The organism is Streptomyces sp. NPDC020958, from assembly GCF_055562175.1.
In genome coordinates this window covers 56345-113521 of sequence record NZ_JBVHFU010000020.1, presented here as the reverse complement: position 1 = coordinate 113521, position 57177 = coordinate 56345, and the positions used below count along the sequence as shown (strand labels likewise).

The window sequence follows — 57177 nt, the reverse complement described above, 5'->3', positions numbered from 1 at the left end:
GTGCGACCCGGAGGGCCGCCCCGGCCCCTGGACGCCGATGCGCGAGCTGGTGCCCGGCACCGACCGCTGGGGCGCCGAGGTCACCCCGGACGCCACAGGCCGCTGGACGTATCACGTGGAGGCCTGGAGCGCCCCGCTGCGCACCTGGCGGCGGCACGCCCGGATCAAGATCCCGGCGGGCGTCGACACCGGCCTGGTCCTGGAGGAGGGCGCCGAACTCTACGAGCGGGCGGCCGCCGGGGTCCCCGAGGGCCCGGAGCGCGAGCGGGTCCTGGCGGCGGCCCAGGCCCTGGGCGACGACTCGCTGCCCCTGCACACCCGGCTGGCGAACGCGCTGGCTCCCGAGGTGGACGAGATCCTCGCCCGCTTCCCGCTGCGGGAGCTGGTGACCGCCTCCGAGCCGCTGCCGCTGCTCGTCGAGCGCGAACGGGCCCTGTACGGCTCGTGGTACGAGTTCTTCCCGCGTTCCGAGGGCACCCCCGAGCAGCCGCACGGCACGTTCAGGACGGCCGCCCGCCGGCTGCCGGCCATCGCGGCGATGGGCTTCGACGTCGTCTACCTCCCGCCGATCCACCCGATCGGGACCACCTTCCGCAAGGGCCGCAACAACACGTTGAGCGCGGACCCGCAGGACGTGGGGGTGCCGTGGGCGATCGGTTCGCCCGAGGGCGGCCATGACGCGGTGCACCCGCAGCTGGGCACGATCGAGGACTTCCGGTGGTTCGTGGCCGAGGCCGGCCGCCACGGCCTGGAGATCGCGCTGGACTTCGCGTTGCAGTGCTCCCCGGACCACCCCTGGGTGGAGAAACACCCGGAGTGGTTCCAGCACCGGCCGGACGGCACCATCGCCTACGCGGAGAACCCGCCGAAGAAGTACCAGGACATCTACCCCATCGCGTTCGACGCCGACATGGACGGCCTGATCGCCGAGACGGTCCGGGTGCTGCGGCACTGGATGGACTGCGGGGTGCGGATCTTCCGCGTCGACAACCCCCACACCAAGCCCGTGGTGTTCTGGGAACGCGTGATCGCCGAGATCAACGCGGCCGATCCGGACGTCGTCTTCCTCGCCGAGGCCTTCACCCGCCCCGCGATGATGCGCACCCTCGCGCAGATCGGCTTCCAGCAGTCCTACACCTACTTCACCTGGCGCACCACCAAGCAGGAACTCACCGAGTACGCCACCGAACTCGCCCAGGAGAGCGCCGCGTACATGCGGCCGAACTTCTTCGTCAACACCCCCGACATCCTGCACGCCTACCTCCAGCACGGCGGCCGCCCCGCCTTCGAGGCCCGTGCCGTGCTCGCCGCCACCCTCTCCCCCACCTGGGGCATCTACAGCGGCTACGAACTCTGCGAGAACACCCCCCTCACAGAGGGCAGCGAGGAGTACCTCGACTCGGAGAAGTACCAGCTCAGGCCCAGGGACTGGGAGCGCGCGGAGACGGAGGGCATCGCGCCCCTCATCACCCGCCTCAACGCCGTCCGGCGCGCCCACCCCGCGCTCAGGCACCTGCGCAACCTGCGCTTCCACCACACGGACAACGACTCCGTCCTCGCGTACAGCAAGCGGACCGGCGCGGACACGGTTCTGGTGGTCGTCAACCTCGACCCCCACCACACCCAGGAGGCCACGGTCTCGTTGGACATGCCGCAACTCGGCCCGGACCGGGACGGCGCCCTGTCCGTGCGGGACGAACTGACGGGTGAGGCCTACGCGTGGGGCAGGACCAACTACGTGCGTCTCACACCCGGCCGGACACCGGCGCACGTGTTCCACGTGACGCGGCCGGCACCAGCGAACGGAGGGTCCAGCGCGTCATGACTGTCAACCAACCCGTCCCGGACACCTTCGAGGACACTCCCGCCAAGGACCGGGACCCGGACTGGTTCAAACGCGCGGTCTTCTACGAGGTCCTGGTGCGCTCCTTCCAGGACAGCGACGGCGACGGCGTCGGCGACCTCAAGGGCCTGACCGCCAAGCTCGACTACCTCCAGTGGCTCGGCGTCGACTGCCTCTGGCTGCCGCCCTTCTTCAAGTCCCCGCTGCGGGACGGCGGTTACGATGTCGCCGACTACACCTCGGTGCTTCCCGAGTTCGGCGACCTGGCCGACTTCGTGGAGTTCGTCGACGCGGCCCACCAGCGCGGAATGCGCGTCATCATCGACTTCGTCGTCAACCACACCAGCGACCAGCACCCGTGGTTCCAGGAGTCCCGCACCAACCCCGACGGGCCGTACGGGGACTACTACATGTGGGCGGACGACGACAAGCAGTACCAGGACGCGCGGATCATCTTCGTCGACACCGAGGTCTCCAACTGGACCTTCGACCCCGTGCGCGGTCAGTACTACTGGCACCGCTTCTTCTCCCACCAGCCGGACCTCAACTACGAGAACCCGGCGGTGCAGGAGGAGGTGCTGGCCGCCCTGCGGTTCTGGCTGGACCTCGGCATCGACGGCTTCCGCCTGGACGCGGTGCCGTACCTGTACGCGCAGGAGGGCACCAACTGCGAGAACCTGCCGCCCACGCATGAGTTCCTGCGGCGGGTCCGCCGGGAGATCGACGCGATGTATCCGGACACCGTGCTGCTCGCGGAGGCCAACCAGTGGCCGGAGGACGTGGTCGACTACTTCGGCGACTACGCGAAGGGCGGGGACGAGTGCCACATGGCGTTCCACTTCCCGGTCATGCCGCGGATCTTCATGGCCGTGCGCCGCGAGTCCCGCTACCCCGTCTCGGAAATCCTCGCCAAGACCCCCGCCATCCCGTCCGGCTGCCAGTGGGGCATCTTCCTGCGCAACCACGACGAGCTGACCCTGGAGATGGTCACCGACGAGGAGCGCGACTACATGTGGGCCGAGTACGCCAAGGACCCACGCATGCGCGCCAACATCGGCATCCGCCGCCGCCTCGCCCCCCTCCTCGACAACGACCGCAACCAGATCGAACTCTTCACCGCACTGCTGCTCTCCCTGCCCGGCTCGCCGATCCTCTACTACGGCGACGAGATCGGCATGGGCGACAACATCTGGCTCGGCGACCGCGACGCGGTGCGCACCCCCATGCAGTGGACCCCCGACCGCAACGCCGGCTTCTCGAACTGCGACCCCGGGCGGCTGTACCTGCCCACGATCATGGACCCGGTCTACGGCTACCAGGTCACCAACGTCGAGGCCTCCATGTCCTCGCCGTCCTCCCTGCTGCACTGGACCCGGCGAATGATCGAGATCCGCAAGCAGAATCCTGCCTTCGGACTGGGGTCCTACACCGAACTCCAGTCGTCGAACCCGGCGGTGATCGCGTTCCTGCGGGAGTACGAGGACGACCTGGTCCTGTGCGTGCACAACTTCTCCAGGTTCGCCCAGCCCACCGAACTCGACCTGCGGCAGTTCAACGGCCGGCACCCGGTCGAGCTGATCGGCGGGGTGCGCTTCCCCGCCATCGGTGAACTGCCGTATCTGCTCACCCTCGCGGGACACGGCTTCTACTGGTTCCGGCTCTCCCGAGTCGCCTCCCGCACCGGCCGTCGGCGCTGAGCGTGCGGAGCCGAGGAAAGGACGCGTCACCATGACGAAGACCGTCGACCTGCCCCGGAGCACGGCCGCGGGCCTCGACCTCGACGGGCCGCTGGCCTCGCTGGGCGCCCTGCTGCGGGACTGGCTGCCCCGGCAGCGCTGGTTCGCGGGCAAGGACCGGCCCGTCACGGAGCTGGCCGTGCTGTCCGTGACCGAACTCCTCCCCGGCTGCCTGCATCTGCTCGTCCACGCCGACCACTCCGCGGGCGGGGACGCCTCCCCGTCGGGCGACTGCTACCAGCTGCTGCTCGGCGTGCGCCCGCACCGGACGCCCCGGCTGGAGCGGGCGTACATCGGCCGGGCCGAACAGGGCCCGCTGGCCGGGTTCGCGATCTACGACGCCCTGCACGACCCGCACGCCGCCGAGCTGCTGCTGGATCGACTGCGCGTCCCCGGCACCGCCGGTCCGCTGCGTTTCGAGACCGCCCGCGACGCCCGGATACCCGGTGGCCTCGCACCCCGGCTGCTGACCGCCGAACAGTCCAACTCCTCGCTCGTCTACGGCGACTCCTACATCCTGAAGGTGTTCCGGCGGATCCAGCCCGGCATCAACCCGGATCTCGAGGTGCCCGGCGCGCTGGCGGCCCAGGGCTGTGCCCGGGTGCCGGCCCCGGTGGCCTGGTTCCGCACCACCGAACCGAGTCCCGCGACCCTGGGGGTGCTCCAGCCGTTCCTACCCGACGCGGCCGACGGCTGGACCCTGGCCCTGCGCGCGCTCGCGGCGGGGGACGAGTTCACGACCGAGGCGCACGAGCTGGGGCGGGCCACCGCCGAGGTGCATCTCGCGCTGGCCGGCGCCTTCCCGTCCGCGGGCCGCGACGAACACAGCCGCACGGCCGAGGCGATGTCCGCGCGGCTGGAGGCGGCGGCGCACGCGGTGCCCGCGCTGCGGCCGTTCGTGCCCGGACTGCGGGGCGCCTTCGAGGCGCTCGCCGCCTGTGACGGCGGCCCGAGCGCCCAGCGGATTCACGGCGACCTCCATCTCGGGCAGGTGCTGCGGGCGGACCGCGAGTGGTTCGTCATCGACTTCGAGGGCGAACCGTCCCGGCCGCTGGCCGAGCGGCGGGGCCTGCAGTCTCCGGTGCGCGACGTGGCCGGCATGCTGCGGTCCTTCGACTACGCGGCCCGCCAGCGCCGTCCCTGGCGCCCGGAGTGGGCCGGCCGCTGCCGGGAGGCCTACTGCGCGGGCTACGCTGCCCGGGCGGGCTGGGACCCGCGCAAGAAGCACGCGTTGCTGCGCGCCCACGAGACGGACCGCGCGGTGTACGAAGTGGTGTACGAGGCCCGGCACCGGCCGGCCTGGCTTCCGGTTCCGATGGCCGCGATCGAGCGGCTCGCCCGCTGGGGAGGCTGACCTCATGGCATTGCGCGACTCCACGCTCCCCGAGCCCTCGGGACCCTTCCGTACCACGGCCCCGCCGCTGGACGCGGCCGACCGCGGGCGGCTGCTGGCGGGCGCCCACCACGATCCGCACGCGCTGCTCGGCGCCCACCCGGTGGACGGCGGCACCCTCTTCCGTGCGCTGCGCCCGCAGGCCCGCGCCGTGAGCGTGCTGGCCGACGGGGTGCGCAGCCCCCTGGTGTCGGAGGGCGACGGGCTCTTCGCCGCCGTGCTGCCGTACGCCGAGGTGCCGTCGTACACATTGCTCGTCGCGTACGAGGACGGCGAGCACGAGGTGCACGACCCGTACCGTTTCCTGCCCGCGCTCGGTGAGCTGGATCTGCACCTGATCCGGGAGGGGCGCCATGAACAGCTGTGGAAGGCGCTCGGCGCCGAGCCGATGACCCATGACGGGGTGGCCGGGACCCGGTTCACGGTGTGGGCGCCGAACGCCCTGGGCGTGCGGGTCGCAGGGGACTTCACCTGCTGGGACGGCACGCAGTACCCGATGCGCTCACTGGGCGCGGCCGGGGTGTGGGAGCTGTTCCTGCCGGGGGTGGGCGACGGCGCCCGGTACAAGTTCGAGATCACGTCCCGGTACGGCGGCCGGTTCCTCAAGGCCGATCCGATGGCCCGGCGGACGGAGGTGCCGCCCGCGACCGCCTCCATCGTGACGGTCGCGCGGCACGAGTGGACCGACGCCGAGTGGATGGCGCACCGGGGCGACACCCCCGTGCACGAGGCCCCGTTCTCGGTGTACGAGGTCCACCTTCCCTCCTGGCGCCAGGGGCTGACCTATCGTCAGCTCGCCGAGGAACTCCCCGCCTACGTGAACGACCTGGGCTTCACCCACGTCGAGTTCATGCCGGTCGCCGAGCACCCCTTCGGCGGCTCCTGGGGTTACCAGGTCACCGGCTTCTACGCGCCGACCTCCCGGCTCGGCACCCCCGACGACTTCAGGTACCTGGTCGACGCCCTGCACCGGGCCGGCATCGGCGTCATCATGGACTGGGTGCCGGCCCACTTCCCCAAGGACGACTGGGCGCTGGCCCGCTTCGACGGGGACCCGCTGTACGAGCCCGGGGACGACCGGCGGGCCGAGCATCCGGACTGGGGGACCTACGAGTTCGACCTGGGCCGGGTGGAGGTGCGCAACTTCCTGGTCGCCAACGCGGTCTACTGGTGCGAGGAGTTCCACATCGACGGGCTGCGGGTGGACGCGGTCGCCTCGATGCTCTACCTCGACTACTCGCGGGATTCCGGACAGTGGACGCCGAACGTGTTCGGCGGCCGCGAGGACCTGGACGCGGTGGCGTTCCTCCAGGAGATGAACGCGACCGTGTACCGGCGCGCGCCGGGTGTGGTGACCATCGCCGAGGAGTCCACCGCGTGGGACGGGGTGACGCGGCCGACCGACAGCGGCGGCCTGGGCTTCGGGCTGAAGTGGAACATGGGGTGGATGCACGACTCGCTGGAGTACATCCGGCACGAGCCGGTCCACCGCAAGTACCACCACCACGAGATGACCTTCTCGATGGTCTACGCGTACAGCGAGAACTACGTCCTGCCCATCTCCCACGACGAGGTGGTCCACGGCAAGCAGGCCCTGGTGTCGAAGATGCCGGGCGACTGGTGGCAGCAACGCGCCAATCACCGCGCCTATCTCGGCTTCATGTGGGCCCATCCCGGCAAACAGCTGCTTTTCATGGGGCAGGAGTTCGCCCAGGGCGGCGAGTGGTCGGAGGCCGAGGGGCCGCACTGGTGGTTGCTGGACCCCGGGTACGCGGCCGAGGCCGATCACCGGGGTGTCCGGGATCTGGTCCGCGATCTCAACTCCGTGTACCGCACCCGGCCCGCCCTGTGGCAGCGCGACACGGATCCGGTGGGCTTCCAGTGGGTCCTGGGGGACGCGGCGGAGGACAACGTCTTCGCGTTCCTGAGGTTCGACGCCGAGGCCCGGCCGCTGCTGGCGGTCTCCAACCTCTCCCCCGTCGTCCGGCCCGGTTACCGTCTGGCCGTGCCCGAGGGCACGCCCGTCTGGCGGGAGATCCTCAACACGGACAGCGCGCGCTACGGCGGCGGGGACGTCGTCAGCAGGGGCCCGTTGCTCGCCGACGAGGGGGCGCTGCGGCTGACGCTGCCGCCGCTGGGCACCGTGTGGCTTGAGCCTGTCGTCCCGTAGCCCGGGGACGGCGCCCGCACGTGTTTCCCGCGCCGGGGCGGGGCAGTTCGGGTGAAAGACCCGCCGCGCCCGGTCGCGGCCCGGCCGGAGGGCGGTTCCCCTTGCTGCGTACCGTCGGAGTGGAGGAAGAACTCCTGCTGGTCCACCCGGACAGCGGCGAGCCGATGCCCCAGTCGGCCGCCGTCCTGGACCGCGCCGCCCAGGACGACCCCGGGCAGCTGGTGTTCCAGAAGGAACTCTTCGGGCAGATGCTGGAGTTGGCGACCAGTCCGCAACAGGACATGACCGATCTCGGCGCCGAGATCGCCCGCTGTCGCAAGGAGGCGGCCCGGCTCGCCGGGGAGATCGGCTGCGCGGTCGCCGCGCTCGCCACCTGCCCCGTGCCCGTGGCGCCCGCGCTCACCCGGCACGACCGCTACCACTGGATGGCGGGACGGTTCGGGACCGCCACCACGGACTGGTTCGTCTGCGGCTGCCACGTGCATGTGTCGGTGGAGTCCGACGAGGAGGGCGTCGCCGTCCTCGACCGGTTGCGGCCGTGGCTTCCGGTGCTGCGCGCGATCAGTGTCAACTCGCCGTTCTGGCAGGGCCGGGACTCCGGTTACGCCAGCTTCCGCAGCCGGCTGTGGGCGCGCGGTCCGTCGGCGGGGCCGACCGAGCTGTTCGGCACGCCGCAGGGGTACCGGCGGCGGGTCGCGGACATGGTGGCCAGCGGGGTCATCCTGGACACGGGGATGGTGTACTTCGACGCACGCCTGTCCGAGCACTACCCGACGGTGGAGGTCCGGGTGGCCGACGTCTGCCTGCGCGCCGACACCACCGTCCTCGTCGCCGCGCTGACCCGCGCCCTGGTGGAGACGGCCGCGCGCGACTGGCGGGCCGGCCGGCCGCCGCTCGACCACAGCGTGAGCATGCTCAGGATGGCCTCCTGGCAGGCCGCCCGCACCGGACTGGAGGCGGAACTCCTGCATCCGGTGACCATGCGGCCGCGTCCCGCGGACGAGGTGCTGCGGGCGCTGCTGGCGTACACCGCGGCCGCGCTGGCCGACAGCGGCGACACCAGCGGAGTCGAGGAGGCCCTGGCACAGCTGCTGCACAGGGGGACCGGGGCCCGCGAGCAGCGGTCGTTCCTGGAGCGCACCGGGAGCCTGCGGGACGTCGTCGTGGAATGTGTGCGCCGAACGCAGGGGTGAGCGCATGTCATCGGGCGGACACGAGTTGACCGTTCCTGGCACGGGGCGCGCTCCCCTGGGCTAGATTCGACCCGCGTCGACGACAGTACCGATCGGGAGGGTCACCCTCCGTACAACCAGGAGCAGCGCATGCGCGACTACGCCCTCGCTCCGACGACCGCTTCGACCCTGACCGGCGGGCTCGCCGACAGCATCTTCGAGACGGCGGACCGGAACCCGACCCTGCCGGTGCTGGCGCGCCGGCCCGACGAACCGGCCACGGGCTGGGAGGAGGTCAGCGCGGTCGAACTGCGCGACGAAGTGGTCGATCTGGCCAAGGGACTGATCGCTTCGGGGATCTCGCCCGGACAGCGCGTGGCCATGATGGCACGTACGCGCTACGAGTGGACGGTGCTGTGCCTGGCGCTGTGGTCGGTGGGCGCGGAGGTCGTGCCGATCCACCCGACGTCCTCCCGGGACCAGGTCGAGTGGATCCTGCGGGACGCTCGCTGCGTGGCCGTGGTGGTCGAGGACGAGCAGGCGGTCATGACCGTGGGCACCGTCTGCGAGCACCTGCCCGGGCTCAGACACGTGTGGCAGCTGGACTCCGGGGCGTTGCCGGATCTGGTGCAGCGGGGCAGGTTCGTCCCGCTGACCACGGTGGAGTCGCTGCGCCGGATCGTCATGCCGGACTCCACGGCGGCCATCACCTACACCTCGGGCACCTCCGGCCGGCCGCTCGGCTGCGCGCTGAGCCACCGCGGTCTCGCGTACCCGTGCGACACCCTGCTGGCCGGCTGGGGGCACACCGCCGCGCGCCCCGGCGAACAGGCCTCGGTCCTGGCCTACCTGCCGTTCTCGCACGTGTACGGCCTGATGATCATGGTGATCTGCCTGCGCGGCGGGATCCTGATGGGCCACGAGCCGGAGATGTCCGAGACGGCGCTGGCCTCGGCGCTCGGGACCTTCCGGCCGACCTATCTGTACGCGGTGCCGTCGGTGCTGGAGAAGCTGTACAAGACGTTCCTGCGGACCGCCCAGCAGTCGGGCCGCGGGGCCCTGTTCGAGCGGGCCGTGGAGACCGCGCGGGACTTCGCCGCCGCCGAGGAGCGGCAGCGGCTGGGCACGGGCGCGGGCCCCGGCTTCGACCTGCGGCTGCAACACGCCCTGTACGAGCGGACGGTGTACCGCAAACTGCGGGCGGCGCTCGGCGGCCGGGTGCTGCGGGCCACCTCCGGCGGCTCCTCGCTCAGCCGTGAACTCACCCTGTTCTTCGAGGGCATCGGCATCCCGGTGCACGACGGGTACGGACTGACCGAGTCCAGCGGCGGGATCACCATGCAGCCACTGGGCCGGGAGAAGTCGGGCACGGTCGGCCAGGCCCTGCCGGGCACCCAGATCCAGGTGGCCGACGACGGCGAGATCCTGGTGCGCGGACCGTCCGTGTTCCAGGGATACGTCGGGGACGACTACGCGACCCGGGCCGCGCTGCGCGGCGGCTGGCTGGCCACCGGGGACATCGGGCGGCTCGACCCGGAAGGTTATCTGACCATCACCGGCCGCAAGAAGGACATCATCATCACCAGCAGCGGCAAGAGTGTGGCCCCGGCGCCGCTGGAGCAGCGGCTGCGGATGCACCCGCTGGTGCACCAGGCGGTGGTCGTCGGTGACGACCGGCCCTGCGTGGGCGCGCTGATCACCCTGGACCCGGACTTCCTCGCCCACTGGCGGGGGGCGCTGGCGGTGCCGGGCGACTCACCCCAGCGCGAGGCGCGGGAGGAGAACGCGCTGCGCGAGGAGATCGCCCGGGCCATCGCGTCCGCCAACAGCGTGGTGTCCCGCTCCGAGTCGATCCGGGTCTACCGGGTGCTCCAGGAACCGTTCGCGCCGGGCAACGGCATGCTGACGCCGTCGATGAAGCTGCGCCGGGACGCCATAGCGCACCACTACGCGGCCGAGATCGACGCCATGTACCAGGCCCGCTCACGGGCGGTCCGGCGGCCGGGCTCGCAGGAGCCGGCCGAGTGGGACGACGCCGACGACGTGTTCCGCTGAGCGGATCACGCGTAGCCTGCCCTCCTGCGGGCACTCGCCGCGAAGAAGGAAGAGATCAGCACCCTGACCACGCCCCCTCGCGGGCCGGGAGAGACGAGATGCCGACCGGGCCACGGGACCGCAGACCAGCTGGAGGGGAGACCCTCGACCGTACGGTCTCCTTTCCCGGCGAGCTGAGCAACGTGACCGGCGCCCGGCTCGCCGCGGACGGGTATCTGGCCGACCTGGCGCGGGTCGCGCCGCCCACCGCGCCGGAGTGCTGGGACGACATCCTGCTGGCCGTGACGGAGCTGGCCGCCAACGTCGTGCAGTACGCGCCGGGCCCCTTCGAGCTGCGGATGCGCCGAACCTACGACGGTGTGCACGTCACCATGCACGACACCAGCCAGGTCCGGCCCGAGCCGCGGCCCTTCCATCCGCACAGCGGCGGGGGCGGCGTCGGCTGGCACCTGCTGCACACCCTGTGCGAGCAGGTCAGCGTGGTCGTCACCGAGTCGGGCAAGGACATCCACGCCTTCCTGCCCTGGTGAGAGGCCGGTGGGGCGAGGAGCCCGGTCGGGTCAGGCGGGCCGGTGGGCGACCACCCCGAACATCGTCACCGACATGTGCAGGGCGCCCTGCCCGGCGGCCTCGGTCAGGTCGGCGTACAGGGTGTCGCGCTGCTCCTCGGTGAGCGCGCCGGTGCGGACCGCGGACTCGCCGAGCATGCGGATCAGCGGCCAGGCGACCGTGCGGTGGTCCTGGAGCAGGGCCTGGGAGCCGCGGTCGTCCACGACGAACCCGGCCGCGCCGAGCTGGCCGAGCAGACGGCGCCCGGCATAGGGGTTGGCACCGCCCAGGACGGTGGACATCAGCGCGCTCACGACGTCCGGCTCCGCGGGGTGCAGGAGGGTGGTGCCCCAGTCGGTGTCCAGGAGCGCCACCCGGCCGCCGGGACGCAGCACCCGGGCCATCTCGGCGACCGCCCGGTCCGGTTCGGAGAGGTGCTGGAGCACTCGCTCGCACCACACGACGTCCATCGAGCCGTCGGGCATCGGCAGGGCGAGCGCGTCGCCGTCGGTGAAGCGCGCCCGGCTGTCCGCCGACCGTTCCTCGGCGACCGCGCGCAGCCCGCCGTTGGGCTCGACACCGATCGCGACCCCGTCCGGGCCGACGGCGGCGGCCAGGGCCCGGGTCGCCGAGCCGGTGCCGGAGCCGACGTCGACGACTCGCTCGCCGGGCCGTACCGCCAGCGCCTCCTCGGCCCAGGCGCGCAGCCGCCGCACCCCCGGATTGGCGTCCTGCGAGTCAAGGGCGCCCACCAGCCGGGCCACCCGGGCGGGGTCGATGTGCCGCTTCTGGAAGCCCGTGCCGGGCCGGGTCTGCGCCATGCGGGACACCCTACTGGCGTGCGTGGCGCCGTGGGGCGGCCACGGAACGAACGGAAGTGCGGCGCATACATGTACGTCAGCCGGTTACTCCGGACGATCGAGGGGGCATGCTGGAGCCCACGCGTTCGTCTGCCTGCGCCGCCCGGCTGGCGGAACGGCGTCGGGCACGGTGGGATCGAAGTGGTGCGAAGCAAGCGTTCCGGGGCATCCGAAGGGCGTGAATCCGGGTCTCTGGAGCAGCGGAAAGGGATGGACACCGTGACACGACCCAGGATCCTGGTGGTGGGCGCCGGCTTCGCCGGAGTGGGATGCGTACGCCGCCTGGAGCGGAAACTCGCCCCCGACGAGGCCGACATCACCCTGGTGACCCCGTTCTCCTACCAGCTCTACCTGCCCCTGCTGCCCCAGGTCGCCTCGGGCGTGCTGACCCCCCAGTCGATCGCCGTCTCGCTGCGCCGCAGCAAGAAGTACCGCACCCGGATCATCCCGGGCGGTGCGATCGGCGTGGACCTGAAATCCAAGGTGTGCGTGGTGCGCACCATCACCGACAAGCTCGTCGACGAGCGCTACGACTACATCGTGCTGGCCCCGGGCAGCGTCACCCGCACCTTCGACATCCCGGGCCTGACCGAACACGCCTTCGGCATGAAGACCTTGGCGGAGGCCGCCTACATCCGCGACCACGTCATCTCGCAGCTCGACCTGGCCGACGCCAGCGACGACCCGGCCGAGCGGGCGGCCCGGCTGCAGTTCGTGGTGGTCGGCGGCGGCTACGCGGGCACCGAGACGGCCGCCTGTCTGCAGAAGCTCACCCATGGCGCGCTGGACCGCTACCCGAACCTCGACCCCAAGCTGATCAAGTGGCATCTCATCGACATCGCGCCGAAGTTGATGCCGGAGCTGGGCGACAAACTCGGCCGCAGCGCCCAGGAGATCCTGGCCCGGCGCGGCATCGAGGTGTCCCTCGGGGTGTCGATCGACAAGGCCGGTCCCGAGGAGGTCACCTTCACCGACGGGCGGGTGGTGCCCACCCACACGCTGATCTGGACGGCGGGGGTGGCCGCCAGTCCGCTGATCGCCACGCTGGGCGCGGAGACGGTGAAGGGGCGGCTCGCGGTGAACGCCGAGATGAGCCTGCCGGGCCACGACGGGGTGTTCGCGCTCGGCGACGCGGCGGCCGTGCCGGACAAGGCGAAGGGCGAGGAGGGCGCGGTCTGCCCGCCGACCGCGCAGCATGCCATGCGGCAGGGCAAGGTGGTCGCCGACAACGTCGTCGCGACCCTGCGGGGCCAGGCACTGCGCCCGTACGTCCACAAGGACCTGGGACTGGTGGTGGACCTCGGCGGCACCGACGCGGTCTCCAAGCCGCTGGGCATCGAGCTGCGCGGGCTGCCCGCGCAGGCGGTGGCCCGCGGCTACCACTGGTCGGCGCTGCGCACCAACGTGGCCAAGACCCGGGTCGCGACCAACTGGGTGCTGAACGCGCTGGGCGGCGACGATTTCGTCCGCACCGGCTTCCAGGCCCGCAAGCCCGCCCGGCTCAAGGACTTCGAGTACACGGACACGTATCTGACCCCGGAGCAGGTACGGGAGCGCGCCGAGGGTCCCGGCGACGCCCCCGCGTGACGTCACCGCGTGACGCGGGGCACGGCCGGGCGGGTGCGGTGGGGCGGCCGCTGGGGGCGGAGCTGTGGGGCCGGCTCGCGGCGGCCGACCCCGGGCTGCTCCGCTTCACCGCCGGCCTGCGCACGGTCACCTCGATCGCCCTCGCGCTCGCCGTCCTCGCGGTCCTTCGGGTGGACGTGTTCCATCTGGTGGCCGCGGCCATCACGGCGATGGTGGCCACCTTCGCGATCCGCGAGAAGCAGCTCCCCCGGCAGGCCGTCACGCTCGCCCTCGGCCTGCCGGTGGCGCTGGCCTCCGTGTCGCTGGGCGCGTTGCTCAACCAGCGGGTGGTGCTCGGCGACCTGTTCTTCGTCACGCTCATCTTCTGCGCGGTGTACGGCCGCCGCTTCGGCGACCGGGGCACCGCGCTGGGTCTGATCGGCTTCCAGATCTACTTCGTCTCGCTGTTCGTGCACGCCACCGTGCCCGCGCTGCCCGGCCTGTACGTCGCGATCACGGTGGCGTTCGGCTGTGCCGCCATGGCGCGTTTCCTGCTCGTACGGCAGACACCGGCGGGCATCCTGGACCGGCTGCGGCGGGCCTTTCGGGCCCGGTTCGCCCAGTTGGTCGCCGCGCAGGCGGACTTGCTGGACGCCGGTCCGGACGAACTGGACAAGGCCGTGGAGGAGGTCAGGGTACGGACGGCCCGGCTGCACGAGACGGCGCTGCTGATCCAGGGGCGGCTCGCGGACGGCACCTCCGACGAGTCGGTCGCGAGGCTGGTGCAGCGCCGCATCGCGGACGCCGAGATCGCCGCCGAGCGGCTCGGTCTGCTGCTGCTGACCGCCCGCGGCGCCGGCCGGGCCGACACCCTCACGCTGCATCTGCCGGGGGCCGCGCTGCCGTCGGCCGCTCGGGAGCCGGTGCGGGACGAGTCGATGGAGCGGCTGCGCCTGGACCTGGAGGCGCTGCGGCTGCTGGTGCTGCGTCCGGCCGGACCGCGGTCCGGGACCGCGCTGGCCCAGCTGCGCAACCGGCTGCTCGGCTACCGCGAGGAGGATCACCTGCCGCCCGCCGCGCCCGCCGTACAGGACGTCTTCCGGGGCATCGGTGAGACGGCGCGGGCGGTGCTGGGGCTGCGGATCGCCATGGACGGGCCGCAGGACGAGTCCGACGACACCCCGGCGACCTCCCGCTCCCGTGAGGAACTGGACGCCGAGGACGCGGCCATCGAGGGCGCCGAGGAGAGCGAACCCGAGCCCGAGAAGGCCACCGGGCTGCGCCGGCCCACCACGCGGGCGGCGGTGCAGGTGGCGGTCGGCTCGTCGCTGGCCATCGTGGGCGGCGAGTTCCTGTCCGCGCAGCGCTGGTACTGGGCGGTGCTGACCTGCTGGATCGTCTTCATCAACACCGCGTCCACCGGCGAGATCCTGGTCAAGGGCTACCGACGGCTGCTGGGCACGGTCCTGGGCGTGGTGGCCGGCATCGGTCTGGCCGGGCTGGTGGGGCACCACACCTGGACGGCGTTCGGGCTGGTGCTGCTGTTCGTCTTCGCGATGTTCTACTCGGCTCCGCTGTCGTACACCCTGATGTCGTTCTTCGTGACGGCGATGCTGGGACTGCTCTACACCCTCCTCAACACCTACAGCCTGGACGTGCTGGTGCTGCGGGTGGAGGAGACCGCGCTGGGCGCGGTGTGCGGGGTGATCGCGGCCGCGGTGGTGCTGCCCGTGCACACCGGCCACCGCACGGACGAGCTGCTGGCGGAGACGCTGGACCGGCTGGCGGACGTCACCCGGGCTGCCGCCGAGCAGCTGAGCGGGGCGCCGCCGGTGGACCTGGTGGAGAAGGCCCGCGACCTGGACCAGGCCCTGGCCGACCTGCGGGCGGCCACCGAGCCGCTGACCCATCCGATCGCCCCGTTGCGGTCCCGCCGGGACACCGCCCGGTACGTGGTGGCGCTCCTGGAGACCTGTGCCTACCACGCGCGTTCGCTGGCGGCGACGGCGGAGCTGCTGCCCTCGCACCCGGCCATCGCGGCGGACCCCCGGCTGCGCGGGGCCGGCCGCCGGATCGTGCACAACATCGAGGCGATCGCCGCCCACGTGGCCGGCCGGCAGCCGGCCCCCGCGATCGAGACCGGTTCCAGCATCGCGTCGATGCTGGAACCGGGCACCCTGCGCGCCCCGCGCTACGGCCGGGTGACCGACCGGGTGCTACGGCATCTGCAGCGGCTGGACGAGGCCGTGGTGGGCCTGGCCCGGCCGCTGAAGGTACCGGTCGGACCGCGCGCCGGCTGACCCTGGTTCAGGAGGACGGTTCGGCGAACCGTCCCATCGCTTCGGCGCGGACGCGGGCGCAGCTGCGGCTGATGAGGCGGGAGACGTGCATCTGGGAGATGCCGAGCTGGTCGGCGATGCGGCTTTGGGTCATGTCCTCGAAGAAGCGCATGTAGAGGATGGCGCGTTCGCGTTCGGGCAGGCGGCGCAGGCCTTCCTTGGCGGCTTCGCGGTCGATGACGGTGTCGTAGGAGCCGTCGGTGTCGCCGAGGGTGTCGGCGAGGCTGTAGCCGTCCTCGGTGCTGGACAGTTCGGCGTCCAGGGACAGGGTGCTGAAGCTTTCGAGGGCTTCCAGGCCTGCGGTGACCTCGTCCTCGGTGAGCCCGGTGTGGGCGGCGAGGTCGGCGATGCCGGGTTCGGGGGAGCCGGGGTTCTCGGTCAGGGCGCGGCGGGCGACGCGGACGCGATTGCGCAGTTCCTGGACGCGGCGGGGCACGCGCAGGGCCCACATGCGGTCGCGGAAGTGGCGTTTGACCTCGCCGGTGATGGTGGGTACGGCGTAGCTCTCGAAGGCGCCGCGGGAGGGGTCGTAGCGGTCGACGGCCTTGACCAGACCGAGGGCGGCGACCTGGCGGAGGTCCTCGACCGCTTCGCCGCGGTCGCGGAAGCGGCCGGCGATGCGGTGGGCCATGGGCAGCCAGGCCGCGACCAGTTCGTCGCGCAGCGCGTCGCGCTCGGGGCCCTCGTCGAGGGCGGCGAGACGGGCGAAGAGGGCCGCTGTGTCAGGGGCGTCGTCGTGGGTGCGGCGGGACGTCCCCGCGGCGGTGTGGCCGGGCGTCCCGGGACGGCTGGTCGACAAGTCGGTGAGCATACGGAATCGCTCCTGAACTGTGGGTTTCAGGGCGTCACCGGAACGTGGTTCCGGGAATCGACCCGAACTGTGGTGTCAGGGTCGCCGCGGGAGCACCGTCCGGACCGTGGTGCGGGTCCGGGGGCTGTGGAGTCACCGCTCCCTCCGGCGCGCGCCTCCGGTCCGAAGCACGACACTCCGCCTGCCCCCTCACACCCGACGCAAACACCGCCGGAGAAAAACATCGCTCACGCGAGCGGTACGACCGCGGAGATCCGCTTGCCCCCGGAGGGCAGCCCGGCGACCTCCACGTCCCGGGCCAGGCGGCACACGATGGGCCAGCCGCGGCCCCCGACCCGCCAGCGGTGCCGCTCGTCCACGGCCCGCTCGACCACCGGCACCTCGTCGCTGTGGTCGCTGACCGAGACCCGTACCGCGCCCGCTTCGACGTCGACGTCGAACCCGGTGATGCCGCCGCCGTGCAGGATCGCGTTGGTGGCCAGTTCCGAGGTGACGAGCAGCGCGTCCTCGAGGCCGGTGGCGCCGAGGGCCACGGCATGCCTCGCGATCTCGCCACGGACGGCTCTGCGGGCGTCGGCGGGCTGGATCGGCGGTGGCAGGTGCGTCGCGGGCGGCGCCACCGCTGAGTCGGTCCGGTACTGTTCGCGCATCCTTTCGCTCCCTGGGTGCTGGACCGGTGGGTCTTCGGGTTCCCGTCGGTGCGGGCCTCTTTCTTTCGGCTCACCTGTCGCGGCACGGCCAAACCCGTTGAGGGCCTCCAGGGGCTCCCCAAAGTGAAACGGGTCACGTAGCCTGTTCCTGGTTGCGCGAAACCGCTCCGGATGGTTTACCGTTCACCCATAAGTGGTCGAGGAGTTGACATCGGGTCCTCCCCGCACCACCTCTGACGGCCCTGGCTGGCCTCCCCCGTCCAGCCAGGGCTTTTTCCTGCCCGGCCGGCGATTCTCACCGCCTTCGAGGTGCCCGGCGAGGCGGCAGCGGCTGAAATGGGCGTAGGGAAAGCCCCCGTACCCTCGCCGGCGAGGAGCCCCGCCCATGACCAAAGCCATCAAACTGCTGACCGCCCTCCCCCAGGCACAACGCGAGCGCCTCATGGAGCTGGCACACGAGGTCTCCTTCCCCGAGGACAGCCGGATCTTCGAGGCCGGCGGCACCGCGGACCGCTTCTGGGTGATCCGTTCGGGAGCGGTCAACCTGGACCAGGAGGTGACGTCCCACAAGCGGGTCACCGTCGCCACGCTGGGCGCCGGCGACCTGCTCGGCTGGTCATGGCTGTTCCCGCCGTACACCTGGGACTTCGGGGCGGTGGCCTTCAGCCGGGTGCGGGCCTACGAGTACGACGCGGCGGCCGTGCTCGCGCTGTGCGTGGAGGACCCGCTGCTGGGTCTCTCGCTGGTGCGGACCGTCGCCGAGATCCTCGCCGGCCGGCTGGAGATCACCCGGGGCAAGCTCCTCGACGCGTACGTCGGGCGCCGGCCCGTGTAGCCGGTCAGACGCGGTAGCGGCGCAGGGCGGGGACGGCCGCGGCCAGGGCCAGCATCGCGACCACCACCAGCAGTCCCCCGCCCGCGACGGCGGCACGCGGCCCGAAGACCGAGCCCGCGGTGCCGTGCAGCACGTCGGCCAGCCGGGGACCGCCCGCGACCACCACCGTGAACACGCCCTGCATCCGGCCGCGCATCTCGTCGGTCGCGGCGGAGAGCAGGATCGCGCCCCGGAAGACCATCGAGACCATGTCGGCGACCCCGGCCGCAGCCAGGAAGGCGGCGCCCACCCACAGGTTCGCACTCAGCCCGAACCCGGCGATGGCGGCGCCCCAGCCGACGACCGCTCCGATCACCATCGGGCCGTGCCGGCGCGCCCGCGAGAAGGTGCCCGAGAAGAGCCCACCGAGGACCGCGCCGATCGGGATCGCCGCGAACAGCAGGCCGAGCGCGAGCCCCTCGCCGTACGAGCCGTAGGTCTGGGCGGCCAGTTGCGGGAACAGCGCGCGGGGCATGCCGAAGACCATCGCGATGATGTCCGCCAGGAACGACAGCAGCAGCACCTTGTGCAGGGAGATGTAGCGGAACCCCTCCGCGATCTCCCGCACCCCGGCCCGCCGCGCCGCGCCGCCCGCCAGCGGCGGCAGCGCGGGCAGCCGGTAGACCGCCCACACCGTGACGCACAACGCCAGCGCGTCGATCAGGTACAGCTCCGGCAGCCCGATGACCGGGATGAGGACACCGGCCAGCAGCGGACCCACCACCTGCCCGGTCTGCATGACCGTGGACCCCAGGGCGTTCGCGGCGGGCAGCTGCCCCTCGGGCACCAGCCGGGCTATGGAGGCGGTACGGGCGGGCGCGTTCAGCCCCCAGAACGCCTGTTGCACGGCGAGCAGCACCATCAGCGCGGCCACCGACTCCGTTCCCGTGGCGGCCTGGAGCCAGAACAGCAGCGAGGTGACACCGATCCCGGTGTTGGTGATCAGCAGCAGCTTGCGGCGGTCCATGCTGTCGGCCACCGCGCCGCCCCACAGGGCGAACACGATCAGTGGCAGCAGCCCGGCGAGGCTCGCGGCGCCCACCCAGGCCGAGGAGCCGGTGATGTCGAAGATCTGCTTGGGCACGGCCACCGCGGTGAGCTGGCTGCCGACCGAGGTGACGACGGTCGACGACCACAGCCTGCGGTAGGCGGGGATGCGCAGCGGGCGGGTGTCCATGGCCCAGCGGCGCCAGCCGCGCCGGGGAGGGGAGGCCGCGGTCCCGTCAGAGGGCTCGGTGCCGGATCGGGTGCTGCTCTCACTGGTGTCCACGGGCGTCCTGGTCTTCTTGAATGCTCGCTACATCTTTCGATTCGGCATTCACTATCCCAGCAACGTCCGCGGCCGCCGAACCGGTTGCCCCAGGAAGCGGCTGCCGGAAGGTCCGGGCGGCTCAGGATCCGGCCACCAGCATCAGGCCGAGACCGAGCATGGTCAGCGCCACCAGGCCGTCCAGCACCCGCCAGGCGGCCGGCCCGGCGAGCCACCGGCCGAGCAGCCGCGCCCCGAAGCCGAGGGCGGTGAACCAGCAGAGGCTGGCCAGGGCGGCGCCGAGACCGAAGGTCCAGCGCAGGTCACCCCGGTCGGCGGCGAGGGAGCCGAGCAGGAACACGGTGTCCAGGTAGACGTGCGGGTTCAGCCAGGTCATGGCGAGGCAGGTGAGCACCGCCCGCCGCCGGGACCCCGCCGCCTCGCCCTCGGTGCGCAGTCCGGCGGCACCGGGCCGCAGCACCCGGCGGGCGGCCAGCGCGCCGTAGCAGAGCAGGAAGGCACCGCCGATCAGGCCGACCGCCCGCACCGCGCCCGGCCAGGCCACCACGATCGCGCCGACACCGCCGACGCCGAGGGAGATCAGCAGGGCGTCAGAGAGGGCGCAGATGCCGACGACGGCGAGGACCGCGTCCCGGCGGACGCCCTGGCGCAGGACGAAGGCGTTCTGGGCGCCGATCGCGACGATCAGCGAGAGGCCGCTGCCGAAACCGGCGGCAGCGGCGGCGAGGGAGCTGGACATGACCTCGACGCTACGGAAGCGATCATCTGACGTACAGCTAAGGATTTTTACGTACCCTTAGCTGATCTGATGATGGGAGGGAACCGTGGAGCTTCCCCTCGACCAGGTGCGGACGCTGCTGGCGGTGGTCGACGAGGGCACGTTCGACGCGGCGGCCGCGGCCCTGCACGTGACGCCGTCGGCGGTCAGCCAGCGGGTGAAGGCGCTGGAGCAGCGCACCGGCCGGGTGCTGCTCCGGCGCACCAAGCCGGTGCGGCCGACGGAGTCGGGCGAGGTGCTGGTCCGGTTCGCCCGCCAACTGGGCAGGCTGGAACGGGACGCGCGCGGCGAACTGGGCATGAGCGGCGCCGGGGAGCCGACCCGGGTGTCCGTCGCGGTCAACGCGGACTCGCTGGCGACCTGGTTCCTGCGGGCGCTGACCGGCCTGTCGGGGATCTTCGTCGAACTGCGGCGGGAGGACGAGGACCACACGGCGGCGCTGCTGCGGGAGGGGCTGGTGATGGCGGCGGTCACCTCGGCGCCGGACCCGGTGCCCGGGTGCTCGGTGCGGGCGCTCGGGCGGATGCGGTATCTCCCGGTGGCGGCGCCGCAGTTCGCGGCGACGCACGTGCGGGGTGAGCTCGCGGACGCGCTCGCCGAGGCGCCGGTGCTGGTGTTCGACCGGCGGGACGACTTCCAGGACGGGTTCCTGCGGCGGCTGGGGCGCGCCGGGGCGAGTGCGCTACGGCATTGCGTACCCACCTCGGAGGGGTTCGCGGACGCGGTGACGGCCGGGCTGGGGTGGGGGATGGTGCCGGAGGCGCAGGCGGAGCCGCGGTTGCGGGAGGGGAGGCTGGTGCGGCTCGGGGGGCCGGAGTCGTGGGTGGACGTGCCCTTGTACTGGCAGCAGTGGAAGCTGGATTCGCCGGCGTTGGGGGCGGTGGCCGAGGCGGTGGTACGGACGGCGGGGGGTGCGTTGCGCCGGCCTTAGTCGTTCTGCTTGTCATCGGGCGGGTGCGCGGTGGCTGGTCGCGCAGTCCCCGGGCCCCTGAAGGAACGCCTGCAGTCGACGTTCGGCGCTGTCCAGGAGCATGTCCAGGGCTGTCGGGTACGCGCTGGTCACCATGCGTTTCGCCAGCAAGGGGGCGGCTTCCGCGATGCGGGGGTGGGTGGCGCGGGGCAGGCGGGCGTAGGTCGAGTGCCACTTGGCCTCGTCCGCTCGCTGGGAGTCCTTCGGCAGGGCCAGGGAGGCCGCGTCCAGGGCCGCGAAGGCCAGGGTCTGGTCGATGAAGGCGTGGTAGACGCGGACGGTCTCTGCGAGCGGGAACCCCGCCGTGCGCAGGACGTCCAGGATCGCCTCGTCGGCCGCCAGTTCCTGGGGCCGCCCCGTCACCCGGTTCGCCGTCAGCAGGGCCGCCTGCGGGTGGGACACGTACTGCCCGTGGATGCGCAGCCCGATCGAGCGCAGGTCGGTGCGCCACTCCCCCGTCGGCGCCCAGCCGGCCAGCGCCCGGCCGATGAGGGCGTCGCCGATCGCGAGGGTCAGGTCGTCCATGCCCCGGAAGTAGCGGTACAGGGTGCTCGGGTCGCAGTCGAGGGCGAGGCCGAGCCGGCGGGCGGTGAGGCCCGCGCTGCCGTGCTCGCGCAGCAGCCGCAGGGCGGTGTCGACGATCAGCCGCTCGGACAGCACGGTACCGCCGCGGGTCGGACGGCGCCGGCGCCTCCTGTCCTCCGGTACGACCTGTTTGGGCATGACGCGCTCCCCTGCCGTTCTTATGCCAACGCCATTGACCTTATGCGAAGGACCGGCGTTTGATTCCGGCCAAGGCGCCCCGTACTCGACCTCGCACTTCGTTCGAGAAGGAGAATTCGCCATGCGTGTACTGCTCGTGGGAGCCGGTGGTGTGGGCACCGCCGTCACCCGGATCGCGGCCCGCCGTCCGTTCTTCGACGCGATGGTGGTCGCGGACTACGACCCGGCCCGGGCCGAGGCGGCCGTGGCGGCCGCCGGCGACGGCAGGTTCCGGGCCGAGCGCGTCGACGCCGGGGACGAGTCGGCGGTGGCGGCGCTGCTGGCCCGGCACGGCTGCGACGTGCTGCTCAACGCCACCGACCCGCGCTTCGTGATGCCCCTGTTCCGGGCCGCCCGCACGGCCGGCGCGGGCTATCTCGACATGGCGATGTCGCTGTCCAGGCCGCACCCCGAGCGCCCGTACGAGGAATGCGGGGTGAAGCTCGGCGACGAGCAGTTCGCGCTGGCGGCGCAGTGGGCCGAGGCGGGGGCGCTGGCACTGGTCGGCATGGGGGTGGAGCCGGGTCTCTCGGACGTGTTCGCACGGTACGCGGCCGACGAGCTCTTCGACGAGATCGAGGAGATAGGGATCCGCGACGGCGCGAACCTGACGGTGGACGGCTACGACTTCGCGCCCTCCTTCAACATCTGGACCACCATCGAGGAGTGCCTCAACCCGCCCGTCGTCTACGAGAAGGGACGTGGCTGGTTCACGACCGCGCCCTTCAGCGAACCAGAGGTGTTCGAATTCCCGGACGGGATCGGCCCGGTCGAGTGCGTCAACGTCGAGCACGAGGAGGTGCTGCTCGTGCCGCGCTGGGTGGACGCCCGGCGGGTCACCTTCAAGTACGGGCTGGGCGGCCAGTTCATCGAGACGCTGCGGACCCTGCACCGGCTCGGCCTGGACAGCACCGTCCCGGTGGCCGTGCCCGGCGCCGGCGGGCCGGTCGCGGTCTCGCCCCGGGACGTGGTCGCCGCCTCGCTGCCCGACCCGGCGACGCTGGGCGGGCGGATGCGCGGCAAGACCTGTGCGGGCACCTGGGTGCGCGGCACGAAGGACGGGCGACCGCGTGAGGTGTATCTCTACCACGTTGTCGACAACCAGTGGTCCATGGCGGAGTACGGTTGTCAGGCCGTGGTGTGGCAGACGGCCCTCAACCCGGTCGTCGCCCTCGAACTCCTGGCCACCGGTGCGTGGTCGGGCTCGGGCGTCCTCGGTCCGGAGGCGTTCCCGGCCCGCCCGTTCCTCGACCTGCTGACCGAGTACGACTCGCCCTGGGGTCTGCGGGAGCAGTGACATCCGCGAATCCGAGGCGACTTGCCCGTTTCAGCGGTGCCCGCTCCGGTGACCCGAAGCTGAGCAACCCGAACTGTAAACGGCAGAGTCGACTTGGATCGCAGGTGACATCGATGGACAACTGGCGAGACCACGCCGAGTGCCGCGACGAGGATCCCGACCTCTTCTTCCCGATCGGCACCACCGGCCCCTCACTGCACCAGACGCGGCGGGCGAAAGCGGTCTGCGAGCGTTGCCCGGTTCAGGACCAGTGCCTGGACTGGGCGATGGAGACGGGGCAGGCCGTCGGCATCTGGGGTGGTACCACCGAGGCGGAGCGCCGGCTGCTGACCCGGCGCAGGAAGGCCGCCGCGCGCCGGTTCAGCTGACGTCGGCCGGGGCCGGGGCTCCCGGCAGCCGCAGGGTGAACCGGGCGCCTTGGCCCGGCTCGCTCTGCGCCTCGGCGGTGCCGCCGTGGGCGGCGACCAGGTGCCGCACGATCGGCAGCCCGAGGCCGCTGCCCCCGGTGCGGCGGCTGCGGGACTTCTCCGCGCGCCAGAACCGTTCGAAGACGTGCGGCAGGTCCTGCGCCGCGATGCCCGGCCCGGTGTCGGCCACGGTGAGGACGACGTCGTCGCCGTCGTGACGGGCGGTCAGGGTGACGGTCCCCCCGGCGGGGGTGTGCCGGATGGCGTTGGAGACCAGGTTGCCGAGCGCCTGCCGCATCCGTACCGGGTCGGCGTCGAGCCAGGCGGTGCCGTCGGAGTCGGTCAGCAGGGTGACGCCGGCCGCGTCGGCGGCCACCCGGTGGGCGGCGGCGACCTGGTCGACCAGGTCGGCGGCGCGGACCGGTTCGCGGTGCACACGCAGGGTGCCGGCGTCGGCGGCCGCCAGGTCCTGGAGGTCGTCGATGATCCGCTGCAGGACCAGGGCCTCCTCGTGCAGGGAGCCGAGGAGCGCCGGATCGGGGGCGACCACACCGTCCTTGGTGACCTCCAGCCAGCCTCGGATGTTGGTGAGCGGGCTGCGCAGTTCGTGGGCGATGTCGCTGACCATCGCCTTGCGCTGCTCCTCCAGACGTTCCCGGCGCTCGGTCAGGTCGTTGAACGCCTCGGCGAGCAGGCCGGTCTCGTCCCGGGTGCGCACCGGTGCCCTGGCGTGCAGTTCGGGCGGCTGCTGTGCGGCGAGGGTGAGCGCGCGCAGCGGTCGTACCAGACGGGTGGCGACGACGGCGGTGACGGCGACCGTGATCGCGAGGACCAGTCCGGCCGCGCCGACGATCCTGGTCTTGCTGGCCCGGGACATGTCGAAGCGGGGCGCGATCTGGTCGCCGATGCCGAGGAACAGTTCGGCGGCGGGGGCGACGTAGGGTTCGAGCTGGGTGCGACGGGCGTCGGTGACGCAGTTCCGCGCGGCCCGGTCCGGCTGCCGCTCGGCGCCCTTCCTGGTGACGAGGAACCTGCCGGTGACCGGATTGCGTCCCGTCGTGTCGTAGGTCAGGGAGAGCGGGCCGCCGAGGTCCAGGTCCCGGGCCCGCAGGCAGGGACGGGCCAGATCCGTGAGGGCGCCCAGTGCCTTGGCCTCGGTGGCGGTCGGGACGTCGAGCACGTCGGTCGCCTCCGCCCTCGGCGTGTCGTAGACGTGGCCGCACCCGACCTTGATCTCCAGGGCGGCGTCCCCGGCGTCCTGGACGACGACGTACGGCCGTCCGCTCGGGACGTGCTGGACACTGGTCGCCACGCCCACGCGGTCGAAGCACGTCCGCTCCTTCTTCGCGACCAACTCCAGCTTCTCGCGCTCCGGCGCGGTGAGCCGGAACGGTCCCACCGCGCGCGGGTCGATGCCGCTGAGCTGGGCGCCGAACTCCGTGTAGGTGTCGGTGTGCAGGGGGTCCACGGCGGCGGCCGGGCGGGGCGGGAGCGGGGTCCCGCCGGGCGCCGAGTCGGCGATCAGGGTGCGGTCGGAGGTGGTCAGGGCGATCCTGCGGCCGGTCCTGGCGGCCAGGGTGCGCACGGTGTGCCCGACCCCGGCCCAGTCCGGGTGGTCCGCGGCGTACCCGCTGAGCTGGGCGAGGATCCGGTTGTCGGCGGCGAGGTCCTGGCCCTGTTCCTCCTCCAGTGCGCTGGTGGTGGTCGTCACCGCGAGCCAGGCGGTGGCGGCCACGGAACAGACGGCGATCAGCACCGAGGTGAACAGCAGCCGCACCAGCAGCCGTTTGCGCCACGGTATCCGCGGCGTCACGGCCTGCCGCCGCTCAGTTTGTAGCCGACGCCGAACACGGTGACCAGGCGTACCGGCCGGCGCGGATCGGACTCGATCTTCCGGCGCAGGTTCATCACGTGGACGTCGACGGCGCGTTCGGTGGAGGACCGGTCGAAGCCCCGGGTGCACTGCAGCAACTGCCGGCGGGTGAAGACCCGGTCGGGTTCCCCCGCCATGGCGAGCAGGATCTGGAACTCGGCCGGGGTCACCTCCACGGGTTCCCCGTCGCGGCGCACCTCGTGGCGCACCGGATCGACGCTGATCCCGGCGGCGATCACGGCGGGCTCCTCCCGGACGGCGGCGCTCCGTCCGCTGCGCCGCAGGATCGTCCGGATCCGCGCCATCAGCTCTCGGGGGCTGTACGGCTTGGTCATGTAGTCGTCGGCGCCGAGTTCCAGGCCGAGCAGCACGTCGTCCTCGTCGGAGCGGGCCGTGAGCATCAGCACCGGGATCTCCGGGTCGCCGCCGCGCAGCACCCGGCACACGCCGAAGCCGTCGACGACCGGCAGCATCAGGTCGAGGACGACCAGGTCGGGCCCGAGCCGCCGGGCCGCGTCCAGCGCCGCGGCGCCGTCGTGGACCACGGTCGCGGTGTGGCCCTCGGCCAGCAGCGACCGCCGGATCAGCTCGGCCTGCATCTCGTCGTCCTCGGCGACCAGCACATGCGCGCACACGGGTTCGGATCCCAGGCGTCTACTGTGCGAGCCAGTCGGCGTACCCCATGACGACCACCGGATGCCGGGCCGGGTCGAGGGTGCGCAGCAGTTCCTTCATGTGGGCCTTGGCGACACTGACGCAGGCGTGCGTGGGGCCCCCGTGGTCGACGTGCAGCCAGACGCCGCCACCGCGGGCGGCGCCCAGCGGCCGGGTCCAGTCGAGCGGTGAGGTGCCCGGCTCACGGTTGTAGTTGATGGCGACGACGTAGTCGAAGGAGCCTTCCAGCGGCTCGCCCTCGAACCCGGTGCCGGGCGCGTGGAAGCCGTTCGACCGGTGGTACGGCAGCTTGCTCCCGGGGTCGGCCAGCAGGCCTCCGGCGTCGGTCAGCCCGTACACGCCGACGGGGGAGCGCAGGTCCCCGGCCATGTGGTGCTCGCTCCAGCCGTCCCTGCCGTTGTGTGCGGGCCAACTGGCGCCGGGCTGCCACGTGGTGTCGTCGCGCTCGTAGAGGACGACGGAGGACACCGGGGAGTTCCTGCCCCGCCCGGAGGCGACGACGACCTGCTCCGCCCGCTCGGGTATCGCGGCCGTCGTCTTCGGTCCGAGCCCCGGTATGCCCTGGCCCTGCGGGCCGCTCCCGGCCGTCGGGGAGGCCGTCGCCCGCGCCGCCCGGCCGTCGTCGGCGGGGCTCTGCGCGGCCTCGGCGCCTCCCCCGCAACCGGACAGCAGAAGGGGGGAGGCGAGAAGGGCGACAGCTGTTCTGCGTTGGATCATGAGTCCGACTCTGGCCGAGAAATGTAAGGAACTGGTCAGCTTTCGCGCCCTCTTGGGGCGCGGGGCTGGGTCGTCACGGCTTGCCCTTCTTGTACAACCACGTCTGGAACAACGACCCGAGGTCGACCCCCGACTGCCCCTCGGCCAGCTTCACAAACTGAGCCGTTGTCCCGTGCCCGTACCGGTGTTCACTCGCCCAGGCGCGCAGGATCCGGAAGAAGACCGCGTCCCCCACCGCCTTCCGCAGCTCGTGCAGCGCCATCGCCCCACGGGCGTAGACCGGTTCGCCGAAGATGTTCTTCCCGCTCCCCGGGTCCCCCGGCGGGTACGCCCACAAGGCGTCGCTCGCCGGCTTGGCGTACAGCGCGTCGAAGGTCTTCTGCGCGCTGTCGCCCCCGTGCTGCTCGCTGTAGAGCCACTCGGCGTACGTGGCGAATCCCTCGTTGAGCCAGATGTCCTTCCAGGCGGTGAGGGAGACGGAGTCGCCGAACCACTGGTGGGCGCTCTCGTGGACGAGGGTGCTGAGGTCGGGCGCGGAGTCGTAGATCGGCCGGCCCTGCGTCTCCAGGGCGTACCCGACGCTCGGCGCGTGGTCGACGATAGCCCCGGCGGACCGGAAGGGGTACGGCCCGAACAGTCGGCTCTCCCAGTCCAGGACCGACGGCAGCTTCTTCAGCACGGGCGCCGAGCCGTTCGCCTCGCGCGGGTCGACCGCGTTGTACACCTTGATCCCGTCCCGGGTGGTGTACTGATCGACGTTGAACTTGCCCACCGTGGCGGTGGCGAGGTACGCGGCCATCGGCTCGCTCTGCCGCCACCGGAAGGTGGTGCGCCCGGCCGAGGTGTGCTGTGCGACGAGGACGCCGTTGGCGACGGCGGTGCGCCCCTTGGGCACCGTGATCGTGAAGTCGTACGACGACTTGTCCTTGGGGTGGGTGTTCGCCGGGAACCAGGTCATCGCGCCCTGCGGCTCCCCGGCGACGAACGCGCCGTCGTCCGTGGGGATCCAGCCGTCGGCCGAGCCGTCGGGGTCGGTGACCGGCCCGGGGGTGCCGTTGTAGCTGACGGCGACCCGGAACTCCCGGCCCTTCGCCAGTGCGCGCGACGGCGTGACGACGAGTTCCTGTCCGCTGCGGCTGAAGCGGGCCGTGCGTCCGTCGACGGTCACCCGGGTCACCTTGAGGCCCTTGAGGTCGAGGTCGAAGCGGGTGAGCCGCTGGGTGGCCCGGGCGCTGAGCACGGCTTTGCCGTCGAGGTGGCGGGAGGCCGTGTCGTAGCGGAGCGTCAGGTCGTAGTGGCCGACGTGGTAGCCGCCGTTGCCGCTGAGCGGGAAGTACGGGTCACCGGCGCCCGAGCCGCCGACGGTGCTCGCCGAGGCCGGTCCGGCGGCGGCGAGCAGGGCCGCCACGGCGACCGGGACGGTCGCGAGGACGGCCTCGCGGCGGAGGACTGAGGTACGTCTGCTTGCACCCTGCACGTGCGCTCCTTCGGAGGGGGTGGCTGATGATCAATGGCCCACACTACGACAGGCGCTGGACGGGGCGGCGGCCGTCCGCACTTCCCCCTCGTTCAGCTCAAGTCGCGCCGCGTCGGCGGCCGGTGGCGGGAGTCCGCCGCGTACGCTCGCGGGACCGTCACCGAGCCGAGAGGTGCCCGACCGTGAGCGTGCGCGTCCGCAGGATCTACGAATCGCCGGAGCCGGACGACGGGGTGCGGGTCCTGGTGGACCGGCTCTGGCCGCGCGGGGTGTCCAAGGAGGACGCGCACGTGGACGAGTGGCCGAAGGGGCTGACGCCGTCCACCGGGCTGCGCCACTGGTTCCACGAGGGCGGCTCCTGGGAGGAGTTCACCCGCCGCTACGAGGCGGAGCTCGACGCTCCCGAGGCCGCCGAACTCCTCGACGGCCTGCGGAAGACGGCCCGGAGCCGGAAGGTCACCCTGCTCACCGCGTCGAAGACGCCCGAGGAGAGCCACGCCGGTGTGCTGGCACGGCTCCTGGCGCAGTGAGCTACGCGGTCTGCTGCGCCGCCGCCCGGCCCGCCGCCCGGCCGGAGAACAGGCAGCCGCCGAGGAAGGTGCCCTCCAGCGCGTTGTAGCCGTGCACCCCGCCGCCGCCGAAGCCGGCCACCTCGCCGGCCGCGTAGAGCCCGCCGATCGGCCTGCCGTCGGCGCCGAGGGCACGGGAGTCCAGGTCGGTCTGGATGCCGCCGAGGGTCTTGCGGGTGAGGACGTGCAGCTTGACGCCGATCAGCGGACCGGCGGCCGGGTCGAGGATGCGGTGCGGGGCGGCCACCCGGCCCAGGCGGTCGCCGATGTACCGGCGGGCGTTGTGGATGCCCTGGATCTGGGAGTCCTTGCTGTAGGAGTTGTGGATCTGCAGGTCGCGGGCGACGATCTGGCGGCGCACCTCGGCCGCGTCGAGCAGGGCCTTGTCGGTGAGGCCGTTCATCTTCTCGACGAGCTGGTCGAGGGAGGTCGCGGTGACGAAGTCCGCGCCGTGGTCGAGGAAGGCCTGCACCGGGCCGGGCGCGCCCTTGCCGAGCAGCCGGTCGCGCAGGACGGCCCTGCGGTCCTTGGCGGTGATGTCGGGGTTCTGCTCCGAGCCGGAGAGCGCGAACTCCTTCTCGACGATCTTCCGGGTGAGGACGAACCAGGAGTGGTCGTACCCGGCGATGTCCTCGGTGGTACGCAGGTACCGCAGGGTGCTCAGGGTGTCGTAGCCCGGCAGGCAGGGGTCGGGCAGGCGGCGGCCGAGGGCGTCGAGCCAGATCGAGGACGGGCCGGGCAGGATGCGGATGCCGTGGCCGGGCCAGATCGGGTTCCAGTTCTGGATGCCCTCGGTGTAGTGCCACATGCGGTCCCGGTTGACCAGGCGGACACCGGCCCCGGCGCTGATGTCGAGCATGCGGCCGTCCACGTGGGCGGGGACGCCGGTCACCATCTCGGCGGGGGGCGTGCCGAGGCGCTCGGGCCAGTGGCGGCGGACGACGTCGTGGTTGGCGCCGATGCCGCCGGACGTGACGATCACGGCCTGGGCGGTGAGTTCGAAGTCGCCGACACGGTCGCGGTTGGAGGCGACGCCGCGCGGTGAGTCGTCGTCGGCGAGGACCGTGCCGCGCACGCCGCGCGCCTCGCCGTCCTCGATGACGAGTTCGTCGACCTGATGGCGGTGGTAGAAGGTGAGCAGTCCGTCGCGGGCGGCCTGCTTGGCGTACCGGGCGAAGGGCTCGACCACACCGGTGCCGGTGCCCCAGGCGACGTGGAAGCGGGGCACGGAGTTGCCGTGTCCGTCGGCGCGCAGGTCGCCGCGCTCGGCCCAGCCGACCGTGGGCAGCAGGCCGATGCCGTGGCTCTGCAGCCAGGGGCGCTTCTCCCCCGCCGCGAACTCGACGTACGCGCGCGCCCAGCGCACCGCCCAGGAGTCCTCGTCGTCCTCGCGGTCGAACTGAGCGCTGCCCCGCCAGTCGCTCCAGGCGAGGTCGAGGGAGTCCTTGATGCCGAGGCGGCGCTGTTCGGGCGAGTCGACGAGGAAGAGGCCCCCGAAGGACCAGAAGGCCTGGCCGCCGAGGTTGGCGGCGTTCTCCTGGTCGACCAGGGCGACGCGCCTGCCCCGGTTGGTGAGTTCGTGCGCCGCGACCAGGCCGGCGAGGCCCGCTCCGACGACGATGACGTCCGCGTCCATGGCGTCCGCTGCCTTTCTCATGGGGGCTGATCTCCTTGGGAGCTGACTCACCGGGGGCTGAGCCCGGAGGTCTCGCTCGAGGTGCTGCCGTCGGTCAGCAGCACGGTGAGCAGTTGCTTGAGCCAGGCGCGGGCCTGGGCCACGTCCCGGTCGAGCAGCAGTTGGGTGGTGACGCCGTCGTAGGCGGCGACCACGGCGTGCGCGGCGGAGTCGGCGTCGCCGAGGACGGCGGGGAGCGGGGCCCGGGAGAGCCGGTCGGCGATGGCGTGGCGCAGCCGGGCGCGGTGGTCGAGGAGGGTCCCGGCCACGGCGGCGTCGCGGGCGGCGTGCACCAGGAAGTCCGTCTTCACGAGCAGCCAGTCCACGTCGAGGAGGAGCACCTCGGTGACCCGGTCGACGGAGGCGGGCACGTCGAGGCCGGGCCCGTCGAGGGCGAGCGCGTCGGCGACCTGCCGGCCGATGAGGTCGGCCCTCTCCTGGTAGAGGGCGAAGAAGAGTTCGTCGAGGGTGGCGAAGTTGGAGTAGAAGGCGCCCCGGCTGAACCCGGCGGCCTCGCAGACCTCCTCGATGGAGACCCGTCCGAAGCCCTTGGCGGCGAACACGGTGAACGCCGCGTCGAGCAGCCTGGCCCGGGTCCGCACCCGGCGCCGGGTCACCCGCTGGGGCACGTCGTCGACGGGCATGTTCCGACCTCCGTTCGATACATGAATGTATCGGATACATGAATGTATCGAAAGGGGCCCACCGAGACCCGTCCCTCTTGAACAGAACATATTTTCGATTAAGAGGTAGGCTGGGCGCATGGCCACGCACCTCCAGGGCTCCCTGTTCGACCAGACCGACGAACTGCGGCTCGGCCCCCTCGACCGGGTCCGCAGGACCGTGCTGGGCTCCGGCGCCTGGATCGACGTGCTGCCCGGCTGGCTGACCGGTGCCGACGAACTGTTCGAACTCCTCGCGGCCGAGGTCCCCTGGCACGCCGAGCGGCGCACGATGTACGACACCGTCGTGGACGTACCGCGCCTGCTCGCCTTCTACGGCGCGGCCGACCCGCTCCCCCACCCGGTCCTCACCGAGGCCCGCGAGGCGCTCACCCGGCACTACGCCGACGAACTGGGCGAGCCGTTCACCACGGCCGGGCTCTGCTACTACCGCGACGGCCGGGACAGCGTCGCCTGGCACGGCGACCGGATCGGCCGGGGCGCGCGGCAGGACACCATGGTCGCGATCCTCTCCGTGGGCGAGCCCCGGGACCTGCTGCTGCGCCCGCTGGGCGGCGGCCCCTCGCTCCGGCGCCCGCTGGGGCACGGCGACCTGATCGTGATGGGCGGCTCCTGCCAGCGGACCTGGGAGCACTGCGTGCCGAAGACGGCGCGGGCCGCCGGGCCGCGGATCAGCGTGCAGTTCCGGCCGCACGGGGTGCGCTGAGTTCGGTTCCCGGCCGACCGCCGGTCGGCCGACGGACAGCCGCATGTGGTTGGCTGTCCTGCGTTTCGATCTGTACGTACGGGCGAGCCGGGGAGATCATGCGGGCCGAGGTACACGAAGTCGCCACGGGCACCTATCTGGTGCACGGCAACCACACGAACTGGGTGATCCTCAAGGACGGTGACGCCGTCACCCTGGTGGACACCGGTTATCCCGGGGACCGGGAGGGACTGCTCGACTCCCTCGCGGAGGTGGGCGGTTCGCCGGAGGCGCTGACGGCCGTCCTGATCACCCACGCGCACAACGACCACCTCGGCTCCGCCGAGTACCTGCGCGACACCCACGGCGTCCCGGTCTACCTGCACGAGGCCGAGGTCCCGCACGCGCGACGGGACTTCCTCCAGCAGGTGGCGGTGGGCGACGTGCTGAAGAACGCCTGGCGGCCGGGGGTGGTGCCGTGGCTGGTGCACGTGCTGCGGGTCGGCGGCACCGAGCAGCACCCGGTCACCGCTCCCGAGGCGTTCCCGTCCGCCGTGGGCGGCGCCCTCGACCTGCCGGGCCGACCGGTCCCGGTGCACACCCCCGGCCACACCGACGGGCACACCGCCTACCACCTGCCGGACGCCGGCCTGGTGATCTCCGGTGACGCTCTGGTCAGCGGCCACCGCACCTCGCGGGTCAAGGGCCCGCAGCTGCTGCCCGACATGTTCCACCACGAGCGGGCCCGCGCGGTGGCCTCGCTCGACGTCATCGCGGCACTCGACGCCGACGCGCTGCTGCCCGGCCACGGCCCACTGCACCGGGGGTCCGTGAAGGCGGCCGCCGAGCAGGCCCGCGAACGCGCCGTCTAGGGTTCGGGACATGGCACTGCAGATCAGCGCGACCAATCCGGAGCACCCGGCACTCCTGCTGGAACTCCCCTGGGACGTCCCGCTGGAGGAGTGGCCCGAGGAGTACCTCGTGCCGCTCCCCCGCGGCATCTCCCGGCACGTGGTGCGCTACGCCCGCGCGGGCACCGAGGTCATCGCGGTGAAGGAGCTCGCGGAGCGCCCGGCGCTGCGCGAGTACGAGCTGCTGCGCGACCTTGACCGGCTCACCATCCCGGCGGTCGACCCGCTCGCGGTGATCACCGGCCGCACCGCCCCGGACGGCGAACCGCTGGAGTCGGTGCTGGTCACCCGGCACCTGGGCGGCTCGATGCCGTACCGGTCGATGTTCGAGACGACCATGCGGCCGGCCACCATGCACCGGCTCATGGACGCCCTGGCGGTCCTGCTCGTACGACTGCACCTGGCCGGCTTCGCCTGGGGCGACTGCTCGCTGTCCAACACCCTGTTCCGGCGCGACGCGGGCGCGTACGCGGCGTACCTGGTGGACGCCGAGACCGGCGACCTGCACCCGCAGCTGAGCAACGGACAGCGGGAGTACGACCTCGACCTCGCCCGGGTCAACATCAGCGGGGAGCTGCTCGACCTGGAGGCGTCGGGGGCGCTGCACCCGTCGCTGGACCCGATCGAGTTCGGGTTCGAGATCTGCACCCGGTACGGCGACCTGTGGGAGGAGCTGACCCGGACCTCGGTGTACCCGGCGGGCAAGTACCAGTACATCGAGCGCCGGATCAGGCGGCTCAACGAACTCGGTTTCGACGTCGCCGAGATGCAGATCGAGCACTCCTCCACCGGTGACAGCGTCACCTTCGTGCCGAAGGTCGTCGACGCGGGCCACCACCAGCGCCAGCTGCTCCGGCTCACCGGGCTGGACGCCGAGGAGAACCAGGCGCGCCGGCTGCTGAACGACCTGGAGAGCTGGATGGCCACCCAGGACGACTACGCCCCCGGCGACCCCCTCGCGGCCCGCCCCGAGGTCCTGGCCCACCGGTGGGTGCGGGACGTCTTCCGCCCCACCGTGCGGGCCGTGCCGCTCGAGCTGCGCGGCTCCATGGACCCCGCCGAGATCTACCACGAGCTGCTGGAGCACCGCTGGTACCTGTCCGAGCGGGCCCAGCACGACATAGGCCTGGACGTCGCGGTCGAGGACTACATCGAGAACGTGCTGCCCAAGGCCCGGGAGACGCTGGAGCCGGTCACCCCGGAGTGAACCCCCGAGCGAGCCCCGGGGCGGGCGGCCGAGCAGGTCAGTCGTGCGGCACGACGGCCACCGGGCAGTCGGCGTGGTGCAGCACCCCGTGCGCGACCGAGCCGATGCGGGCGCCGACCGCCGTCCGGTGGGCGCGCCGGCCCACGACCATCAGCTGGGCACGTCCGGCCACCGACAGCAGCACCTGGCCGGCGCTGCCCATCTCCACGTGCTCGGCGACCGGTACCGCCGGGAACCGCTCCCGCAGCGGCCGCACGGCCTCGGCCAGCGCCTTCTTCTCGTACGGTTCCAGGCCCCCGGCCTCGTCGAGCAGCTTCGTCGAACCCGGGCTGTAGGCGAAGACGGGCGGCAGGGTCCAGGCCCGGACCACCCGGACCGCCGCCCCGCGGGCCGCCGCCGTCCCGAAGGCGAACTCCAGCACCGCCGCGCTGTCCTCGGGGCCGCCCTGCTGACCCACGACCACGTCCCGGCCGGCGGCCTCCGCGGTGGGCCGGTCCCCGGCACGGACCAGGACGACCGGACGGGCCGCCTCGGCAATCACCTGCTGGCCGACGGACCCCAGCAGGAACCCGACGACCGGACCGTGCCCGCGCGAGCCCAGCGCCAGCAGCTCGGCCCCGGCGGCCGCGTCCAGGAGCACCTCCACCGGGGCGCCCGCCACGACGTCGACGCTCACCGTGAGGTCCGGATACCGTCCGGTGACGGCCCGCACCGACTCGCTCACGCCCTCGGACACCCACCGGCGCTGGGTGTCCCGGTCACCGGTGAGCGCCTCGTGCTCCTCGTAGCGCCAGGCGTGCACCACCCGCAGCGGCAGCCCGCGCCGGACCGCCTCCCGGGCGGCCCAGTCCAGAGCCGCGAGACTCTCCTCCGTACCGTCGACCCCTGCCGTGATCGGGCGTGTCATGCACCGGCCTCCTCGTCGGTTCCACATGTGCGTGATCAGTGTTCCGCACGGACGGATGCCCGCTGTGCACGGACTCAAGGTTGGCGTGTTCACGGCGATACGCCCGGGGTGCCAGCACCCATACTTCGGTCTGGACCAGCCGGGCGTGCCCGGCTGGTCGGCACACGGCAGCGGCGCGGCGGCCCAGCCGTCGTGCCCACGAATCCTTGGAGGAAACGCCCATATGCGTGGATTACGAGTGGCCGGACATCTGAGAACGCTGGCCTGCGCCTTGGCCGCCGGCGCCTTGATGACCGTCGGACTGTCCGGCACGGCGGCGTACGCGACGGAGGCGGCCCCGCTCGGTGCCGCTCCGCAACTCGGCGTCCAGTTCAACGCCGACGGCGATCCGGGCCAGTGCGGCGGGACGACCGGGGAGCAGTGGGCTGCCTCGCCGGACTGGACGCAGGCCATCCGCTTCGACACCGACAACCGTTCCGGCGGCTGCCAGCTGGCGTTCGGAGTCTACGACCCGGACGGCACCCTCGCCGGCTCCTCCATCAGCTACTCGCTCCAGCCCAGCAGCGGCGGTGACGCCGGTCAGTGCGGAAACTACCAGGGCACCTACGCGATGCCGATCCTGCCGATCCAGGTGTTCGGGCAGGCCGTCAGGGTCGACACCGACGGCCGGCCGGGCTGGTGCAACCTCACCTTCACCGTGACAGGCAGAATCGTCCTCGACGTCCAGTTCTACCCCGACGGCGACGCGGGCCAGTGCCCGGACGCTCTGCCCGCGGGCCAGTACCGCTCGGCCTTCGCCGGCACTCCGGTCACGGCAAAGATCGACACCGACAGCCGCTCCGGCGGCTGCCAGTTCCTGCTGCGCCTGCGGCACTTCTAGCATCCCCTGCACACCCGGTTCCGTGCCGCGTTCGCGGTGCGGCGCCCCGCCCGTACTCAAGTGCCGGGCCGCATGCCCCTGTCGCGGTCCGGCACTTGCCCCGTGCCGTCGTCGAGGTCGTCCAGCACGGCGGGCAGGCCCTTGGTGAGCATCTTGGTGCGAACGGCGCCGAGGATTTTGGCCATGAAGAATCCTCCGGCCCCGGTGAAGCCGGTGTGGTGGTAGGTGAAGCGGGTCCCGCCGCCGTGCGGAGCGAGTCGGTAGGCGACCTCCGTCACCTCGCCACCGCCCTCGTCCTGCCAGGAGTAGCGCAGCAGCGAGGGCTCACGTGCCTCCAGCACCTCGCACAGCACCACGCCGCTCCACCCCGGCTTCGGCTTCGCGATGAACTTGAACGTGGTGCCGGCCGTGGCCGTGAAGCCCTCCGGGCGTGCGCCGGCGCCGGTGGCCGTCCATAGCGGGATCAGCTCAGGGTCGGTCACGGCGCGCCAGACCTTCTGCGGCGGGTGAGGGTAGTCGCGGACGATGTGGATGGTGCTCATGGCGGGCTCCTCGGGCATGGGCGTCAAGCGCAGAACAAAATTACAGCGAATGAAAATTTATAGCAACAGAAATTTTGTGGAGGCTGGACTACGCTGCACCAATGAGCATGCGCACGGTGGACTGGACGGCCTTGCGCCGTCGCGACACGGAATCCCCCGCTGAGGGACTACGGGAGCGCAAGAAGCGGCTGTTGCGGCGGCAGCTGTCGGACACGGCCACCGAGATGTTCATGGAACGGGGCTTTGACGCCGTGCGTGTCTCCGAGATCGCCGAAGCGTGCGGGGTGTCGGAGAAGACCGTGTTCAACTACTTCCCCACCAAGGAATCCCTCGTCCTGGACCTGGGCGAGACCACGTTGGACTCCCTGCGGACCACGCTCGCCGATCCGGATCTGTCGCCGGTCGAGGCCGTGCTGAAGATCCTGTCCGGCGAGCTGGCGGGCATCACATCCTGGCTGACCGAACAGGACGACCTGGCCCAGGCGAAGAACATGCTTCTGCGCTTCGGCATGCTGATCGGATCCACCCCGTCCCTGCGGGCCTATCAGCGCGACATGGCTGATCAGCAGGTCGCCGTAGCCGCCGAAGTCCTGGCTCGCCGCAATGGGATGAGCCCGGACGACCCCGAACCGCAGATCGCCGCAACCGCCCTGCTCGCCCTGTGGCCCGTCCAGTTCCAGGCGCTACGCAGGCACCTGAACCGCGTCCAGACCCCCGAGCAGTTGCACGACATGGTGAGCGCCGACGTCCGACGCGCAGCCCAGCTCATCGACACGGGACTGGCCTCGCTCACCCCTGCCCGGCACGACAAGTGAAACGGTCAGCCGGTGATGCCGGGACGTTCCGCACGGACGGCTGCCCGCTGTGCACGGAAGTACAAGAGCGCGGCCCGCCGATCGAACATACGATGGGCGGGAACCGGTGCGGCCGCCGCGCTCCTCCCGGAGCGGGCGCCGCCCCGTGGAACCAACGGCTCGGGGTGGGAGACGTATGGCACAGGCTGCCGACGCGGCACGGACCGTCATCATGACCGTGGACGACGACCCGGGGGTCTCCCGTGCCGTCGCCCGGGACCTGCGGCGCCGCTACGGCGCGTCGTACCGGATCGTGCGCGCGGAGTCCGGGGACTCGGCGCTGGAGGCGCTGCGGGAGCTGAAACTGCGCGGTGACCTGGTGGCGGTGATCCTTGCCGACTACCGGATGCCCCAGATGAACGGCATCGAGTTCCTGGAGCAGGCCCTGGACGTGTACCCGGGCGCGCGGCGGGTGCTGCTGACCGCGTACGCGGACACCAACGCGGCGATCGACGCGATCAACGTGGTGGATCTGGACCACTACCTGCTCAAGCCCTGGGACCCGCCGGAGGAGAAGCTCTACCCCGTCCTCGACGACCTCCTGGACGCCTGGCGGGCCAGTGACTACAAGCCGGTGCCGGCCACCAAGGTCGTCGGGCACCGCTGGTCGGCGCGGTCCTCGGACGTGCGGGAGTTCCTCGCTCGCAACCAGGTGCCGTACCGCTGGTACTCGGTCGAGGAGCCGGAGGGGCAGCGGCTGCTGGCGGCCGCCGAGGCCGACGGGCAGCGCCTGCCGCTGGTGATCACACCGGACGGCACACCCCTGATCGAGCCGGAGGCGCCCGAGCTGGCCGCGAAGGTGGGTCTTGCGACCACGCCCACGGCGGACTTCTACGACCTGGTGGTCATCGGCGGTGGCCCGGCCGGGCTGGGCGCGGCGGTCTACGGGGCGTCGGAGGGGCTGCGGACGGTGCTCGTGGAGCGCGCGGCGACCGGCGGGCAGGCCGGGCAGAGCTCCCGGATCGAGAACTACCTCGGCTTCCCGGACGGGGTGTCGGGCGCCCAGCTCACCGACCGGGCCCGGCGGCAGGCCGCCAAGTTCGGCGCGGAGGTGCTGACCGCGCGCGAGGTCACCGCGCTGGAGGTCAACGGGGCCGCGCGGGTGGTGCGGTTCTCGGACGGGTCGGCGATCGCGGCGCACAGTGTGATCCTGGCGACGGGTGTGCAGTACCGGCAGCTGGAGGCGGCGGGCTGCGTCGACCTGACCGGCTGCGGGGTGTTCTACGGCTCCGCGCTCACCGAGGCCGCCTCCTGCCAGGGGCAGGACGTCTACATCGTCGGCGGGGCCAACTCGGCGGGGCAGGCCGCGATGTACCTGTCCAGGTTCGCCAAGTCGGTGACGCTGCTGGTGCGCGGCGCCGACCTGTCCGCCTCGATGTCTTACTACCTGATCCAGCAGATCGAGGAAGCGCCGAACATCTCGGTGCGCAGCCACACGGTGGTCGACGCCGCGCACGGCACCGGACGGCTCGAGCGGCTGACCCTGCGCCAGGTGCACACCGGGGACTGCGAACAGGTCGACGCCCAGTGGATGTTCGTGTTCATCGGGGCGGCGCCGCTGACCGACTGGCTCGGTGACACGGTGCTGCGCGACGGGCGCGGGTTCATCCTCGCCGGACCGGACCTGACCGTCGACGGGACGCCGCCCGCCGGCTGGGAGCTGGCCCGGCCGCCGTACCACCTGGAGACCAGCATTCCCGGCGTGTTCGTGGCGGGCGACGCACGCGCCGAGTCCGCCAAGCGTGTCGCGTCCGCCGTCGGAGAGGGAGCCATGGCCGTGATGCTCGTCCACCGGTACCTGGAGCAGTCATGAGCGGGCAGGTGTTGCCGTGCAGCCCGAAGGAGATCGGGGCGCTGTTCCTGTTCGAGAAGCTGGAACCGGAACAGCTGGGGCGGCTGTGCGCGGCCGGCCGGGTGGAGCTGTTCCAGCCGGGTCCCGTCTACACCGAGGGCGAACCCGCGACCTGTTTCTACGTGATGCTCGGGGGCACGGTGGTGCTCTCCCGGCGGGTCGCGGGTGACGACGTCGAGGTGACCCGGACTTCGCAGACCGGGGTGTACGCGGGCGCCATGCAGGCGTACCTCGGGGACCGGGTGCGGCAGGTGTACAACAACTCGATGCGGGTGACCGAGCCGACGCGGTTCTTCGTGCTGCCCGCGGACACGTTCTCGGACATCATGCAGGACTGGTTCCCGATGGCGGTCCACCTGCTGGAAGGGCTGTTCTGGGGTTCGAAGAGCACCCAGGCGGCGATCGGGCAGCGGGAACGGCTGCTGGCGCTGGGCTCGTTGTCGGCGGGGCTCACGCATGAGCTCAACAACCCGGCCGCGGCGGCCGTGCGGGCCACGTCCACGCTGCGCGAGCGGGTGGCGAAGATGCGGCACAAGCTGGCGGTGATCGCCGAAAGCCCGTTCTCCCGGGAGCAGTTGGCCGGTCTGATCGAGATCCAGGAACGCACCGCCGAACGGGTCGCCAAGGCTCCGGCGCTCAGTCCGCTGGAGGCCTCGGACCGCGAGGACGCGCTCTCCGACTGGCTCGACGACCACGGCATGGACAACGGCTGGCAGCTCGCGCCGACCTTCGTGCAGGCGGGGCTCGACGTCGACTGGCTGGAGCAGGTGGCCGCCGCCGTCGACGACGAGATCTTTCCCAACGCGGTGGGCTGGCTCAACTACACCGTCGAGACCGAGCTGTTGATGAACGAGATCGACGACTCCACGTCCCGTATCTCGCATCTCGTCGACGCGGCCAAGCAGTACAGCCAGCTGGACCGGGCGCCGTTCCGGGAGGTGGACGTGCACGAACTCCTCGACAGCACCCTGATGATGCTGTCCGGGAAGATCGGGCAGGACATCCGGGTGGTCAAGGAGTACGACCAGACGCTCCCGCCCGTCCCCGCCTACCCGGCCGAACTCAACCAGGTGTGGACCAACCTCATCGACAACGCGGTCTGCGCGATGCAGGACGGCGACGGCGCCGGGCACGGCACGCTGACCGTGCGGACCGCGCGGGACCACGAGCAGGTGCTGGTGGAGTTCGGGGACACCGGGAGCGGGATCGCGCCGGAGATCAAGGACCGGATCTTCGATCCGTTCTTCACGACGAAGCCGGTGGGCCAGGGCACCGGACTCGGCCTGGACATCTCCTGGCGGATCGTCGTGAACAAGCACCACGGCAGCATGCGGGTGGAGTCGGTGCCCGGGGACACCCGCTTCCAGGTACTGCTCCCGCTGACCGCCGAAGCACCGGCCTCGCCCGAGGCACCGGAGTCAACCCAGTCAACCGAGGAGACGGTATGAGCGGCGACCCCGCGATCGACCCGGAGGTGCCGCCGAGCGGTGCCGGGTGTGTGGAGTGCGACAAGGCGGGCGGCTGGTGGTTCCACCTGCGGCGGTGCGCGCGGTGCGGGCACATCGGCTGCTGCGACGACTCCCCCTCGAAGCACGCGACCGCGCACTTCCACGAGACCGGACACCCCCTGATCCGCAGCTACGAGCCGGGCGAGGACTGGTTCTGGAACTTCGAGACGAACGAACTGTACGAGTCGGGGCCGGAGTTGGCGCCGCCCGTGAGCCACCCCTCGGACCAGTCCGTACCGGGCCCGGCGGACCGGGTACCGGCGGACTGGGCCCGCACGCTGCGCGGCTGAGCGTCCCGTCACCGGTCGCAGTCGAGGCTCGCCAGGTCCACGGCGTCGGCCATGGCCTGCATTCCCTTGTCGTTGGGATGGATGTGGTCGCCGCTGTCGAGGAACGGCAGCATCCGCGCCCGGTCGTAGGGGCTGCGCAGGATGCGGTCGAAGTCGGTGACCGCGTCGAACTCCCCGCTGGTGCGGAGGTACCGGTTGACCTCCTGGCGGACGTCCTCCCCGGCCTGGTCCCACTCCGGCCAACCCTCGAAGGGCCCGACGGTCGAGGCGACCACGCACGTGCCGGCCGCGTGCGCCCGCCGGACGATCTCGCGGTAACCGGCGATCAGGTCGGCCGCGGTGACCCCGGTGTGGGCCTTGAGGTCGTTGACCCCCTCGAAGAGGAAGACGGTACGGATCCCGGGCTGGCTCAGGACGTCCCGGTCCAGCCGGTGCAGAGCGGCCTGCCCGGCGCCGTCCGCGAGCACCTGGTTCCCGGAGATGCCCTCGTCGGCGACGCCCTTGACCCCGGTGTGCGCCTTCTGCAGCCTGCGGGCGAGGTAGTCGGGCCAGCGGCGGTTCAGGTCGGTGGTGGACGCCCAGCCGTCGGTGATGGAGTCGCCGAGCGCCACCACGGCTCCGGTGGCCGGGTCCGACGGCCGTATCGAGACCGAGTCCAGGTACCACCAGGAGCCGGTGGTCGCGGTCCAGTGGGCGGCGCCCTCCTCGGCGGTGTGGTCGCCCTGGGTGGTGTAGGAGGTCTGCAGGGCCATCCCGTGGCCGGTGGCGGGACCGGCCGCGTCCGGGCTGTGCAGGCTGACGACGAGGTCGCTGCCGGTCGGCAGGCTGCCGGGCAGCGGGTCGCTCCAGGCGGTGGCACCGGCCGGTACGGTGACCGTGCGGGCGCCGTCGAAGGTGAGCCGCTTGTTGCTGCCCCGCTGGAGGGCGGCGCCCTGACGCTGCAGACCGGCGTAGACGCTGTCCAGGGTCAGTGGCCGGTCGCCGAAGGCGTTGGACAGCCGTACCCGCAGGCCGGTGCCGGCCGCGCTGGTGTGCACGACCAGCCGGTAGCCGCGGTCGGCGGTGCCCTCCCCCATCCGGTCGGCGGCGGCGCCCCAGGTGACGACGGCGTGCCGGGGGGCGGCCGGCCGTGCGGGAGGCGCCGCCGCGGGCGCCCCCTGGGCGGGGCCGGTCTGGCAGGCGACCGCGGTCAGCAGGACGGCGGCGAGGCGGACCATCCGCGTGAACCGGCCGGTCACCGCGCCAGGCCCTTCAGCGTGACCGACTGGCCGGGCCGCAGGGTGACCGTCCGTGCGGTGCCGCGGTAGGCGACCGTGGTGGTACGGCCGCCGACGCTGTGGATCCGGACCTCGGTCGGCTCGCCGTCGCGCCAGCTGAGGTCGACGGTGAAGCCGCCGCGGGCGCCCGCCCCGGTGACCGAACCGGAGGCGGCCCAGGCGTCGGGCAGGGCGGGCAACAGCTCCAGATGGCCGGGCCGGGAGTAGAGGAGCATCTCCAGGATCGCGGCCGGCGTGCCGAAGTTGGCGTCGATCTGGAAGATGCCGCGGCCCTGCTGGACCTCGTAGATGTCGAAGAGGTTGGGTGAGGTGCCGTTGCTGCCGTCGCCGGACGGGCGGAGGTTGCGGACGACGAGCCGGTAGGCCTTGTCGGCGTCCTTGAGCCGGGCCCAGCACAGGGCGCGCCAGGCGTTGGCCCAGCCGAAGCTGTCCATGCCGCGCGCGGTGAGCAGGGCGGTGGCGCCCTTGACGATGTCCTGTGGGGTGGAGCCGTCGGGGCGGATCCGGTCGCCGGGGAAGAGGTTGATCAGCGGCGAGAGGTGGCGGTGGGTGGTCTCGCCCAGGTTGTCCGGGGACATCCACTCCTCCAGCCAGCCGGTCCTGGGGCTCACCACCGGCAGGTAGAGGCGGTCCCGGAGCGTGCCGATGGTGCCCGCGTATCCAGCATCCCTCCCCAGCTCGGCGGCCGCAGTGCGGAAGTTCCCGAACAGGGTCCAGACCAGTTCCTGGGCGTAGGTGATGCCCTTGGCGTCCAGCGGGCCCTGTTCCGGGGACCAGTCGCTGTCCGCGATCAGCACCTCCTCACCGTCGTCCAGGGTGGTGGTGAGCAGCCGTGCCTCCCAGAACTCCACGGCGCCCTTGAGGAGGGGGTAGATCTTCTCCAGGTGGGCGCGGGACCTGGTGAACTCGTAGTGCTCCCACAGGCTCTGGCACAGCCAGGCGTTGCCCGCCGGGTGCCACCACCAACCGCCTCCGCCGAAGGGGTTGGTGGAGATGGCGACGGTCCAGCCGACGGCCTCGCCGCGGGAGTTGCGGTAGCGGTTGCGGGGGTCCTGGAAGAGCCGCCGGGTGGTGTCCGTCCAGGACGGGAGCTGGTCCACGCAGTAGTCCGTGAAGGCGTCGAAGCACGGGGACAGGCCCAGCCGGTCGGCCATCCAGTAGTTCATCTGGAGGTTGATGTCGGTGTGGTAGTCGCCCATCCAGTCGGGGTCGTTGCCGTCCAGCCAGAGCCCCTGGAGGCCCATCGGCAGACTGTCACGGGACCCGGCGATCATCAGGTACCGGCCGAACTGGGCGTAGGCGGCCTCCAGTTCGGGGTCCGGGTCGCCGGTGTCGGCACGGGCCTTGAGGCGCGCCCAGGTGTCCAGTTCCCGCTGCTGCGCGGTCGACCTGCCGAGGGACAGGTCGAACCGGCCGAACAGGGCCCGGTGGTCGGCGGCGTGGGTGCGCAGCAGCGAGTCGGCCGAGTGCCGGGCGGCGGCCCTGGCCTTGCTGCGGGCCAGCGCCGGCGGGTCGAGGGACGGGTCGCGGTAGCCCGCGGCGGCGTCCGGCGCGTAGTCGGTGCCGCCGCCGAGTACGACGGTCAGCTCCCGGCAGTCGGTGAAGCCGATGCCCGACCCCTTCACCCGCACGCTGCCGCCGACGCCGTACGCCTTGACGGCGGCACCGTACGTCAGCCCGTTGGCGAAGGACCCGGCGAACGACTCGGCCGTGCCGCCGGTCTCGCCGTGGGTCCCTTCCAGGGTGATGGTGCCGGTGTAGCGGCCGCCGCCGTCCTGGCCGAAGTGCAGCACGATCACGTCGTCGGGACGGCTGGCGAACACCTGCCGCCGGTACGTCACTCCGGAGCGGACGTACGAGGCGGAGACCACGCCGTTGTCGAGGTCGAGGGTGCGGCGGTAGCCGGAGACGGCGCCCAGGTCGTGGTCCGGGATCTCGACGGTGAGCCTGGCGAGCAGGGTGAGCGAGCCGAAGTCGGCGCGGCCGTAGGGGAACTGGCCGTCGGAGTCGAGGGTGTCGTTGAGTCCGCCGGTCCACAGGGTGGCGTCGGTGATCAGGAGCAGCTCACGGCCGGGGTCGTTGCTCGCGAGGGCTCCGAGCCGCCCGTTGCCGACGGGCAGCCCCTGCGTGATCATCGACCCTGCGTCGGCGGGCGCCTGCCACCAGAGGTGATGGCGGGGGGTGACGAGCGGTTCGGCGGAGCGCTTCGGCGCGGCGGAGGCGGCGAAGGCGGGCAGTCCGGCGAGGGCGCCGGTGGCCGCGGCGAGAGCGAGGAGCTGTCGCCTGCTGGGGTGGTTGTCCATGGGGTTCCAATCAAACGTCCGTGAGGAAGGCGCCCCTTGGGGGGCGGGGAGCTGCGGGACCGGCCCCCACCGGCCCGCGGCTCCCCCACACAACGCACTACCGAGGCGACTTGGGCACGTCGATCCGGTCGACGTCCGGCGCGTACCCCGACCCGCTGTCGAAGCTGATCGTGTTGGCACCGGCCTTCAGGGTCACCGGGACGCTCACGGTCGAAACCGTCCCCCAGTCCCCGGTCGAGGGGAACTTGTGCGCGGTCCCGCTCCCTGCGTTCGCCGCGATCGTGGCGGACCGCGAGTCACCGCTGACGTACGCGACCTTCACCAGGTACGTGCCGGCCTTGTCGACGACGACGTCGTTGAAGGTCAGCTTGCCGCCCTGGTAGAGATTCCCGACCTTCTGCTGCCCGGAGCACGCGTCGCACCCGGCGACCGAGGCGTTGCCGCTCAGGGTGTTGCCGCTCGCCTCGGCCTCGTAACCGGTGGACGCCAGGACAGTGCCCTTCGGCGTCACGGTGAACAGCCGCGAGCCGTGCGTCGGCAGCGCCTCGGTGATCTTGTTCTGGAAGCCGCCCAGGTTCTCGTGGTTCCACAGGTCCCGCACCGACGCCCTGCCGCTGAAGCCCAGCGCCGTCCAGTCGGCCGTGACCGCGGCGGGCGAGTCGGCGAGGTTGAACAGCGCGACCGTGTAGGTGCCGTCGGCGTTCTTCGCGGCCCAGACCTGCTGCGGGTCGGACGGGGTGATCGGCCGGGCCGGCGGGTTGTCGCTCTGGTCGACGCCGATCACCTCGCGGTTGGTGAGCAGCGCGACCCCGTAGTCGTCGAGCCTGGTGAGGTCGTCGCCGGTGAACAGCGGCGACTTGGCGACGGCCCACAGCGTGGCGTAGCTCTGCCGTTCGGCCTTGGTGAGGCCGTCCATCGCGCCGTTGCCGACGTCGAGGGAGTCGAGGTCGTTCCAGCCGCCGGGGCCCGCCTCGCCGGTCCAGGCCGGGGTGTCGTCCCAGCGGTCGTCGACGGAGTTCTCCCAGGTGACGAGGGTGTTGCAGTAGCACTCGACGTCGGTGTCGATGCGCCAGCCGTTGGTGTACTTCCGCCAGTCGGCGGCGTGCCCGTAGTCCAGGGACCAGGAGACCTCCAGGTGGATCGGGCGGCCGGTGCCGGCGATCGCCCGGTGCCAGGCGGCGACGTCGGCGACGTTGTCGTACTGGTCACCGCTCTTGCCGGAGCCGGGGCCCACGCCGTCGAGCTTGAGGAAGTCGTAGCCCCAGCCGGCGATCAGCCGGGCCTGGGAGTCGATGTACTTCTGCGCGCACGGCCTGCCGAAGTCGATCTTGTACGAGCTGTCCCAGCCGTTGGTGGTGCGCAGGTCCGGGTAGACGATGTCGGCGGTGGTGCAGCCCTCGGCGTTCCAGACGGGGGTCTTGCCGTCGCCGTACGCGCCCTTCTCCAGGCCGGCCGGGAGGTAGATGCCGGCCTTGAGTCCCTTGGCGTGGATGTGGTCGGCGACGGCCTTCATCCCGCTGGGGAAGCGGGCCGGGTCGGCCTGCTGGCGGCCGTACCGGTCGTAGCCCTCCTTCCAGTTCCAGTCCATCCACCAGCCGGCGTCGATGTTGACGTGGTCGTAGCCGTACTTCTTCAGCTTGTTCGCGAGGGCGTCGGTCTGTTTGAGGACGTTCGCCTCGGTCAGGTAGCTGTAGTCGCCGTTGTCGTTGAGACCCGGGTACTTGGACGACTGCATGCTCCAACTGGACCAGCCCATGTAGGGCTTGGCGGCGATCGGGGCGGGGGTCCGGGCCTCGGCGGCGGGCACCGCGGACGCCAGGGCCGCGGTCAGTGCCAGGACGAGGACGGTTCTCAGCCCGCGTGCGGGCAGGACGGAGCGTGAAGGTGACCGCATGGGCCCTCCTGGGTTCGGGGTACCGGGCGGCTCAGCCCTTGCCCGGGGTGGTGGGAGAAGAGGTGATGAAGGACTGGATCGCGGCGGCCGCGGCCCCGCGGGCCCACTCCTCGAAGGCGAGTGGGCGGGTCTGTACGTCGCACCGCGCGGCGGAGCCGAAGGCGGCCGCGGTGAACGAGTCGAGGATCTGCTCGGCGAAGAGGTCGTAGGCGGCGAGGCCCTCGCCGGAGATGATCACGCGTTCGGGACCGAAGAGGTTGGCCACGGTCGCGATGCCCCGGCCGATCGCCTCACCCGCCGTGGAGAACACCTCCCGGGCTCCGGGGACCCCTGCGTGGGCGAGGGCCGCCGCCTCGGCGGAGTCGGCGATCCGGCGGCCCGTCACCTCCCGCATGCGGCTGACGATCGCCGCGTCCCCGGCGATCGCCTCCACGCAGCCGCGGTTGCCGCAGTGGCAGAGCGGCCCGGCCGGGTCGACGGCCACGTGTCCGATCTCCCCCGCCACCCCGTGGGCGCCCGCGACCACCCGGCCGTGGACCACCAGCCCGCAGCCGATGCCGGCGCCCACGGTGACCACGGCGAAGTCCGACAGCCCGACACCGGCGCCGAACCACTGCTCGGCGACGGTCAGGGCGCGTACGTCGTTGTCGACGACGACCGGCAACCCGGTGGCCATCGCGGCGAGTTCGGCCAGCGGGACCTCGCGCCAGTCGAGGAAGGGCGAGTAGCGCACGACCCCTTCGGTGCGGTCCACGTCGCCGGAGACCGCGACGCCGAGGCCGAGGACGGGGGCGCCCAAGTCGGCGGCCTCGGTGCGCAGTTCGTGGGTCAGTTCGGCGACGGAGGTCAGCACGGCCTTGGCGGCGCGGTCGGTGACAGGCAGCCGACGGGCCAGCCGGATCCGGCAGCACAGGTCGGTGAGGACCGCGATCACCTCGTCCCCGGTCACCTTGACGCCGATGAACAGCGCGCGTCCACCGTCGACCCGTACCAGGCTGGCGGGGCGCCCGAGTGCGGGCCGGGCCTCGTCGTCGGCGTCCTCCGCCAGGTAACCGGCCGCCAGCAGCGGCCGGACGGCCTTCGTCACGGCCGCCGCCGACAGCCCGGCCCGGCGGGCCGCCTCCAGCCTGGTGAGCGGGCCGTGGGCGAGGACCGTGGTGAAGATCTGGGCGGCGGCCGGCGTGTGGGCCGGGAACGTCTCGGCACGGGTGGTGGAGCGCATGGCCGGGAACCTAGGTGGGTTATTTTCCGCTGTCAATAAAAGAAACAGAAATCACCTGAAGGTTGACTGTGAGGCTCCAGTGGCCTTCAAATGGCGGGTGCGTCAACGGCGTTGGCTCGCGTTCACCGGGTCGGCGCGTTGGCGGCGGTCACGTCGACCGCCGCCCAGGCCTGGTCGACCGTGCGGTACTCCACGCTGCTCGCGCCGTAGAGGTCCTTCGCCGCCTTCAGCGTCGCCACCCGTGCGCCGTGGAAGTCGGTCGAGGAGACCATGTACCGGGTGAGGGCGCGGTAGAAGACCGCGGTGGCCTTGGCGCGGCCGATGCCCGTGACCGTGGACCCGTCGTAGGTGGGCGAGTCGTAGGTGGTGGCGCCGACGGTCTTGCGGCCGCTGCCCTCGGCGAGCAGGTAGAAGGCGTGCGAGGAGACGCCGGAGCCGGCGTGCACCTCGGCGTCGGCCACCTGGGGCGACCAGTAGTCGACGGTGCCTTCGAGGCGGTCGAGGGAGGGGTGGTCGAGGCGGCGCAGGAACTTCTGCGCCAGGCCCAGCTTCTCGCCGAGGAGGTAGTTCGGCGGGTTCTTCGGGTTGTTCGCGAAGAACTCCACGCCCGAGCCGAAGATGTCGGCCAGTGACTCGTTGAGCGCCCCGGCCTCGCCGTACTGGTTGCCGTGCGTGTCGACGCGGGTCGGTGCCAGCTTCGCGGTGGCGTCCACCACGCCGTGGGTGAGCTCGTGTCCGGTGACGTCCAGGACGACCAGCGGCTTCTTTGTCTCGTCGCCGTCCCCGTCGCCGTAGAGCATGCAGCCGCAGGTCGAGTCCCAGAAGGCGTTGCCGACCTTGTCGCCCCAGTGGACCATGGCGCGGGCGGGTTTCGAGTCGTTCGCTATGCCCTTGCGGCCGAACGTCTTCCGGTAGAAGTCCAGGGTCTCGGTGATGCCGTACTGGGCGTCGGCGGCGGCGCTGCCCCGGCTGGTGGTGGCGCCGTTGCCCCAGCTGTCGTTCGTGCTGGTGAACGCGGCGCCCTGGCCGAAGCTCTCGGTCTCCTTGCCCTTGGCGTCCCGGGTCTCGGTGCCGTACCGTGTCGGGTCCTTGAGCAGGAAGTTCTTGCGGGCGGTCCGGGTGGTGGTGAGCGCGACCTTGCCCACGAAGAGGGACCGGCCGGTGCCGTGCGCGGTGGCCGGGTAGTGGGGCGCCGCGGCCGCGGCCGCGCCGGTGAAGGCGTTCGGCCGGGTGCCGGTGGCCGGGGCGAGGGTCTCGCCGCGCCGGCGCAGGGCCTCCAGTACGCGGGGAGAGAGGAACTCGTCGTTGTCCGGGGTGTTGCTGCGCACCCTGCCGGTGAGCGCGTCGACGACGACCGTGGCCGGGCCCATCGCGCCGTCGACCGCCACCTGGTAGGCGAGGGCCCGGGCGCCGTCGCGGGCGTCGACCACGAGCGCGGCGGTGCCGGCCTCGCCGTGGGCGGCGGCGGCCGCCTTCTCCTCGGCCTGCCGGGCGGTCAGCGTCGCCCGGGTGGTGGCCGGTTCCACGGTGTGGTCGGCCGCACGGGTGACGCCCGTGTAGGCCAATTGACGGGAAAGATGAACGACGAGGTCGCCGCCGAGCACCGGCATCCCCCGGTGGGTCCGGACGAAGCGGACGTGGCGGCCTCCCTCGGGGTCGATCATCACGTCCTGGGCCCGGAGTTCGTCGCCGGTGCCGACACCGGTCGCCTTCGCGTGGGCGAAGGCCGCGGCGCGGGCCGCCGCCACCACCTGCGCGGCCGTCGTGGCGGCGGCCGAACCGCGCACCCCCGTGTCGGGACCGGCGAAGGCCGTACCGGCCAGGCCCGTGGCGGCCGTCGTCACGGCGACGGCGACCGCCGCGCCGCGTATGCGCGCACTACGCACTGATCAGGGTTCCTCTGCTCGGACGGTGGTCGAGGTCGTCGACCGCCGTGCGGCATGGCGCCGTGGGACGCCAAGGGGGCTGGTCGGGCCCCGGACCGCAACCCTTCCGGATGAGTCATGTCCATGTAAAGCGCAGTTCGTCGCTTTTCTTGCCTTTCGTGGCAATACTTTGCGAAACCACATCGCACAGTGATCACCGGATGACCAACTGTGCGTCGACGGTGGAGATGTGACGGGATGCGAGAAGGTTCCCCGAATCGGATGTGACCCATCTCGCATCGGAAACAGCACGGAGAGGAGCAGGTCCGGATGGTCTCGGCAATGGTCAGCAGAAGCGCGGTGCTCGGAGCGGTGGCACTGTCACTGCTCGCGGTACCGGCACAGGCGGCGCCGCTGAAGGCGCGGGCACACCCACGGACGGCGGACGCCCTGCCGGCGCCGGACACCGCGGGCCTGGCAGCGGTGCTGCGCTCGGTCGTGGCGAACGGGGCGCCCGGCGCGATGGCCCGTATCGACGAGGGCGCGAAGGTCTACCGGACGACGCAGGGCGTCGCCGACCGCATGAGCAGGCGGGCCATCACCACCGCCGACCGCTTCCGCGTCGGCAGTGTCACCAAGACGTTCTCGGCGGTCGTCCTGCTGCAACTGGTGGACGAGCACCGGCTCGCCCTGGACGCGCCGGTCAACCGCTATCTGCCGGGCCTGCTCCCGGACGACCGCATCACCGTGCGCCACGTGCTCAGCCACCGCAGCGGCCTGTACGACTACACCAACGACATGTTCGCCAGCAGCGTGTCCGGCTTCGAAGCGGTCCGGAACAAGGTCTTCACCTACCGGCAGCTGCTGGACCTCTCCCTGCGCAAGCCGCGCACCAACGCGCCGGGAGCCGCCTACTCGTACTCCAACACGAACTTCGTGGTCGCCGGCATGCTCATCGAGAAGCTCACCGGGCACAGCGTGAAGGCCGAGTACGAGAACCGCATCTTCAAGCCGCTGGGCCTGACCGGCACCTTCTACGTCCACCCGGACACGAGGATCCCCGGGCAGCACGCCAACGGCTACCTCACCGCGGACCGGGCGGGCGCGCAGCCCGTCGACGCGACCGAGCAGACGGTGTCCTGGGCCCAGAGCGCGGGCGCCATCATCTCCACCACCCGCGACCTCAACACCTTCTACTCCGCGCTGGCCGGCGGAAAGCTCACCTCGGCCGCCCGGCTGGCGGACATGGAGCGCTTCACCCGCGTCAACTCCAACACCTCCTACGGCCTGGGGCTGCGCCGCCGCGACCTGTCCTGCGGGATCTCGGTGTACGGCCACACGGGCGCCGTGCAGGGCTACTACACGTACGCCTTCACCACCAAGGACGGCAAGCGCAGCCTCACCGCCGTCGCCAACGCCTCCAACAGCTCCGCCGTGCTCAACACGCTCGCTCAGACGCTGGAGCCGGCCTTCTGCGGCAAGCAGCGCTCCGCGCGGCGCGTCGACACGCCGCTGGAGCGGGAGGACGTGGCCCCGGCCGCGCCGCGCGAGCAGTAGCGCCGACGCAGGCGGGGAACCTCGCGCCCGGGCCGGACGTTCAACCGGCGACTCCCCCACCGGGCGCGCTGTTCGGCCCCTGACCTCGTAGAGGCGGCGAGATGAGCGAGCTGGTCCCCGGGGGCAACCTGCCCCTCCCGGGCGGCGCGCTGACGCTCCGGGTGCCCGGCCCCTTCGACCTGTCCGCCCTGATCACCGACGAGAGCGGGAGGGTCGGCGGCGACGCCGACTTCGTCTTCTACAACCAGCCGGACGCGCCCGGCGTCCGGCTGCGCGGCGACACGCTGACCGTCGAGCCGGCCCTGCTGCGGTCCGGTGCCGTGCGGGTCACCGTCACGGTCACCGCCGCCGAACCCGGCACCCCGCTCGGGGCGCTGCCCGCCGCCACCCTGGACGTCACCGACCGTCTCGGGCGCCCGGTGGCCCGCTTCGCCCCGCCCCGGCCGCGGGCGGAGACCCTGCTGTTGCTCGCCGAGATATACCGCCGGGGCACCGGCTGGAAGCTGCGCGCGGTCGGCCAGGGGTACGCGGACGGACTCGCGGGGCTGGCCCGGGACTACGGAGTGGACGTCGTCGAGGACGAGCAGCCGCAGCGCCCGGCCGGTTTCCGCGCCACCATCCCGCCGCAGCGCACGGCGACCGCGCCGGGCCGCCCCTCGGCCGCCCCCCACCTGGAGCCCGACGGCCCCCTGGGCCTGGTCAACTCCGCCCGCGCCCGGGCCGGCCGCCCGCCGGTGGTCCCGGAACCCCGGCTGGTCACGGCGGCCCGCGCCCACGCCACCGCGATGGCCGAGGCCGGCCGGCTGACCACCGAGAGCGGCGACGGCGTCTCCGTGCACCAGCTGATCAGTCGCACGGGCTTCGCCTACGTCACGGTCGGCGAACACCTCGTCTCCGGTCCCCGCACCCCCGCCGAGTTCGTCGACCACTGCCTGGCCACCGAGGACGCCCGGCGCACCCTGCTCGACCCGGCCTTCACCCACGCCGGCCTCGCCCACGCCCGCGGCCCACGGGACGGGGACACCTACTGGACCGCGCTGTGGGCCAGGCCCCTCACCGAGGCCGAGCTGTCCCGCACCCGGGCGGAGGTCGTCGAACTCACCAACCGGGAGCGCGTCCGGGCCGGGCTCCGGCCGCTCGCGGAGGATCCGCAGCTGGCGTTCGCCGCCCAGGCGTACAGCACCGACATGGCGACCCGCGACTTCTACTCGCACACCTCCCCCGAGGGCACCCAGCCCTGGGACCGGGCCGCCGCCGCGGGCTCCCGGCGGCGCACCATCGGCGAGAACATCGCCTGCGGCCAGCGTTCCGCCGCCGAGGTGGTGGACGGCTGGATGAACAGCCCCGGGCACCGGGCCAACATCCTCAAACCGGAGTTCACCCACATCGGCACCGGCTTCGCCGGCGGCGGCCGGGCGGCCACCTACTGGACCCAGTTGTTCGGTGCCTGAACCGGTACCTTCCCCGATCTTGGCGGAACGCATTCCTCCGGGACACCATGCCCCGCATGAAGGGTGATCTTTTTTCCACGGAGCACATGGTCGCGGCGGCTGTCGAGCCGGGCATGACGATCGAGAACGCGAAATGCGTCAAGTACGCGGTGAACGGCGAGATGTACGCCCGGCAGGGGGCGATGATCGCGCACCGCGGCAATCTGCGGTTCGAGCGCAAGGGCCAGGGCGTGGGCGGCATGCTCAAGCGCGCCGTCACCGGTGAGGGGCTGCCGCTGATGTCCGTACTGGGCCAGGGCGAGGCCTGGTTCGCGCACGAGGCGCAGAACTGCTTCATCGTCGAGGTGGAGCCCGGCGACCAGTTCACGGTCAACGGCCGCAACGTCCTGTGCTTCGACGCGTCCCTGTCCTATGAGATCAGGACCGTGAAGGGGTCCGGCATAGCCGGCGGCGGCCTGTTCAACAGCGTGTTCTCCGGGTACGGCAAGCTCGGACTGATCTGCGAGGGCAACCCGCTGGTGATCCCCGTCTCACCGCAGTCCCCGGTCTACGTCGACACCGATGCGGTGGTGGGCTGGACCGCGCACCTGGAGACCTCTCTGCACCGCTCGCAGTCCATCGGGTCGATGCTGCGCGGCGGTTCGGGAGAAGCGGTCCAGCTGATGCTCCAGGGCGAGGGCTACGTCGTGGTCCGGCCGAGCGAGGCGACCCCGCAGAAGGCCCAGCAGCACTGACGGCGGGCGCCGTGGGCCCCGCCCCCACGACGGCCCCGGCGGCCCTGCCGGGGGTGGGGCGCCGGGGCCCGTCCGGTCCGGGTTGACCAGAGACGTCCGTCCGGGTCAGGGTGCCGAAGGCGCGGACTTCCGCCCCCGCGCCGGAAGGGTGAACCGCCTTGATCGGCATCTCGGACATCGAAGCCGCCGCCCAGCAGATCGCCGGGCACGTCGTCCGCACTCCCACGGTCTCCAGCCCCGGTCTGTCGGAGCTGCTCGGCGCCCCCGTCACGGCCAAGCTGGAACTCCTCCAGCGCACCGGCTCGTTCAAGGCGCGCGGCGCCACGGCGAAGCTGCTGTCCCTGAGCGCGGCCGAGCGGGCGGCCGGCGTGGTCGCCGTCAGCGGCGGCAACCACGGCATCGCGCTCGCGGTGATGGCGGCGGCGCTGCATGTGAAGGCGACCGTGGTCATGCCCCGTACGGCCCCGGCCCGCTCGATCGCGCTGGTCGAGGCCGCCGGGGCGGCGGTGCGGCTGACCGACGGGATGGACTCGGCGTTCGAGCTGGTGAACGTGTTGCGCGACGAAGGGCTCACCCTGGTCCACCCGTTCGACGATCCGGTCGTGATCGCCGGACAGGGCACGCTGGGCCTGGAGTTCGCCGAGGACGCGGACGACCTCACGGATGTGCTCGTCAGCATCGGCGGCGGGGGCCTGATCGCGGGTGTGGCGGTGGCGCTGCGGGCCCGGCGCCCCGGCCTGCGGGTGTGGGGTGTGGAGACGCGGGGTGCACAGGCGATGTCCGAGGCCCTGGCAGCGGGCGGTCCACTGCCGGTGCGGGGGGCTTCCATCGTGACGACGCTCAGCGCGCCGGCCGTGTCCCGGCTGACCTACGAGCATGCGGCGGCGCTGGTGGAGGAGGTCCTGGTGGTCGCGGACCGGGAGGCCGTCCGGGGCAGCCTGGAGTTCGCCGAGCACGCCAAGGTGTGGACCGAGCCGGCCGCCGGGTGTCTGCTGCCGGCCGCCCGGCAGGTGCTGGAGCGGGTCGGGGACAGGGCGCGGATCGGCCTCGTGGTGTGCGGGGGCAATGTGACGCACCGGGAGATCGCCGAGTGGACGGAGCGTTTCGGGCTGGACTGACGAGCGCCTCGAACCCGGGCTTTTACCGTCGGTTACCCGCAGGTCGAGGCTCGGACATGCGCCGTTTTCCCAAAGTGGACCGCAGGTGCCACCGGTTGAATAAAAGGCAAGACCCGCCCCGGAGTTGCAGATCCTTTGAACAAACCGGGGCGCGTCCCCCGTACTTCTGCACAAGACGAGGCAGGAGTTCCGACGAGGGATGACGATGGTCAAGGCGCATGTCTCCGCACAAGAGTTGGTCGCCGGAAGGTACCGGCTCCTCGAAGTCGCCGACCGCGAGCCGAACCGCATCACCTGGTACGCGGAGGACGTACAGGCCGAGCGACCGCGACTGGTGACCCAGATCGCGCTCCCGGAGCCACCGAACGCGGACACCGTGCGCCGGACCACCGCCCGCATACTGCGCTCCTCCGAGGTCATGAGCGCGCTGCGGCCGGGCCGGGTGGCCATGGTGATCGACGCCTTCGAGGAGGCCGGCGTGCTCTGGACCGTCACGGAGCTGATCGACGGCACGCCGCTCAGTGAACTCCTGGCCCGGGAACCCACGTTCGACTACGCGCGGGCCGCCCGGGTCGGCCTGGAGGTGCTCGACGTGCTGGATGCCGCCCACGGCGACGGCTACACCCACGGGGAGCTCAGTCCCGGCCAGATCTTCGTCCGTGACAAGGGCCCGGTGGTGATCACAGGATTCGGTCTCGCGGGCGCGACGCTGGCCCCGAGGGTGACCGCACCGTCGTACGCCTCCCCGGAGCAGGCCCGCGACGAGCGCATCGGGCCGGCCGCCGACCTGTGGGCGCTCGGCGCGATCCTGTACACGATGGTCGAGGGGCGGCCGCCGTTCCGGGACCGCGGTCGCGCCGACGCGACCCTGAAAGGAGTGGACCGGCTGCCGCTGCGCACCCCGCTGCGGGCCGGTCCGCTGACCCAGGTGATCCAGGGACTGCTCCGGAAGAGCTCCCGGGAGCGGCTGAGCCGTCCGGTGGTCCGCGACGCGCTGACACGTGTCCTCGACGAGGACCCCGACACGATGCCGCAGCCGGCCCCGGTGCCGCGGCTGCGCGGCGCCTATGTGGCGGCCCGGGCCTCCGGATGGAGCAGGGCCACCATGATCGGCGGGACCGCGCTGGCCGTGGTGACCGTGTCGGTGGCGGTGCTGGCCGCGACCCAGGGCCTGCCGGGCACCTCCTCGGCGGGGTCGGCGTCCAGCGCCTCGGCCACGGCCTCCGGGCCGCGCAACCGCACGGACGGCAAGAGCCCGAGCACCTCCCCCTCCTCCTCGCCCCCGCCCTCCTCCTCGCCCTCCGCCTCGAAGGGCTCGGCGCCGCCCGCCGGCGCGTCACCCGCCGCCTCGGCAACGGCCGGCGCGCTCCCGGCCGGCTTCCGGCGCTACACCGCCCCTGAGGGCTTCTCGGTGGCGCTCCCCACGGGCTGGAAGCGTCTGGACACCGCGCGGGTGAAGGATGTCGCCTACCGCGTCACCTTCGGCCCGGGAGGCGACGATCCGCGCACCCTCGCGGTGACCTACAGCACCCAGGCGGGTCCCGACCCGGTCGCCGTCTGGCGGGACGACGTCGAACCCCAGCTGGAGAAGGAGGCCGGGTACCGGCGGATCGGCCAGATCACGGCAACCACCTACCAGGGCCGAAAAGGGGCGGACATGGAGTGGCTGTCGGGCACCGGCGCCGACCGGGTGCGCACCTTCGGGCGCGGCTTCCTGCTCGGCGGCGGCCGCAGCTTCTCCCTGCGCATCACCGCACCCGCCACGGCCTGGGACGATCCCGCGGACGCACTGGCGAGGAAGACGTTCCTGGCCACGTTCCGGGTCTAGAAGGCGTCCCCGTCGCGCCCGGGACGGGCCGTTTTCACCGCGGTCTGCTGGGGACCCGCACCGTATGGTGCAAATCGGATACACGATGATGACCGAGCAGGCCGGTCCGCGTGATCTCGTGGATCATGTGGTGCGGGCCGAGGAGGCGGGCTTCGACTTCTCGGTGGCGTCGGACCACTATTTCCCGTGGCTGCGCTCACAGGGGCACGCCCCCTATGTGTGGAGCGTCCTCGGCGCCGCCGCCCAGGCCACCTCGCGGATCCCGCTGATGACCTACGTCACCTGCCCCACGATCCGCTACCACCCCGCGATCGTGGCCCAGAAGGCGGCGACCGTGCAGCTGCTCTCCGAGGGCCGGTTCCGGCTCGGGCTGGGCGCGGGCGAGAACCTCAACGAGCACGTCGTGGGCGGCGGCTGGCCGTCGGTGGACGTACGGCACGAGATGCTGGAAGAGGCGGTGGAGATCATCAGGGCGCTGTTCGCGGGCGGCCATGTCAACCACCACGGCACCCACTTCGACGTGGAGTCCGCCCGCCTGTGGGACCTCCCGGACGAACCGCCGCCGATCGGCATCGCGGTCTCCGGCGAGCAGTCCTGCAGGCTCGCCGGGAAACTGGCCGACCTGGTCATCGCGACCGAACCGAAGGCCTCGCTCCTGGACGCCTTCGACCGGCACGGCGGAGCGGGCAAGCCACGCGTCGGCCAGCTGCCGGTGTGCTGGGACCCCGACCGCGACACGGCGGTGAAGCGGGCCCATGCCCAGTTCCGCTGGTTCGGCAGCGGCTGGAAGGTCAACTCCGAACTGCCGCAGCCCGACTCCTTCGAGTCCGCGACCCAGTTCGTCACCCAGGACGACGTGGCCGCCTCCATCCCCTGCGGGGACGACCCGGACGACTTCGTCGAGGCCGTACGGCCCTACGCTCAGGCCGGGTTCGGGGAGATCGCCCTGGTGCAGATCGGCGGCGAGTCGCAGCCGGAGTTCCTGGACTGGTCCCGCAAGACGCTGCTGCCCGCCCTGCGCGACGCGTTCGGCTGATCCCGGCCGGTCGCCGGCCCCCCGGCCGACGGGTCGATAGGCTGCCGGACTGTACGTATGCAGTCCGGCAACCTTCAGGAGCGTC

The 57177-nt window shown here is 72.1% G+C and carries 47 protein-coding genes (1 of these 47 running past the window's edge); 28 read left to right on the top strand and 19 right to left on the bottom strand.

The window, feature by feature from the left end:
* The 7 genes from ACZ3KP_RS36750 to ACZ3KP_RS36720 form a co-directional block, all read left to right on the top strand.
* Positions 1-1825 carry the 3' portion of an alpha-1,4-glucan--maltose-1-phosphate maltosyltransferase gene (locus tag ACZ3KP_RS36750; protein ID WP_467505014.1) on the top strand. The gene continues 161 nt to the left of window position 1, outside the view, so only the last 1825 of its 1986 coding nucleotides appear in the window; the start codon falls outside the window, past its left edge; its stop codon occupies positions 1823-1825.
* The gene (treS, locus tag ACZ3KP_RS36745; RefSeq protein ID WP_467505012.1) at positions 1822-3540 is read left to right on the top strand and encodes a maltose alpha-D-glucosyltransferase; all 1719 of its coding nucleotides are present in this window, start codon (positions 1822-1824) and stop codon (positions 3538-3540) included. The genes ACZ3KP_RS36750 and treS overlap by 4 nt, the downstream gene beginning before the upstream one ends.
* Positions 3541-3571: 31 nt before the next feature.
* Positions 3572-4933, top strand: a complete 1362-nt coding sequence (locus tag ACZ3KP_RS36740; RefSeq protein ID WP_360568192.1) for a maltokinase N-terminal cap-like domain-containing protein — start codon at positions 3572-3574, stop codon at positions 4931-4933.
* A gap of 4 nt (positions 4934-4937) precedes the next feature.
* The gene (glgB, locus tag ACZ3KP_RS36735) at positions 4938-7142 is read left to right on the top strand and encodes a 1,4-alpha-glucan branching enzyme (RefSeq protein ID WP_467505010.1); all 2205 of its coding nucleotides are present in this window, start codon (positions 4938-4940) and stop codon (positions 7140-7142) included.
* A 104-nt stretch (positions 7143-7246) separates the two neighbouring features.
* A complete protein-coding gene (locus ACZ3KP_RS36730; protein WP_467505053.1) occupies positions 7247-8335 on the top strand; it encodes a glutamate--cysteine ligase in 1089 nt (362 codons plus the stop codon).
* A gap of 129 nt (positions 8336-8464) precedes the next feature.
* Positions 8465-10369: an AMP-dependent synthetase/ligase gene (locus ACZ3KP_RS36725; protein WP_467505008.1), complete on the top strand. Its 1905-nt coding sequence runs from the start codon at positions 8465-8467 to the stop codon at positions 10367-10369.
* 98 nt (positions 10370-10467) lie between these two features.
* Complete coding sequence (locus ACZ3KP_RS36720; RefSeq protein ID WP_467505007.1) at positions 10468-10899, top strand: ATP-binding protein; 432 nt, start codon at positions 10468-10470, stop codon at positions 10897-10899.
* Positions 10900-10929: 30 nt separating this feature from the next.
* On the opposite strand, the gene ACZ3KP_RS36715 is transcribed toward ACZ3KP_RS36720, so the two are convergent.
* Positions 10930-11739, bottom strand: a complete 810-nt coding sequence (locus ACZ3KP_RS36715) for a methyltransferase domain-containing protein (RefSeq protein ID WP_467505005.1) — start codon at positions 11737-11739, stop codon at positions 10930-10932.
* 249 nt (positions 11740-11988) lie between these two features.
* Here ACZ3KP_RS36715 and ACZ3KP_RS36710 point away from each other — a divergent pair, with 249 nt between their 5' ends.
* Both ACZ3KP_RS36710 and ACZ3KP_RS36705 read left to right on the top strand, forming a co-directional pair.
* The gene (locus tag ACZ3KP_RS36710) at positions 11989-13365 is read left to right on the top strand and encodes an NAD(P)/FAD-dependent oxidoreductase (protein WP_467505003.1); all 1377 of its coding nucleotides are present in this window, start codon (positions 11989-11991) and stop codon (positions 13363-13365) included.
* Positions 13366-13427: 62 nt separating this feature from the next.
* Positions 13428-15644, top strand: a complete 2217-nt coding sequence (locus ACZ3KP_RS36705) for an FUSC family protein (protein ID WP_467505051.1) — start codon at positions 13428-13430, stop codon at positions 15642-15644.
* A 7-nt stretch (positions 15645-15651) separates the two neighbouring features.
* Here the strand turns inward: ACZ3KP_RS36705 and ACZ3KP_RS36700 are convergent, their stop codons facing one another.
* Positions 15652-16494 carry a SigB/SigF/SigG family RNA polymerase sigma factor gene (locus ACZ3KP_RS36700; protein WP_467505001.1) on the bottom strand — a complete coding sequence of 281 codons (843 nt, stop codon included), beginning with the start codon at positions 16492-16494 and terminating at the stop codon, positions 15652-15654.
* Between the two features lie 227 nt (positions 16495-16721).
* Positions 16722-17144 carry an ATP-binding protein gene (locus ACZ3KP_RS36695; protein WP_467504999.1) on the bottom strand — a complete coding sequence of 141 codons (423 nt, stop codon included), beginning with the start codon at positions 17142-17144 and terminating at the stop codon, positions 16722-16724.
* Positions 17145-17529: 385 nt separating this feature from the next.
* Here ACZ3KP_RS36695 and ACZ3KP_RS36690 point away from each other — a divergent pair, with 385 nt between their 5' ends.
* A complete protein-coding gene (locus tag ACZ3KP_RS36690; protein WP_132893962.1) occupies positions 17530-17979 on the top strand; it encodes a cyclic nucleotide-binding domain-containing protein in 450 nt (149 codons plus the stop codon).
* Positions 17980-17983: 4 nt separating this feature from the next.
* On the opposite strand, the gene ACZ3KP_RS36685 is transcribed toward ACZ3KP_RS36690, so the two are convergent.
* Entirely contained in the window at positions 17984-19288 is a 1305-nt protein-coding gene (locus ACZ3KP_RS36685; protein WP_467504996.1) for an MFS transporter, read from the bottom strand.
* A 121-nt stretch (positions 19289-19409) separates the two neighbouring features.
* The gene (locus ACZ3KP_RS36680) at positions 19410-20027 is read right to left on the bottom strand and encodes a LysE/ArgO family amino acid transporter (protein WP_358982051.1); all 618 of its coding nucleotides are present in this window, start codon (positions 20025-20027) and stop codon (positions 19410-19412) included.
* Positions 20028-20112: 85 nt separating this feature from the next.
* On the opposite strand from ACZ3KP_RS36680, the gene ACZ3KP_RS36675 reads away from it, so the two are divergent.
* The gene (locus tag ACZ3KP_RS36675; protein ID WP_467504994.1) at positions 20113-20997 is read left to right on the top strand and encodes a LysR family transcriptional regulator ArgP; all 885 of its coding nucleotides are present in this window, start codon (positions 20113-20115) and stop codon (positions 20995-20997) included.
* 12 nt (positions 20998-21009) lie between these two features.
* Here ACZ3KP_RS36675 and ACZ3KP_RS36670 read toward each other — a convergent pair whose 3' ends face one another.
* A complete protein-coding gene (locus ACZ3KP_RS36670; protein WP_467504992.1) occupies positions 21010-21759 on the bottom strand; it encodes a TetR/AcrR family transcriptional regulator in 750 nt (249 codons plus the stop codon).
* Between the two features lie 121 nt (positions 21760-21880).
* Here ACZ3KP_RS36670 and ACZ3KP_RS36665 point away from each other — a divergent pair, with 121 nt between their 5' ends.
* Positions 21881-23095 carry a saccharopine dehydrogenase family protein gene (locus ACZ3KP_RS36665; RefSeq protein WP_467504990.1) on the top strand — a complete coding sequence of 405 codons (1215 nt, stop codon included), beginning with the start codon at positions 21881-21883 and terminating at the stop codon, positions 23093-23095.
* A 113-nt stretch (positions 23096-23208) separates the two neighbouring features.
* Positions 23209-23463, top strand: coding sequence for a WhiB family transcriptional regulator (locus ACZ3KP_RS36660; RefSeq protein ID WP_358982055.1), 255 nt, complete (start codon positions 23209-23211; stop codon positions 23461-23463).
* Here ACZ3KP_RS36660 and ACZ3KP_RS36655 read toward each other — a convergent pair.
* From ACZ3KP_RS36655 to ACZ3KP_RS36640, 4 genes are all read right to left on the bottom strand, one after another.
* Positions 23456-25315, bottom strand: a complete 1860-nt coding sequence (locus tag ACZ3KP_RS36655; protein WP_467504988.1) for a sensor histidine kinase — start codon at positions 25313-25315, stop codon at positions 23456-23458. The genes ACZ3KP_RS36660 and ACZ3KP_RS36655 overlap by 8 nt on opposite strands.
* Complete coding sequence (locus ACZ3KP_RS36650) at positions 25312-26010, bottom strand: response regulator transcription factor (RefSeq protein ID WP_358982057.1); 699 nt, start codon at positions 26008-26010, stop codon at positions 25312-25314. The genes ACZ3KP_RS36655 and ACZ3KP_RS36650 overlap by 4 nt, the downstream gene beginning before the upstream one ends.
* 19 nt (positions 26011-26029) lie before the next feature.
* Positions 26030-26767, bottom strand: a complete 738-nt coding sequence (locus ACZ3KP_RS36645) for a hypothetical protein (protein WP_358982058.1) — start codon at positions 26765-26767, stop codon at positions 26030-26032.
* A 73-nt stretch (positions 26768-26840) separates the two neighbouring features.
* Positions 26841-28244 (bottom strand): M1 family metallopeptidase, encoded by a 1404-nt coding sequence (locus ACZ3KP_RS36640; RefSeq protein WP_467504986.1) that lies wholly within the window; start codon positions 28242-28244, stop codon positions 26841-26843.
* 182 nt (positions 28245-28426) lie between these two features.
* On the opposite strand from ACZ3KP_RS36640, the gene ACZ3KP_RS36635 reads away from it, so the two are divergent.
* Entirely contained in the window at positions 28427-28774 is a 348-nt protein-coding gene (locus ACZ3KP_RS36635; RefSeq protein ID WP_467504985.1) for a DUF488 domain-containing protein, read from the top strand.
* A gap of 1 nt (position 28775) precedes the next feature.
* Here the strand turns inward: ACZ3KP_RS36635 and ACZ3KP_RS36630 are convergent, their stop codons facing one another.
* Together ACZ3KP_RS36630 and ACZ3KP_RS36625 are read right to left on the bottom strand one after the other, a co-directional pair.
* Entirely contained in the window at positions 28776-30449 is a 1674-nt protein-coding gene (locus ACZ3KP_RS36630) for an FAD-binding dehydrogenase (protein ID WP_467505049.1), read from the bottom strand.
* Between the two features lie 47 nt (positions 30450-30496).
* On the bottom strand, positions 30497-31132 hold the full coding sequence (locus ACZ3KP_RS36625; protein WP_467504984.1) for a TetR/AcrR family transcriptional regulator: 636 nt from the start codon (positions 31130-31132) through the stop codon (positions 30497-30499).
* A gap of 118 nt (positions 31133-31250) precedes the next feature.
* Here ACZ3KP_RS36625 and ACZ3KP_RS36620 point away from each other — a divergent pair, with 118 nt between their 5' ends.
* The 3 genes from ACZ3KP_RS36620 to ACZ3KP_RS36610 all read left to right on the top strand — a co-directional run bounded on the left by ACZ3KP_RS36620 (position 31251) and on the right by ACZ3KP_RS36610 (position 33974).
* Positions 31251-31877 carry an alpha-ketoglutarate-dependent dioxygenase AlkB gene (locus ACZ3KP_RS36620; RefSeq protein WP_467504982.1) on the top strand — a complete coding sequence of 209 codons (627 nt, stop codon included), beginning with the start codon at positions 31251-31253 and terminating at the stop codon, positions 31875-31877.
* A 98-nt stretch (positions 31878-31975) separates the two neighbouring features.
* Positions 31976-32728 (top strand): MBL fold metallo-hydrolase, encoded by a 753-nt coding sequence (locus tag ACZ3KP_RS36615; protein WP_467504981.1) that lies wholly within the window; start codon positions 31976-31978, stop codon positions 32726-32728.
* 10 nt (positions 32729-32738) lie between these two features.
* A complete protein-coding gene (locus ACZ3KP_RS36610; protein ID WP_467504979.1) occupies positions 32739-33974 on the top strand; it encodes a DUF4032 domain-containing protein in 1236 nt (411 codons plus the stop codon).
* A gap of 37 nt (positions 33975-34011) precedes the next feature.
* Here the strand turns inward: ACZ3KP_RS36610 and ACZ3KP_RS36605 are convergent, their stop codons facing one another.
* Positions 34012-34881, bottom strand: coding sequence for a universal stress protein (locus tag ACZ3KP_RS36605; protein WP_467504977.1), 870 nt, complete (start codon positions 34879-34881; stop codon positions 34012-34014).
* Positions 34882-35104: 223 nt separating this feature from the next.
* Here ACZ3KP_RS36605 and ACZ3KP_RS36600 point away from each other — a divergent pair, with 223 nt between their 5' ends.
* Positions 35105-35761, top strand: coding sequence for a hypothetical protein (locus ACZ3KP_RS36600; RefSeq protein WP_467504976.1), 657 nt, complete (start codon positions 35105-35107; stop codon positions 35759-35761).
* Positions 35762-35817: 56 nt separating this feature from the next.
* Here ACZ3KP_RS36600 and ACZ3KP_RS36595 read toward each other — a convergent pair whose 3' ends face one another.
* Entirely contained in the window at positions 35818-36303 is a 486-nt protein-coding gene (locus tag ACZ3KP_RS36595; RefSeq protein WP_467504974.1) for an SRPBCC family protein, read from the bottom strand.
* Positions 36304-36404: 101 nt separating this feature from the next.
* On the opposite strand from ACZ3KP_RS36595, the gene ACZ3KP_RS36590 reads away from it, so the two are divergent.
* The 4 genes from ACZ3KP_RS36590 to ACZ3KP_RS36575 all read left to right on the top strand — a co-directional run bounded on the left by ACZ3KP_RS36590 (position 36405) and on the right by ACZ3KP_RS36575 (position 40807).
* The gene (locus ACZ3KP_RS36590) at positions 36405-37118 is read left to right on the top strand and encodes a TetR family transcriptional regulator (RefSeq protein WP_467504973.1); all 714 of its coding nucleotides are present in this window, start codon (positions 36405-36407) and stop codon (positions 37116-37118) included.
* A 175-nt stretch (positions 37119-37293) separates the two neighbouring features.
* A complete protein-coding gene (locus ACZ3KP_RS36585) occupies positions 37294-38970 on the top strand; it encodes an NAD(P)/FAD-dependent oxidoreductase (protein WP_467504971.1) in 1677 nt (558 codons plus the stop codon).
* On the top strand, positions 38967-40457 hold the full coding sequence (locus ACZ3KP_RS36580; protein WP_467504969.1) for an ATP-binding protein: 1491 nt from the start codon (positions 38967-38969) through the stop codon (positions 40455-40457). Before ACZ3KP_RS36585 ends, ACZ3KP_RS36580 begins: the two co-directional genes overlap by 4 nt.
* A complete protein-coding gene (locus tag ACZ3KP_RS36575; RefSeq protein ID WP_467504967.1) occupies positions 40454-40807 on the top strand; it encodes a UBP-type zinc finger domain-containing protein in 354 nt (117 codons plus the stop codon). Before ACZ3KP_RS36580 ends, ACZ3KP_RS36575 begins: the two co-directional genes overlap by 4 nt.
* Before the next feature lie 8 nt (positions 40808-40815).
* On the opposite strand, the gene ACZ3KP_RS36570 is transcribed toward ACZ3KP_RS36575, so the two are convergent.
* The 5 genes from ACZ3KP_RS36570 to ACZ3KP_RS36550 all read right to left on the bottom strand — a co-directional run bounded on the left by ACZ3KP_RS36570 (position 40816) and on the right by ACZ3KP_RS36550 (position 49389).
* Positions 40816-42045: an SGNH/GDSL hydrolase family protein gene (locus ACZ3KP_RS36570; protein WP_467504966.1), complete on the bottom strand. Its 1230-nt coding sequence runs from the start codon at positions 42043-42045 to the stop codon at positions 40816-40818.
* Positions 42042-44387 carry a glycosyl hydrolase family 95 catalytic domain-containing protein gene (locus ACZ3KP_RS36565; protein ID WP_467504964.1) on the bottom strand — a complete coding sequence of 782 codons (2346 nt, stop codon included), beginning with the start codon at positions 44385-44387 and terminating at the stop codon, positions 42042-42044. The genes ACZ3KP_RS36570 and ACZ3KP_RS36565 overlap by 4 nt, the downstream gene beginning before the upstream one ends.
* A gap of 97 nt (positions 44388-44484) precedes the next feature.
* Positions 44485-46281 carry an alpha-galactosidase D gene (locus ACZ3KP_RS36560; RefSeq protein WP_467504962.1) on the bottom strand — a complete coding sequence of 599 codons (1797 nt, stop codon included), beginning with the start codon at positions 46279-46281 and terminating at the stop codon, positions 44485-44487.
* A 31-nt stretch (positions 46282-46312) separates the two neighbouring features.
* Positions 46313-47503 carry an ROK family protein gene (locus ACZ3KP_RS36555; RefSeq protein ID WP_467504960.1) on the bottom strand — a complete coding sequence of 397 codons (1191 nt, stop codon included), beginning with the start codon at positions 47501-47503 and terminating at the stop codon, positions 46313-46315.
* A 122-nt stretch (positions 47504-47625) separates the two neighbouring features.
* Positions 47626-49389, bottom strand: coding sequence for a M4 family metallopeptidase (locus tag ACZ3KP_RS36550; protein ID WP_467504958.1), 1764 nt, complete (start codon positions 49387-49389; stop codon positions 47626-47628).
* 309 nt (positions 49390-49698) lie between these two features.
* Between ACZ3KP_RS36550 and ACZ3KP_RS36545 the strand changes: the two genes are divergently transcribed.
* From ACZ3KP_RS36545 to ACZ3KP_RS36520, 6 genes are all read left to right on the top strand, one after another.
* Positions 49699-50925, top strand: coding sequence for a serine hydrolase domain-containing protein (locus tag ACZ3KP_RS36545; protein WP_467504956.1), 1227 nt, complete (start codon positions 49699-49701; stop codon positions 50923-50925).
* A 101-nt stretch (positions 50926-51026) separates the two neighbouring features.
* Positions 51027-52376 carry a CAP domain-containing protein gene (locus ACZ3KP_RS36540; RefSeq protein WP_467504954.1) on the top strand — a complete coding sequence of 450 codons (1350 nt, stop codon included), beginning with the start codon at positions 51027-51029 and terminating at the stop codon, positions 52374-52376.
* 56 nt (positions 52377-52432) lie between these two features.
* Positions 52433-53110, top strand: a complete 678-nt coding sequence (locus tag ACZ3KP_RS36535) for an AIM24 family protein (protein WP_358982080.1) — start codon at positions 52433-52435, stop codon at positions 53108-53110.
* Positions 53111-53268: 158 nt separating this feature from the next.
* On the top strand, positions 53269-54228 hold the full coding sequence (locus ACZ3KP_RS36530) for a threonine ammonia-lyase (RefSeq protein WP_467504953.1): 960 nt from the start codon (positions 53269-53271) through the stop codon (positions 54226-54228).
* 199 nt (positions 54229-54427) lie between these two features.
* Positions 54428-56056, top strand: coding sequence for a serine/threonine protein kinase (locus ACZ3KP_RS36525; RefSeq protein ID WP_467504951.1), 1629 nt, complete (start codon positions 54428-54430; stop codon positions 56054-56056).
* Between the two features lie 64 nt (positions 56057-56120).
* On the top strand, positions 56121-57092 hold the full coding sequence (locus tag ACZ3KP_RS36520; RefSeq protein ID WP_467504949.1) for an LLM class F420-dependent oxidoreductase: 972 nt from the start codon (positions 56121-56123) through the stop codon (positions 57090-57092).
* The last annotated feature ends 85 nt before the right edge of the window (positions 57093-57177 follow it).

Excerpts from the sequence above, each read along its gene's own strand:
- ACZ3KP_RS36645 (WP_358982058.1), bottom strand. The coding sequence starts at position 26,767 with ATGATCCAACGCAGAACAGCTGTCGCCCTTCTCGCCTCCCCCCTTCTG.
- ACZ3KP_RS36715 (WP_467505005.1), bottom strand. The coding sequence starts at position 11,739 with ATGGCGCAGACCCGGCCCGGCACGGGCTTCCAGAAGCGGCACATCGAC.
- ACZ3KP_RS36595 (WP_467504974.1), bottom strand. The coding sequence starts at position 36,303 with ATGAGCACCATCCACATCGTCCGCGACTACCCTCACCCGCCGCAGAAG.
- ACZ3KP_RS36690 (WP_132893962.1), top strand. The coding sequence starts at position 17,530 with ATGACCAAAGCCATCAAACTGCTGACCGCCCTCCCCCAGGCACAACGC.
- ACZ3KP_RS36695 (WP_467504999.1), bottom strand. The coding sequence starts at position 17,144 with ATGCGCGAACAGTACCGGACCGACTCAGCGGTGGCGCCGCCCGCGACG.
- ACZ3KP_RS36615 (WP_467504981.1), top strand. The coding sequence starts at position 31,976 with ATGCGGGCCGAGGTACACGAAGTCGCCACGGGCACCTATCTGGTGCAC.
- ACZ3KP_RS36520 (WP_467504949.1), top strand. The coding sequence starts at position 56,121 with ATGGTGCAAATCGGATACACGATGATGACCGAGCAGGCCGGTCCGCGT.
- ACZ3KP_RS36535 (WP_358982080.1), top strand. The coding sequence starts at position 52,433 with ATGAAGGGTGATCTTTTTTCCACGGAGCACATGGTCGCGGCGGCTGTC.
- ACZ3KP_RS36740 (WP_360568192.1), top strand. The coding sequence starts at position 3,572 with ATGACGAAGACCGTCGACCTGCCCCGGAGCACGGCCGCGGGCCTCGAC.
- ACZ3KP_RS36555 (WP_467504960.1), bottom strand. The coding sequence starts at position 47,503 with ATGCGCTCCACCACCCGTGCCGAGACGTTCCCGGCCCACACGCCGGCC.
- glgB (WP_467505010.1), top strand. The coding sequence starts at position 4,938 with ATGGCATTGCGCGACTCCACGCTCCCCGAGCCCTCGGGACCCTTCCGT.
- ACZ3KP_RS36545 (WP_467504956.1), top strand. The coding sequence starts at position 49,699 with ATGGTCTCGGCAATGGTCAGCAGAAGCGCGGTGCTCGGAGCGGTGGCA.
- ACZ3KP_RS36540 (WP_467504954.1), top strand. The coding sequence starts at position 51,027 with ATGAGCGAGCTGGTCCCCGGGGGCAACCTGCCCCTCCCGGGCGGCGCG.
- ACZ3KP_RS36660 (WP_358982055.1), top strand. The coding sequence starts at position 23,209 with ATGGACAACTGGCGAGACCACGCCGAGTGCCGCGACGAGGATCCCGAC.
- ACZ3KP_RS36590 (WP_467504973.1), top strand. The coding sequence starts at position 36,405 with ATGAGCATGCGCACGGTGGACTGGACGGCCTTGCGCCGTCGCGACACG.
- ACZ3KP_RS36680 (WP_358982051.1), bottom strand. The coding sequence starts at position 20,027 with ATGTCCAGCTCCCTCGCCGCCGCTGCCGCCGGTTTCGGCAGCGGCCTC.
- ACZ3KP_RS36560 (WP_467504962.1), bottom strand. The coding sequence starts at position 46,281 with ATGCGGTCACCTTCACGCTCCGTCCTGCCCGCACGCGGGCTGAGAACC.
- ACZ3KP_RS36670 (WP_467504992.1), bottom strand. The coding sequence starts at position 21,759 with ATGCCCAAACAGGTCGTACCGGAGGACAGGAGGCGCCGGCGCCGTCCG.
- ACZ3KP_RS36665 (WP_467504990.1), top strand. The coding sequence starts at position 21,881 with ATGCGTGTACTGCTCGTGGGAGCCGGTGGTGTGGGCACCGCCGTCACC.
- ACZ3KP_RS36720 (WP_467505007.1), top strand. The coding sequence starts at position 10,468 with ATGCCGACCGGGCCACGGGACCGCAGACCAGCTGGAGGGGAGACCCTC.
- ACZ3KP_RS36600 (WP_467504976.1), top strand. The coding sequence starts at position 35,105 with ATGCGTGGATTACGAGTGGCCGGACATCTGAGAACGCTGGCCTGCGCC.
- ACZ3KP_RS36525 (WP_467504951.1), top strand. The coding sequence starts at position 54,428 with ATGACGATGGTCAAGGCGCATGTCTCCGCACAAGAGTTGGTCGCCGGA.
- ACZ3KP_RS36575 (WP_467504967.1), top strand. The coding sequence starts at position 40,454 with ATGAGCGGCGACCCCGCGATCGACCCGGAGGTGCCGCCGAGCGGTGCC.
- ACZ3KP_RS36565 (WP_467504964.1), bottom strand. The coding sequence starts at position 44,387 with ATGGACAACCACCCCAGCAGGCGACAGCTCCTCGCTCTCGCCGCGGCC.
- ACZ3KP_RS36585 (WP_467504971.1), top strand. The coding sequence starts at position 37,294 with ATGGCACAGGCTGCCGACGCGGCACGGACCGTCATCATGACCGTGGAC.
- ACZ3KP_RS36625 (WP_467504984.1), bottom strand. The coding sequence starts at position 31,132 with ATGCCCGTCGACGACGTGCCCCAGCGGGTGACCCGGCGCCGGGTGCGG.
- ACZ3KP_RS36710 (WP_467505003.1), top strand. The coding sequence starts at position 11,989 with ATGGACACCGTGACACGACCCAGGATCCTGGTGGTGGGCGCCGGCTTC.
- ACZ3KP_RS36610 (WP_467504979.1), top strand. The coding sequence starts at position 32,739 with ATGGCACTGCAGATCAGCGCGACCAATCCGGAGCACCCGGCACTCCTG.
- ACZ3KP_RS36605 (WP_467504977.1), bottom strand. The coding sequence starts at position 34,881 with ATGACACGCCCGATCACGGCAGGGGTCGACGGTACGGAGGAGAGTCTC.
- ACZ3KP_RS36630 (WP_467505049.1), bottom strand. The coding sequence starts at position 30,449 with ATGGACGCGGACGTCATCGTCGTCGGAGCGGGCCTCGCCGGCCTGGTC.
- ACZ3KP_RS36620 (WP_467504982.1), top strand. The coding sequence starts at position 31,251 with ATGGCCACGCACCTCCAGGGCTCCCTGTTCGACCAGACCGACGAACTG.
- ACZ3KP_RS36725 (WP_467505008.1), top strand. The coding sequence starts at position 8,465 with ATGCGCGACTACGCCCTCGCTCCGACGACCGCTTCGACCCTGACCGGC.
- ACZ3KP_RS36700 (WP_467505001.1), bottom strand. The coding sequence starts at position 16,494 with ATGCTCACCGACTTGTCGACCAGCCGTCCCGGGACGCCCGGCCACACC.
- treS (WP_467505012.1), top strand. The coding sequence starts at position 1,822 with ATGACTGTCAACCAACCCGTCCCGGACACCTTCGAGGACACTCCCGCC.
- ACZ3KP_RS36580 (WP_467504969.1), top strand. The coding sequence starts at position 38,967 with ATGAGCGGGCAGGTGTTGCCGTGCAGCCCGAAGGAGATCGGGGCGCTG.